45 protein-coding genes, 1 pseudogene and 1 riboswitch are annotated in these 53,870 nt (G+C 59.7%); of the genes and pseudogenes, 20 read left to right on the top strand and 26 right to left on the bottom strand.

The genetic code is table 11. From position 1 onward, the window contains the following. Positions 1-312: 312 nt before the first annotated feature. Positions 313-485: riboswitch (FMN riboswitch) on the top strand. 102 nt (positions 486-587) lie between these two features. Next, on the top strand, positions 588-1,094 hold the full coding sequence (locus GSQ93_RS36315; RefSeq protein WP_158940961.1) for a 6,7-dimethyl-8-ribityllumazine synthase: 507 nt from the start codon (positions 588-590) through the stop codon (positions 1,092-1,094). A gap of 80 nt (positions 1,095-1,174) precedes the next feature. On the opposite strand, the gene GSQ93_RS36310 is transcribed toward GSQ93_RS36315, so the two are convergent. The 9 genes from GSQ93_RS36310 to GSQ93_RS36270 all read right to left on the bottom strand — a co-directional run bounded on the left by GSQ93_RS36310 (position 1,175) and on the right by GSQ93_RS36270 (position 10,509). Further along, a complete protein-coding gene (locus GSQ93_RS36310) occupies positions 1,175-1,969 on the bottom strand; it encodes a glucose 1-dehydrogenase (protein WP_216857726.1) in 795 nt (264 codons plus the stop codon). Between the two features lie 26 nt (positions 1,970-1,995). Next, on the bottom strand, positions 1,996-3,465 hold the full coding sequence (locus tag GSQ93_RS36305) for an FGGY family carbohydrate kinase (RefSeq protein WP_158940959.1): 1,470 nt from the start codon (positions 3,463-3,465) through the stop codon (positions 1,996-1,998). Between the two features lie 21 nt (positions 3,466-3,486). Next, positions 3,487-4,569 carry an ABC transporter permease gene (locus tag GSQ93_RS36300; RefSeq protein ID WP_158940957.1) on the bottom strand — a complete coding sequence of 361 codons (1,083 nt, stop codon included), beginning with the start codon at positions 4,567-4,569 and terminating at the stop codon, positions 3,487-3,489. Positions 4,570-4,588: 19 nt separating this feature from the next. Next, complete coding sequence (locus GSQ93_RS36295; RefSeq protein WP_158940955.1) at positions 4,589-6,115, bottom strand: sugar ABC transporter ATP-binding protein; 1,527 nt, start codon at positions 6,113-6,115, stop codon at positions 4,589-4,591. Further along, complete coding sequence (locus tag GSQ93_RS36290) at positions 6,112-6,762, bottom strand: DUF2291 family protein (RefSeq protein ID WP_158940953.1); 651 nt, start codon at positions 6,760-6,762, stop codon at positions 6,112-6,114. Before GSQ93_RS36290 ends, GSQ93_RS36295 begins: the two co-directional genes overlap by 4 nt. Positions 6,763-6,861: 99 nt before the next feature. Further along, positions 6,862-7,806: a D-ribose ABC transporter substrate-binding protein gene (locus GSQ93_RS36285; protein ID WP_158940951.1), complete on the bottom strand. Its 945-nt coding sequence runs from the start codon at positions 7,804-7,806 to the stop codon at positions 6,862-6,864. Positions 7,807-7,890: 84 nt separating this feature from the next. Next, positions 7,891-8,688 carry a GolD/DthD family dehydrogenase gene (locus GSQ93_RS36280; protein ID WP_158940948.1) on the bottom strand — a complete coding sequence of 266 codons (798 nt, stop codon included), beginning with the start codon at positions 8,686-8,688 and terminating at the stop codon, positions 7,891-7,893. A 29-nt stretch (positions 8,689-8,717) separates the two neighbouring features. Then, a complete protein-coding gene (locus GSQ93_RS36275) occupies positions 8,718-9,662 on the bottom strand; it encodes a transketolase family protein (protein ID WP_158940946.1) in 945 nt (314 codons plus the stop codon). Next, positions 9,655-10,509 carry a transketolase gene (locus tag GSQ93_RS36270; protein ID WP_158940944.1) on the bottom strand — a complete coding sequence of 285 codons (855 nt, stop codon included), beginning with the start codon at positions 10,507-10,509 and terminating at the stop codon, positions 9,655-9,657. The genes GSQ93_RS36275 and GSQ93_RS36270 overlap by 8 nt, the downstream gene beginning before the upstream one ends. A 180-nt stretch (positions 10,510-10,689) precedes the next feature. On the opposite strand from GSQ93_RS36270, the gene GSQ93_RS36265 reads away from it, so the two are divergent. The 4 genes from GSQ93_RS36265 to GSQ93_RS36250 all read left to right on the top strand — a co-directional run bounded on the left by GSQ93_RS36265 (position 10,690) and on the right by GSQ93_RS36250 (position 13,765). Then, entirely contained in the window at positions 10,690-11,457 is a 768-nt protein-coding gene (locus GSQ93_RS36265; RefSeq protein ID WP_158940942.1) for a DeoR/GlpR family DNA-binding transcription regulator, read from the top strand. A gap of 85 nt (positions 11,458-11,542) precedes the next feature. Continuing rightward, the gene (locus GSQ93_RS36260) at positions 11,543-11,803 is read left to right on the top strand and encodes a YlcI/YnfO family protein (RefSeq protein ID WP_158940940.1); all 261 of its coding nucleotides are present in this window, start codon (positions 11,543-11,545) and stop codon (positions 11,801-11,803) included. Between the two features lie 125 nt (positions 11,804-11,928). Further along, a complete protein-coding gene (locus GSQ93_RS36255) occupies positions 11,929-13,170 on the top strand; it encodes an MFS transporter (protein WP_158940938.1) in 1,242 nt (413 codons plus the stop codon). A gap of 103 nt (positions 13,171-13,273) precedes the next feature. Next, positions 13,274-13,765 (top strand): low affinity iron permease family protein, encoded by a 492-nt coding sequence (locus GSQ93_RS36250; protein WP_158940936.1) that lies wholly within the window; start codon positions 13,274-13,276, stop codon positions 13,763-13,765. A 391-nt stretch (positions 13,766-14,156) separates the two neighbouring features. Here the strand turns inward: GSQ93_RS36250 and GSQ93_RS36245 are convergent, their stop codons facing one another. After that, the gene (locus tag GSQ93_RS36245) at positions 14,157-17,396 is read right to left on the bottom strand and encodes a PAS domain S-box protein (RefSeq protein WP_158940934.1); all 3,240 of its coding nucleotides are present in this window, start codon (positions 17,394-17,396) and stop codon (positions 14,157-14,159) included. 483 nt (positions 17,397-17,879) lie between these two features. Between GSQ93_RS36245 and GSQ93_RS36240 the strand changes: the two genes are divergently transcribed. Next, a complete protein-coding gene (locus GSQ93_RS36240) occupies positions 17,880-18,167 on the top strand; it encodes a DUF6723 family protein (RefSeq protein ID WP_254074239.1) in 288 nt (95 codons plus the stop codon). A gap of 187 nt (positions 18,168-18,354) precedes the next feature. Here the strand turns inward: GSQ93_RS36240 and GSQ93_RS36235 are convergent, their stop codons facing one another. The 8 genes from GSQ93_RS36235 to GSQ93_RS36200 form a co-directional block, all read right to left on the bottom strand. Further along, positions 18,355-19,740, bottom strand: coding sequence for an aspartate aminotransferase family protein (locus GSQ93_RS36235; RefSeq protein ID WP_158940932.1), 1,386 nt, complete (start codon positions 19,738-19,740; stop codon positions 18,355-18,357). A gap of 38 nt (positions 19,741-19,778) precedes the next feature. Further along, a complete protein-coding gene (locus tag GSQ93_RS36230) occupies positions 19,779-21,257 on the bottom strand; it encodes an NAD-dependent succinate-semialdehyde dehydrogenase (protein WP_158940930.1) in 1,479 nt (492 codons plus the stop codon). A 122-nt stretch (positions 21,258-21,379) separates the two neighbouring features. Beyond that, positions 21,380-21,847 (bottom strand): Lrp/AsnC family transcriptional regulator, encoded by a 468-nt coding sequence (locus GSQ93_RS36225; protein WP_158941020.1) that lies wholly within the window; start codon positions 21,845-21,847, stop codon positions 21,380-21,382. A 5-nt stretch (positions 21,848-21,852) separates the two neighbouring features. After that, complete coding sequence (doeB, locus tag GSQ93_RS36220) at positions 21,853-22,893, bottom strand: N(2)-acetyl-L-2,4-diaminobutanoate deacetylase DoeB (RefSeq protein WP_158940928.1); 1,041 nt, start codon at positions 22,891-22,893, stop codon at positions 21,853-21,855. A gap of 2 nt (positions 22,894-22,895) precedes the next feature. Further along, entirely contained in the window at positions 22,896-24,125 is a 1,230-nt protein-coding gene (gene doeA, locus GSQ93_RS36215) for an ectoine hydrolase DoeA (RefSeq protein WP_254074238.1), read from the bottom strand. An 18-nt stretch (positions 24,126-24,143) separates the two neighbouring features. After that, on the bottom strand, positions 24,144-25,136 hold the full coding sequence (locus GSQ93_RS36210; RefSeq protein WP_158940924.1) for a cyclodeaminase: 993 nt from the start codon (positions 25,134-25,136) through the stop codon (positions 24,144-24,146). 1 nt (position 25,137) lies between these two features. Next, positions 25,138-26,103, bottom strand: a complete 966-nt coding sequence (gene eutB, locus GSQ93_RS36205; protein WP_158940922.1) for a hydroxyectoine utilization dehydratase EutB — start codon at positions 26,101-26,103, stop codon at positions 25,138-25,140. A 109-nt stretch (positions 26,104-26,212) separates the two neighbouring features. Further along, positions 26,213-27,622, bottom strand: a complete 1,410-nt coding sequence (locus GSQ93_RS36200; protein WP_174254714.1) for a PLP-dependent aminotransferase family protein — start codon at positions 27,620-27,622, stop codon at positions 26,213-26,215. A gap of 211 nt (positions 27,623-27,833) precedes the next feature. Between GSQ93_RS36200 and ehuB the strand changes: the two genes are divergently transcribed. The 4 genes from ehuB to ehuA all read left to right on the top strand — a co-directional run bounded on the left by ehuB (position 27,834) and on the right by ehuA (position 31,006). Continuing rightward, a complete protein-coding gene (ehuB, locus tag GSQ93_RS36195; RefSeq protein WP_158940918.1) occupies positions 27,834-28,703 on the top strand; it encodes an ectoine/hydroxyectoine ABC transporter substrate-binding protein EhuB in 870 nt (289 codons plus the stop codon). Positions 28,704-28,786: 83 nt separating this feature from the next. Continuing rightward, positions 28,787-29,467 carry an ectoine/hydroxyectoine ABC transporter permease subunit EhuC gene (gene ehuC, locus GSQ93_RS36190; RefSeq protein ID WP_158940916.1) on the top strand — a complete coding sequence of 227 codons (681 nt, stop codon included), beginning with the start codon at positions 28,787-28,789 and terminating at the stop codon, positions 29,465-29,467. After that, positions 29,464-30,123: an ectoine/hydroxyectoine ABC transporter permease subunit EhuD gene (ehuD, locus tag GSQ93_RS36185; protein WP_158940914.1), complete on the top strand. Its 660-nt coding sequence runs from the start codon at positions 29,464-29,466 to the stop codon at positions 30,121-30,123. The genes ehuC and ehuD overlap by 4 nt, the downstream gene beginning before the upstream one ends. Positions 30,124-30,181: 58 nt before the next feature. Further along, positions 30,182-31,006, top strand: a complete 825-nt coding sequence (gene ehuA / locus GSQ93_RS36180) for an ectoine/hydroxyectoine ABC transporter ATP-binding protein EhuA (RefSeq protein WP_254074237.1) — start codon at positions 30,182-30,184, stop codon at positions 31,004-31,006. A 70-nt stretch (positions 31,007-31,076) separates the two neighbouring features. Here the strand turns inward: ehuA and GSQ93_RS36175 are convergent, their stop codons facing one another. The 5 genes from GSQ93_RS36175 to GSQ93_RS36155 form a co-directional block, all read right to left on the bottom strand. Then, positions 31,077-31,850, bottom strand: coding sequence for a YkgJ family cysteine cluster protein (locus GSQ93_RS36175; RefSeq protein ID WP_158940913.1), 774 nt, complete (start codon positions 31,848-31,850; stop codon positions 31,077-31,079). A 361-nt stretch (positions 31,851-32,211) separates the two neighbouring features. After that, entirely contained in the window at positions 32,212-33,717 is a 1,506-nt protein-coding gene (locus tag GSQ93_RS36170; RefSeq protein ID WP_158940911.1) for an efflux transporter outer membrane subunit, read from the bottom strand. 5 nt (positions 33,718-33,722) lie between these two features. Beyond that, entirely contained in the window at positions 33,723-36,917 is a 3,195-nt protein-coding gene (locus tag GSQ93_RS36165; RefSeq protein WP_158940909.1) for an efflux RND transporter permease subunit, read from the bottom strand. Between the two features lie 86 nt (positions 36,918-37,003). Beyond that, positions 37,004-38,218 (bottom strand): efflux RND transporter periplasmic adaptor subunit, encoded by a 1,215-nt coding sequence (locus tag GSQ93_RS36160; RefSeq protein WP_158940907.1) that lies wholly within the window; start codon positions 38,216-38,218, stop codon positions 37,004-37,006. A 50-nt stretch (positions 38,219-38,268) separates the two neighbouring features. Then, positions 38,269-39,084, bottom strand: coding sequence for an alpha/beta hydrolase (locus GSQ93_RS36155; protein WP_158940904.1), 816 nt, complete (start codon positions 39,082-39,084; stop codon positions 38,269-38,271). 192 nt (positions 39,085-39,276) lie between these two features. Between GSQ93_RS36155 and GSQ93_RS36150 the strand changes: the two genes are divergently transcribed. Continuing rightward, a complete protein-coding gene (locus tag GSQ93_RS36150) occupies positions 39,277-40,287 on the top strand; it encodes a LysR family transcriptional regulator (protein WP_158940902.1) in 1,011 nt (336 codons plus the stop codon). Positions 40,288-40,959: 672 nt separating this feature from the next. Next, entirely contained in the window at positions 40,960-42,090 is a 1,131-nt protein-coding gene (locus GSQ93_RS36145; protein ID WP_158940900.1) for an alpha/beta hydrolase, read from the top strand. A 76-nt stretch (positions 42,091-42,166) separates the two neighbouring features. Here the strand turns inward: GSQ93_RS36145 and GSQ93_RS36140 are convergent, their stop codons facing one another. Continuing rightward, positions 42,167-43,054, bottom strand: a complete 888-nt coding sequence (locus GSQ93_RS36140) for a LysR family transcriptional regulator (protein ID WP_158940899.1) — start codon at positions 43,052-43,054, stop codon at positions 42,167-42,169. 211 nt (positions 43,055-43,265) lie between these two features. Between GSQ93_RS36140 and GSQ93_RS36135 the strand changes: the two genes are divergently transcribed. The 7 genes and pseudogenes from GSQ93_RS36135 to GSQ93_RS38480 all read left to right on the top strand — a co-directional run. Then, positions 43,266-44,567: an MFS transporter gene (locus GSQ93_RS36135; RefSeq protein WP_158940897.1), complete on the top strand. Its 1,302-nt coding sequence runs from the start codon at positions 43,266-43,268 to the stop codon at positions 44,565-44,567. Between the two features lie 36 nt (positions 44,568-44,603). Continuing rightward, the gene (locus GSQ93_RS36130) at positions 44,604-45,803 is read left to right on the top strand and encodes a M20 aminoacylase family protein (RefSeq protein ID WP_158940895.1); all 1,200 of its coding nucleotides are present in this window, start codon (positions 44,604-44,606) and stop codon (positions 45,801-45,803) included. Between the two features lie 50 nt (positions 45,804-45,853). Beyond that, positions 45,854-46,939 (top strand): branched-chain amino acid aminotransferase, encoded by a 1,086-nt coding sequence (locus tag GSQ93_RS36125; protein ID WP_158940893.1) that lies wholly within the window; start codon positions 45,854-45,856, stop codon positions 46,937-46,939. Positions 46,940-47,034: 95 nt separating this feature from the next. Then, on the top strand, positions 47,035-48,207 hold the full coding sequence (locus tag GSQ93_RS36120) for a porin (protein WP_158940891.1): 1,173 nt from the start codon (positions 47,035-47,037) through the stop codon (positions 48,205-48,207). A gap of 544 nt (positions 48,208-48,751) precedes the next feature. Then, positions 48,752-50,434: an FAD-dependent oxidoreductase gene (locus tag GSQ93_RS36115; protein ID WP_158940890.1), complete on the top strand. Its 1,683-nt coding sequence runs from the start codon at positions 48,752-48,754 to the stop codon at positions 50,432-50,434. A gap of 7 nt (positions 50,435-50,441) precedes the next feature. Further along, on the top strand, positions 50,442-50,669 hold the full coding sequence (locus GSQ93_RS36110; RefSeq protein ID WP_158940888.1) for a DUF2783 domain-containing protein: 228 nt from the start codon (positions 50,442-50,444) through the stop codon (positions 50,667-50,669). Between the two features lie 58 nt (positions 50,670-50,727). Beyond that, positions 50,728-50,853, top strand: a pseudogene (locus GSQ93_RS38480) (homogentisate 1,2-dioxygenase); the annotation flags it as partial. A 105-nt stretch (positions 50,854-50,958) separates the two neighbouring features. Here GSQ93_RS38480 and GSQ93_RS36100 read toward each other — a convergent pair. After that, complete coding sequence (locus GSQ93_RS36100; RefSeq protein ID WP_254074236.1) at positions 50,959-51,813, bottom strand: IclR family transcriptional regulator; 855 nt, start codon at positions 51,811-51,813, stop codon at positions 50,959-50,961. Then, positions 51,791-52,639 carry an IclR family transcriptional regulator gene (locus GSQ93_RS36095; RefSeq protein ID WP_254074235.1) on the bottom strand — a complete coding sequence of 283 codons (849 nt, stop codon included), beginning with the start codon at positions 52,637-52,639 and terminating at the stop codon, positions 51,791-51,793. The genes GSQ93_RS36100 and GSQ93_RS36095 overlap by 23 nt, the downstream gene beginning before the upstream one ends. A 165-nt stretch (positions 52,640-52,804) precedes the next feature. On the opposite strand from GSQ93_RS36095, the gene GSQ93_RS36090 reads away from it, so the two are divergent. Beyond that, a complete protein-coding gene (locus GSQ93_RS36090; RefSeq protein ID WP_158940883.1) occupies positions 52,805-53,764 on the top strand; it encodes an MBL fold metallo-hydrolase in 960 nt (319 codons plus the stop codon). The last annotated feature ends 106 nt before the right edge of the window (positions 53,765-53,870 follow it).

The following is a 53,870-nucleotide window of genomic DNA, read 5'->3' as shown; positions in this document are numbered from 1 at the left end:
ACAAGGCCGAATATAAAGCTGCAACCTCCTGTTGCGTTACATGCTCGAAACCCTGGCGCAAACGGGGACGTTCATATAAAGAAATGACGCGCCGCCACGCGCAGTGGCTAACAGTGATAAAGAGAAAATCCGACTCACGCAGACCACTAACACGGAAAGCACCAACCCGGTACTAACCCCGACCAAAAACCCCGAAAGCACCAACCCGCACCCACTAAAAACCCCAAAATCCGTTGACCAGCGCGAGCGAAAACTCACTTGATCCCGGCACATTTTTAAAAATCGTGATAATTTACGTTCCGTTCACTAAGAACGAGTTCTCGGGGCGGGGTGAAACTCCCCACCGGCGGTAATCGCGTATAGCTTCCACGCGTAGCCCGCGAGCGCTTTGTGTTTTGCCCTGAAAGCATGGCGGAACACAAAGGTCAGCAGACCCGGTTTGATTCCGGGGCCGACGGTCATAGTCCGGATGAAAGAGAACGGGACGGCGTGTGTCCCTTTGCGCGAAAGCACTTGCTGCATGTGCTGAATTTGCGCCAAGGGACCATGCCGTCCTTCGCCCTGTTCACACAAACAGGCTTACATTTATGACGCTCGCAACTACTCTCGAAAATAATCACGCCGTTAGCACGGCAACCAAGCCGCGCGCCCGTATCGCATTCATTCAAGCGTGCTGGCACCGCGACATTGTCGACCAGTGCAAAGCATCGTTCCTCGATGCCATCCAGGCACAAGGATTCAGCCGCGACGACATCGATCTCTACGAAGTCGCCGGTGCCTTCGAAATCCCCCTGCACGCTAAGCTACTCGCTCAACGTGGCGACTACGCGGCTATTGTTGCCGCAGGTTTAGTAGTCGATGGTGGCATCTACCGGCACGAGTTCGTGGCGCAGGCCGTCATCACCGGCTTGATGCAAGTGCAACTGGAAACCGGCACGCCGGTCCTGTCCGCTGTGTTGACACCCCATCACTTCCACTCGGGCGAAGAACACACCAAGTTCTTCCGCGAGCATTTCGTCGTGAAGGGCGTCGAAGCGGCGTCTGCTTGCGCCGATACGATCCGCAAGATCGCAGCACTGGCGAACGTCCGGTAACGACGGCAAAAATACAATGAACAAAAAGCGCCACGTGGTCATTTCAACTGCCCACGTGGCGCTTTTAAAACAAATCACACTCAGGACATAAACATCCCGCCGTCCACATTGACGGTTTGTCCCGTGATGTAGGAAGCATCGTCGGAGGCCAGGAACGCTACCAGCCCTGCCACGTCCGCCCCCGTTCCCGCTCGTCCCATTGGAATGTTCTTCACCCACTCCGCCATCAGTTCGCCGGGCTTGTAGTCGCCCAGCAACTTGCCCCATGCTTCATCGTTGTAAGCCCACATGTCGGTCGTGATAATGCCCGGGCAGAATGCATTGACGGTAATGCCTGTAGGCGCAAGTTCCTTGGCAAGGCTTTGGGTAATCCCAAGCACGCCGAACTTGCTCGCGGCGTAGTGCGGCGTGTACACGAAACCCTGCCGAGCCTGTCCGGAAGCCGTATTGATCAGGCGGCCTCCTTTTCCCGCGCGCAGCATGCGCCCCGCTGCTTCCTGGCAGCAGAGGAATACCCCTTTCGTGTTCACCGCGAGAACCTTGTCCCAATCCGCCTCGCTCAAGTCTTCCAACTTCGCGATGGTGATCACGCCCGCGTTCTGGATCGATACATCGACTTCGCCCAGCTTCGCCGCCACTTCTTCGTAGAGCGCCTTGACCTGGGTTTTGTCGGTGACGTCTGTCTCCACGGCGATCGCGTCATAACCCGATTCACGCAGTTGCGCGGCGGCGTCGAAGACGCTCTTTTCATTCGCCGATACGCACACTTTCGCGCCTTCCTGCGCAAAACGCTCGGCTATTCCCAAGCCGATACCGCGGCTACCGCCCGTTACCACCACTACTTTGTTTTCGAAGCGCTTCAAGTTCTGGCTCACGTCTGCTCCTTTTCAAATAGGGTTGATCAAAGCCGCTCGATCCAGCGCAGCCATTGCGAATGATTCAGCGCCGCCTGCTCCACTCCCGCGCCGGGCTCAACGCGTCGCAGCACCGGACGCTCGGCCTGACCGGCGTCGAGGGTATCGATCAGTCCCAGCTGCAGCGACCCCAGCGCCGCTGCGCCGGCCGCTGATATCTCACTCATCGCGAGGGTGCTGACGGGGCGGTTAAGCGTGTCGGCGAGGTATTGCAGGAGGAACGGCCGCTGCACAAGTCCGCCGTCAAGGAACAGCTCGACCAGTTGCACCTGCGCCGCCTGTTCCATGACAGTGATGACGTCCTTGATCTGGTAGACAATCGATTCATACGCGGCACGCGCAACGTGCTGCCATGACGTCGAGAAATTGAGTCCGACGATCTGTGCGCCGCCCGGATATTTCCAGTGCGGACAGCCGATGCCGGAAAACGCGGGGATCAGGAAAACACCGCCGTTGTCATAGTCCGTGAATGCCTGCTCCGCTTCGGCGAAATCGCTAAAGAGGCCGAGCTTTTCTTTGAGCCATGCAGGGGTTGAACCCGCACTGATGATGATGCCTTCCATCGCGTAGTCGACCCGCTGCGACGTCGCGAAACAGAGCGTCGATACAAGTCCGTGCGCAGGCGCTTGCGGTTTGAAGCCAACGTTCATCATCAGCGACGAGCCCGTTCCCATGGTCGCTTTAGCGAGCCCCGGCCGCAAGCAGCCTTCGCCTACAGCGGCGGCGTGCGAGTCACCAATCATGGCGACGACTGGAACAGGTTTCGCCAGCAAGCCCTCGAAGTCGGTCGCCCCAAAGTCCGCCGCCGATGGCCGCAGCTCCGGTAATCGCAATCCATCAAGACCGAATCCGGCGATCAACTCGCGATCCCATTCGAGCGTATGCAGGTTCATCAACATCGTGCGCGATGCATTTGTATAGTCGGTCAGATACGACGCGCCACCGGTCAACCGATACAGCAACCAGCTATCGACGGTGCCGAACAAAGCCGATCCCGAAGCAATGCGTGAGCTGACCCGCTCGTCGTTCTCGTTCAGCCAGATGAGCTTTGTGCCCGAGAAATACGGGTCGATCAGCAAGCCCGTTTTCTCGGCGATCACTTCTGCCATGCCCTGCTCGCGCAAACGCTCGCAGATCGCAAGCGAACGCTGGCACTGCCACGAGACCGCAGGAACAATGGCGTGCCCCTCTTCGCTCCACAGCACGACGGTCTCACGCTGGCTCGAAACAGCAACGCCGCCAATCTCAGCTCTGTCGCCTTCGAACCGGTCGATACATTGCGCCACTGCGCTCAACACCGAGCGATACAAAGCCTCTGCATCCTGCTCGACAAAACCAGCGCGCGGATGCGTGCAGGGCACCGCCGTGAAACCGCGCCCATGCACGTTGCCGTGCGCGTCGAAAAGAAGCGCCTTCGTGCCGCTCGTGCCTTGGTCGATCGCCAATACGTATTGCATACCCTTTCCCGATGAACGCGCTTACGCCGTCAGTGAAACCATGCGCGATTGCAACCGCTGCTGCAACTGGTCGATAACCACAGCGAAGATGATCACGAGACCCTTGATCACCATCTGCCAGAAGTCGCTGATGCCGCACATCACCATGCCGTCGCCCAGAATACTGATCACGCATGCGCCGACCACTGAACCGAATACCGTGCCCCGGCCTCCCGCCAATGCCGTGCCGCCGAGCACGACTGCTGCTATTGCGTTCAGCTCGAAGGTCTGTCCGGTCAACGGGTGCGCCGTCTGCAACTGCGCGGTGATCACAAGGCCGACAATCGCGGCACAAAAACCCGAGAACATATAGACGAACAGTTTCACGCGATTCGTGCGAATACCCGAGAAACGCGCCGCCTGCTCATTGCCGCCGATCGCATAGACGCGTCGTCCGAGCGGCGTCTTGCGGGCCACGAAGATAGTGACGGCCGCCAGCACGATCAGGATCCAGACCGGCATGGACAGACCGAGGATCGTCCCGTTGCCGATAAACTCAAAACCTGTATTGCCCAACGCCGCGTTGCCTTCCAGATCGGCGTAGGTGCTGCCATTGTTGACCAGCAGCGCCGCGCCGCGAACTACATACAACATGCCGAGTGTCGCAATGAACGGCGCGACGTTGAGCATGGTGATCAGGTAACCATTGATCGCACCAATCAACGCACCGATCACGCAAGCAATCAGCGCCACGCCGACCGGATTGAAGAACACGATGTGATGCCCGATCTTCACGCCTTCGAGCAGCAGGTAACCTGCGGCCATGCCGCTGATCCCGACGATCGATCCAACGGACAAATCGATTCCCCCGGTCAGGATCACCAGGGTCATGCCGATCGAGAGAATGGCGACCACCGTCACGTGCTTCGCCATGATCAGCATGTTGCCGGTCGACAGGAAGTTGTCGGTGGCAAGCGAGAACACAATCACGATCGCAAACAGCGCAATGAAAATACGCAGCTTCAGGATACTGACCGTCACGCGCGAGGCCCAGTAGGCTGCTTCGCGATCAGGCTTGGCGGGCAGTGATTGCACGGAAGTATCGGCCCTGTTAGACGTTGTCATGGATTGAACCTCAGTCGCTTCAGACGACGGCCGTGGCGGGCGTCGACGCGCGCACGATCCGTTCGCTATCGAATTCGGCGCGTCCCATGATGGCGGTGAGCTTGCCGCTCGCCATCACGAAAACGCGGTTGGAGACGGCCATCGCTTCGTCGAGTTCGGATGTTGCATACACCACCGCGATGCCCGACTGCGCCAGCAAGCTGATGGTCTTGTAGACATCCTCTTTGGCACCGACGTCGATACCGCGTGTCGGCTCGTCCATCAGCAATACCTTAGGCGATGTCAGCAATGCTTTACCGATGACGACCTTCTGCATGTTGCCGCCGGACAGCGACGTGATGGGGGCATCGACGGAACTTGCCTTGATGGCAAGACGCTTGATCACGTCGTTAGCGGCATCGACCTGCTTCGCGCGGCCCAGCGCACCGAACGCAAAACGCCGGACAAATTTGCCGAGACTGGAGAGCGTCATGTTTTCCAGAATGGTCATGAGCTGCACCATGCCTTGCTTCTGCCGGTCTTCGGGAACGAGCGCAATACCCGCGTCAATGCGCTGCGGAATGTTGTGCCGCTCGATACGCTTGCCCGCCAGTTCGATCTGCCCGATAGCAAGCGGCTGCGCGCCAAGCAGCGCTTCGAGCAACTCCGTGCGACCCGCACCCATCAAGCCGTAGATGCCCACCACCTCACCCGCGCAAACGCTGAACGACACATGATCGACTGCGTAGATTCCATTCGAGCGCTTCAGCGCCAGATCCGTCACCTTCAGCACTTCTTCGCCAAGCGCGTGCTGCGCGAACGCAAAACGCTTCTTCGACGATCCCACCATTGCTTCGATGATCCACGGAATGTCCACGTTGGCGATCTCGTCCTCGGCCACGAGCCGGCCATTGCGCAGCACCGTGATGCAATCACCGATCGCCATGATCTCTTCCAGCCGGTGCGAGATATAAATCACCGTCACACCCTGCTCTTTCAACTGGCGAATGATCTTGAAGAGGATTTCGACTTCGGTCTTGGAGAGCGCCGACGTTGGCTCGTCCATGATCAGCACCTTGATGTGCTTGGACAAAGCCTTGGCGATCTCGACCAGTTGCTGCTGACCGACATAGAGATTGCCGAGCCGCGTGCGCGGGTCGATCGGAATTTGCAAACGCTCCAGCAAGATTTTTGCCTGATGGTTCTCGGCCTTGCTGCGGATCACGCCGGAACTCGTCAGCTCATTGCCCGCGTAGATGTTCTCCGCCACCGTCATCTCAGGGAACAGGTTCAGCTCTTGAAAGATGATGCCAATGCCATGACGCTCGGCGCTGCGCACGTCGGTAATATGCACTCGCTTGTCGTCGATCCAGATTTCGCCGGCACTTGCCACTTCCGCCCCGGCCAGCAATTTCATCAGTGTGGATTTACCCGCGCCGTTCTCGCCGATCAGCACATTGACCTTACCGCGCTGCACCTTGTAATTCACATCGACCAGCGCGGCGGTGCCGGGGTAGGTCTTCGAAAGACCTTTCGTCTCGATCACATGCACGGGATTGAGGTTCATTTCCAGGCCACCGGGATCGCGCGAATTTCTCCCGCGGGTTCGCTCCAGCTACTGTAGACGGCGGCCACGTCGACCGGGTCGCCTACCTTGAGCTTGAGCGAATGCTGCACTCGCGCCACCACCAGCTTGTTGATCTCCTGGCCGAACGCGGCGAACTTGGTCTGGTCGTCGAAGTCGCTGTACTTGATGCCCGGGAAACCGTCGCGCACGCCGGTGCCTACAATCACCGGTCCCATCTGCAAGACAATATCCACGGGATCGCCACCGGCGGCTTGGGTGAGTTCCACGTACGCTTTACCCACTCGCGACGAATCGTCTATGCGTGTCACCTTGCCCTGCACCCGGATCCAGAAGTTGCAGGGAAACGCGTCGCTCTGACGAAAGCCATACTGCTTGCAGGCGGTATCGAAGTTCTGCGTCAACGCCCCGACCACCAGCGCGGCCGGTTTCGCATTCTTGTCGGCATACGGAACCAGTTGACCGTTGAAGACCTGCGCCGCATCCGGTCCATGACGCTGACCTTGGCTGCGGATGGCGGCCAGCTCCGTGTCGGTGACGACGTGGCAGGCTGCAAGCGCCAGCGTGAGGCCCAGGCCGAGGCTGATTGGCAAAAGCAGTGTGCGCAGGGCGGAAATTCGGTAAAACATGGCGTCCTCACTTCAAACAGACTTCGTGCGGCTGCGGCGGCGGTTGCGGATCTGTCTAGCCTCAACCGCAACCACAATTGCACGCTGACTACTCACTGCTTACTTGGTGTAGTAGAAGTCGTTGACCTTCGAAGCGTTGGCCTTCGTGATCAGGATGCCGCGAAACAACTGGCGTTCCTGCTCACCGGTCTTACCGGTCGCGATGTACTTGTCGAGCAGGTCCACGCCGTGGATCGCAATGCCTTGCGCTTGCAGCATGACCGTCGCCTTGAGCTTGCCGGCGAGGATGGAATCACGCTCGTCGTTGCTGCCGTCAATACCCATCACCACCACGTCCTTATGCCCGGCCGACTCCAGCGATGCAATCGCTCCAAGCGCGACCGGCCCGTTGCCTGCAATGACACCCTTGACGTTCGGATGCTCCTGCAAGATGGAGTCCATCGCCTGCTTGCCCGGCAACAGCGCACCCTTCGCATCCTGGCGCGCGACCATCTTCAGGTCGGGGTATTGATCGAGTACCTGATGAAAAGCTTGCGAGCGCGTCACGCAATTCTTGTCCGCCAGATTGCAGGTCAGTTCAACGTATTCACCCTTCTCGCCGATGGTTTCGACAAACCTTTGCGCGACTTCCGTGCCGGCCTGGAGATTGTTGTGGCTTAACTGCGCGATGGCGAGGCCGTCCTTCGGGATCTCGCGGTTGATCAGCACGACCGGCACTTTCTTGTCCTTGGCGGTCCGAACGGTCGCCACGCTGCTGTTCGAATCGGCGTTGTCGAGCACGATGCCCTTCACGCCTTTGCCGATCACCAGGTTGACCAGTTCATTCTGCTTGTTCACGTCTTCGCCGTGCGACAGGACGATGGTGTCGTAGCCGAGCTTCTTCGCTTCTGTGTCCGCGCCCTTCGCCTCAGCAGCGTAGTACGGGTTGTCGAGCGCGTTGACGAGAATGGCGATGGTGCCCTTGCCCGCGGCTTGCGCACCGAGAGGCATGACCAAGCTCACCGAAGCAGCCACGGCTGCGGACAATGTAAGTTTTTTCCACATGTTGTTGTCTCCTGATTCAAGTTTTATTAATCGAGTTTTACCAAGGATGCGGTCTTTAGCCGCTTGATTCCGGTGTTCAGCGCGTTAACAGATCGTGTAACCACCGTCGATCATGATGTCGGCGCCCGTGATCATGTCCGAGCCGTTGGACAGCAGGAACAAGATGGCGGCGGCGATCTCGTCCGTGTACGCAAAGCGGCCGACGGGTATCATTTTCTTCATTGCTTCGCCCTTTTCGCCCTCCCAGGCAGCCGCGCCCATCGGCGTAAGAACGACAGTCGGCGAGACGGTATTGACCGTGATGCCGCGGCCAGCCCACTCCTTCGCAAGAACCTTAGTCATGCCGATCAATCCGGCTTTCGCCGACGTATATGCACAATGCTGGTCAATGGCGACAATCGCAGCCTGCGAAGCAATGTTGACGATCTTGCCGCCGTGACCGCTTGCCAGAACGTGTCTCGCGAAGTGCTTCGCGCAAAGGAACGGCCCGGTCAGGTTGACTGCGATCTGCCGTTGCCATTCTTCAAAGCCAATGTCTTCGGCACGCGTGAGCGTGATGCAACCCGCGGCATTGACCAGCAGATGAAGATCGCCGAAATGCTTGTGGGCAGCAGCAATGGCCGCTTCCACATCTGCTTCCTGCGTCACATCGCAAGCAAACGCCACCGCATTGGACGAGCCAAGCTCCTCGATAGCTGCGGCCACGCGCGCTTCCTCGAAGGCAGGATAAAGAATGGCGACGCGTGCGCCCTTGCCGATCAGCGCGGCGTTCGTCGCCATTGCAATGCCGCCCAGGCCGCCGGTCACTATCGCGACTTTTCCGTCGAGACGAAAGGCAAAGTCGACGCCGTGGCGAAGCGACATATCGTATTGAATGCTCATGCTGTGTCTCCGTCTTGTGCCAGCAGGTACTACTTCGTATAGAGCGCGCGCACCGTCTGCGCAATGCCTGCTGCGTCGATGCGATAGTGTTTTCGAATGCCCTTGCGGGTACCGTAGTGAGCGAACTCGCCTTCAGTGATGCCGAGCATGTCCAGCGATTTTGATAAGCGTCTGCGCGCGAGCAACACCGCGACAGTCGCGCCAATGCCGCCGTGCAGCGAGTGCTCTTCCACCGTCACCACGGCGTCATGCCGTTCGATGATGGCCGCGAGCGCATCGTGGTCGAGCGGTCGCAGCGAAGAAAGATTAATCAGCGTCGGGTCGATCCCATCCTCGCTCTTAAGCGTTTCGCAAGCCTCGAGCGCCTCACCCACCACCGACCCGAGCGCGATCACTACAACGCCCTTGCCTTCAAGCAGCACGTCCGGGCGCCCCGGCGTAAACCGGTACTGCGCGTCGTGAACAATGGGAAATTTTGCGTTGTCCAGGCGGATATAAACCGGTCCGTCGATAGACGCCGCATACTCGATCACCTGCGCCGTCTCTACTTCATCGCAAGGCGCAAAGATCTGGACCGTACCGAATCCGCTCATGACCGAGATATCGTCGATCGCGTGGTGCGTCGAGGCCAGGGGTCCATACGCCACGCCGGCGTTAAGTCCGAGCATCTTGACGTTGGTCGCGCTATAGCAGATGTCGTTCTTGACCTGCTCGTTGGCGCGCCCCACCAGGAATGGCGCGGCGTTGGCCGTGAAGACCGTATGGCCGCCGAGCGCCAGGCCCGCTGCCATGCCGACCATGTTCTGCTCCGCGATCCCGACGTTCACCACGCGGTCCGGATACGCCTTCATGAACGCACCAATTTTCGCGGTCGAGGTGGAGTCGGCAACCATGACGATGATGTCCTTACCCGCTTCCGTCAGACGACCGATCGCGCCCACCGCGCCGTCGCGCAAATCACCGTACTCACGCATCTTCAAGCTCCCGCAACGCTTGCTTCAATTGATCTTCGTCCGGGAACTTGTGATGCCATGCCGGTACGTTCTCCATGAACGAAACGCCGCGTCCCTTGATGGTGTTCGCGATAATCACTTTGGGCTTTCTGTTTTCGTGATCCAGACTTTCTATTAGTTTCCAAATCTTATCGACTTCATTGCCATTCACTTCATGGACTTCGAAACCGAAAGCTTTGAATTTATCGTCGAGCGGCTCGAGGTCCATGATGTTGTGGGTGAAATCTGCCAGTTGCAGACGGTTGCGGTCCACGATCACAACAAGGTTCGACAACTCGAAGTGCGCCGCGGACATCGCCGCTTCCCAGTTCGATCCTTCTTCCAGTTCACCGTCGCCCGTGAGCACAAAAACGCGGCCGGCCGAGTCGCCGCTGTTCCACGCATGACGCTGTTTGGCCATGGCAAGACCTGCGGCTATCGGGAGTCCATGACCGAGTCCACCCGTATTTACCGTGACCCAATTTGGCAGTTTCTGCCTGACAGGGTGGCCTGGAAGACGTGAATCGTCTTTTAGGTAGGTGAGCAACTCACGCTCCAGCAACCAGCCGAGTTCAGCAAAACACGCATACAGTCCGCCCACGCCATGACCCTTACTGAGGATGAACTGATCCAGCCAACTTACCGATCCGTCCGCCTTCACTTCGTAGCGCAGCTCGTGAAAATAAAGCGCCGCCAGGATATCGGCTTCGGACATGTCGCCGCCGGTATGGCCGCTCTTGGCTGCCGAGTTCATGACGCAAATCTTCTTGCGGATTTCCTGGGCTCTCCGGTGCAATGACTCACCGGACAGCCGGTACGGGTTTTCCATTCCCTGCTCCTTGGACTTCTCTTTTGCTTGGTTTTAAGTTTCTTTTACTTTCTATAGAAAGTCAATGAAAAACCGAGTTGTTCGGGAAAACACTGCCCAGGCGGTCTGCTCAATCTGATCAGGCACAATAGGCGTGTCGACGCAGCTTGCGTCTCAGGCGGCTTCGCAGGGAAAGCAGAAATGGATCAACGCACGAGAACAGAAAAAATCTTCGAGATGGTGCAAGCGATGAAACTGGTGAAGCTGTCGGAGCTTTCCAGCGAATTGGGCGTGTCGATGCCGACGATCCGCAAGGATGTCGACGAACTGCAAAAGGGCGGCCGCGTCGAGCGCGTGCATGGCAATGTGCGTCTGGCGTCCCGCCAGCCCAAGGCCTTACTGGATGCTTATGACGCCGGGATATTGCCGACCAGTGAAGAGAAGGCCCGGATCGGCCGCAAGGCGGCGGGGTTTATATCGAACGGCGACTCGGTCATTCTCGATTGCGGCGCGACCACCACGGAATTGGCGAGGACCTTGTCCGAGCGGCAGAACCTGCGCATTGTCACGACCGCGCTCAACATCGCCATCATCCTGGGCGGCGAACCAACGAACCGGGTCATGCTGACAGGCGGGATTTTCAAGGCGGAGACCATTGCAGTGTCGGGCGAGAAAGCATCGGCGTTCTTCGAAGACATGTTCGTCGACAAGCTGTTTCTCGCAGCGGGTGGCGTCTCGATAGAAGCGGGTATTTCGTACCCGGACTTCATCGACCTGCATGTGAAGCGCGCGATGATCGATGCGGCAAAATCCGTCTACCTGCTCGCGGATTCAAAGAAATTCGGCAAGCGCGAGTTCGCGACGTTCGGCGCGATCGAGAAGGTCGATTACCTGATCACCGATACCGGGCTGGAACAGAAATATGTCGACTGGATCAAGGGCAACGGGATCGAGATTATTTATGCTTGAGGGGGAACCCGGTTTCGCTCGCTGGTGGATCAAGGTTTAAAAAGACCGGGCATCATCTTGAAGTTGCGGTTCAAAGGAATACACCATGAAGAATGACCTGTTCGCTCCGGTAAAGGTCGACCCAGATGTGCTTGAATTGGCAAAGGGAGTCTTGTTGGAAGACGAAAGTCTCGCGGATTTTATCGCGCAGGCGATTCGCGCTAACGTTTCGCGCCGCCAGCATCGCAGCGAGTTTGTCGCACGAGCGCTCACTTCGCGTGACGATGCCAAACGCAACGCCAACTATGTATCCGCGGAACATGTCATCGCTCGTTTGACGATGAGACTGAACGCGGCGAAAGCGTGAACAGGAGCGAGCTCGACGACTCGTCGGCCGGGTCCAGACAAACCTGAACGTAAGCGCAAGATTCAGCGCGTATAGCTCGCCTTCGCACACCATGATGATCGGGCCATCCCCAAGGAGCCCACGTCATGCACGCTTCATCAAACGATCGCATCACCCTGCCGCCCGCATTCCATCGATTAGCCTGGTCGAATCTGCTTGCACAATCTGCCGAGCAAATCAGTCTCGCCGCCGCGCCGCTCGTTGCCGTATTCCTGCTACGCGCAAGCGCCGCGCAAACGGGCCTGCTGCAAACTGCCCAGACACTGCCATTTTTGCTGCTCTCGCTACCGATGGGTGTCTATGCCGACCGCCACTCGCGACGCGCGCTGATGGCAAGCGCAGAAGCCGTTCGCGTACTTGCAATGATCACGATCCTCGTGCTGATCGGAACCCATCTGCTCACATTGCCGCTGCTTGCAGCCTGCGGTTTTATCGGCGCGGCGGGGACGGTTGCTTACAGCGTTGCAGCGCCATCGCTTGTTCCCTCTCTCGTGCCCCGGTCTGCGCTGCCGGCTGCAAACGGCCGTATCGAGTTGGCTAGAAGCGTGGCGTACTCAGCAGGGCCGGCAATAGGCGGCGTGATCGTGGGCTCCGTGGGCGCGGGTTGGGCCTACGCGCTAGCGACCATGCTGTCTGCATTCGCTGTTGCCCTGCTGCGCGGGTTGCCCGTCTCGGCGCATCTGCCCAGGACCGGCAGGCATTTCCTCGCCGAGGTCCGCGAGGGCGCCGCTTTTGTATTCCGCGACCCGCTGCTTCGCCCCATTCTCCTTACCGCGGTTTTCTTCAACCTCGGCTATTTCGTCTTGCAGGCGGTCTACGTAGCTTACGCGGCGCACCATCTGCATATGTCCTCATGGATGATCGGCGTGAGCCTCGCGGCGTATGGCGCGGGCATGGTGGCCGGTGCGCTGGCCGGACCCGAAGTGTCCAGGCGAATGTCTTTTGGGCGGACACTCGTGATCGGCCCTGTATGCGGCTTCCTGGCATCCGTGCTGATGAGCGCAACCTTGATTTTTCCGCACGTATGGATGGCCTGCGTGAGCTTCTTTTTGCTAGGCGCCGGTCCGGTGCTATGGACAATAGGATCAACGACCTTGCGTCAGGCGATCACACCTCACGCCATGCTCGGCAGAGTGTCGGCCATCATGAGCACGGCAACTTATGGAGCGCGTCCCATTGGCGCGTTGCTTGGCGCAGCACTCGCGACGCAGTCCGGCGTGGGCGCATGCCTGCTGATGTCGAGCGTGGCTTTCGCAATCCAGTTAGGGGTGATCGTTCTGTCTCCGGTCACGCAACTGCCCGCGCTTCCCGAGGGCGCGGCGCCTTGATCAGCATCCAAAGCCGTATCTTCAAACTTCTCGCATCACCCTATCCGGAATGATTTTTGCTCATGCTCTGACGACACGAAGCAAGGATAACCAGGAGAAAGCGATGCGAAAGGAAACTTCGCCCCCATTGCCCCCATTACCATCATCAACGGACGCGCTGGACACAGTCCCTGACACATCGAGTCCTGCTTACGCGACCCGTCACCCCGTTACCCGCGCCTTCGATATCTTTGCGAGCGCCGTGACCCGCTGGACCGGCTCCCCCGTCGCGTTCGGCCTTGCGGTCATCAGCATTGTGGTCTGGGCTGTGACCGGGCCGGTCTTCCACTACTCGGAAAACTGGCAACTGGTGATCAATACCGGGACGACCATTGTCACGTTCATCATGGTGTTCCTGATCCAGCAAAGCCAGAACAAGGACAGCGTGGCGCTTCACCTGAAACTCAACGAGCTACTTGCGTCTCACCGGTCTGCGGACAATCACCTGATCGGCATTGAGGATGCCTCTGAAGAGGAGCTTCGCCGGCTTGCAGCCGCTTATCTCCGGAAGGCGGCCGGAGCAGACGAGGCGCCCGTCGCCAATGCCTCCTCTTGATCGTCGTGGTGCTGCATGACTTGGCAGGATTGTCCGTCGTATCCAACTGACACAGGGGTCATTTGGACGAGAAAGTGCGGCAACTGATGGCACAGATAAGCGTGCTGGAGGACCAACTGAGGGCCGCCGTGCATCAGACGGAAGTGCCCTGTTCTATCAGGTGGACGGCAAGCGGATCAGATTCGACAAATCGGTCAGGGAGGCACACCAGCAGTCAAAGACGGAACTCCTGCGGGGGATCGTCAAGAGCCAGACAGTCGACTCCGCCAAGCCGGATTTCCCGCGCGCGACCCTCCGGCGTCGTGAACCGGCTGAACCGTATGGGGCCAGCGCCGTCCGACATGAAGTTCCGGCAAGACGTTCAACCGCTTGCCGGAACGCTTGATTGCAATCATTGCACCTGCCGCAAGACCGCAACCATGCTCAGGGTATCGTAGGGCTTTCGCAAGACAAAATATCCCGATACCTTTGAAACATGATGGTCGCCGGTTGCAAATATGACCGCCAGGTCACCACGCAAAGCACGCGCTTGTATTGCCAGCTCTTCTCCCGACATGCCGGGCAAGCCCACGTCCGTGATAAGCAGATCGACCGCCTCTTTCTGCATGAGTGCCAAGGCCGCTTGTGCGTTCGCGGCCTCGTGGACCACGTGCCCCAGTGCCATGAGCAACTCGCCCGTATTGGAGCGAATCAGGTCATCGTCTTCGACGAACAAGATGTTTAGCGCGCGTCCGGCAGGCGCACTAAGCGTCACTGCAGACGGCACGCTCAAAGGCGCCGGTGCGACGGTGAACGTAGCATGCTGGGTTTGGTTGGCGAGCACATGCCGGATCTTTCTTGCAAGTGCCTCACGCGTGTAGGGCTTGCCGAGCAATTCGACGCCGGCATCCAGCCGGCCGCCGTGAACGATCGCGTTTTCTGTGTAGCCTGACGTGAACAGCACAGCGATGCCGGGAATGATTTGCCGCGCACGGCGAGCCAGTTCGGGACTTCGCAGCGGACCCGGCATGACAACGTCAGTGAACAGCAGATCGATCGACACGCCGCTTTCGATGATCGCAAGCGCGCTGCCGGCGTCGTTCGCCTTGAGTACGCGGTATCCCAGTTCGGACAGCATCTCCACCACCGTCACCCGCACTTGTTCGTCGTCTTCAGCAACCAGGATCGTCTCAGCACCACCAAACACCGGCGTGCTCTCCAGCACCATCCCGAGGTCTTCCTTGTCATGGGTCCGCGGCAGATACAACTTGACCGTCGTGCCGTGACCCGGCTCGCTGTAGATCTTGACGTGTCCACCGGACTGCTTAACAAATCCATAGACCATCGAAAGCCCTAGCCCCGAGCCCTTGCCCTCCGGTTTGGTGGAGAAGAACGGTTCATAGGCCTGGGCAAGCACGTCGGGTGTCATCCCGCAGCCGGTATCCGTCACCGCGAGCATCACATATTGCCCGGGGGTCACTTCGGCATGATCGAGCGCATAGCGGTCGTCAAGGAAAGCGTTGCCTACTTCAAGCGTCAGCTTGCCTGTATTGTCCATGGCATCGCGCGCATTGATGGCGAGATTGAGGACTGCATTCTCGACCTGAGTGGGATCGACGAATGTATTCCACAAGCCGGCGGAAACAACCGTCTCGATCTCGATGGCTTCGCCCAGGCTGCGCCGCAACATGTCTTCCATGCCGGTGATGAGCCGTCCAATCCTGATCGTCTTCGGATCGAGCGCCTGCCGGCGGCCGAAGGCCAGCAACTGGCTCGCCAGTTTCGCGCCGCGGCTTACGCCGGCAAGCGCATTCGCCAGCCGCCGCTCTGCCCGCTCGCTGCCCGCCACGTCTGTCGCAAGCAGTTGCAGGTTGCCTGAAATAACCTGCAGCAAATTATTGAAATCGTGCGCGACGCCGCCGGTGAGCTTGCCGATCGTCTCCATCTTTTGCGCCTGCTGGAGCGCGAGTTCGGTGCGCCGCAGCGCGTCTGCCGCTTCGCGATCCGCGGTGATGTCGCGACCCACGGCATGGATGAAACGATCATCGGGCACGGCCGTCCACGACAGCGTGACATACGCGCCGTCCTGCCGTTGATACCGGTTGATAAACTTGAAGGTGCGGATCCCTTCGCTTAGTTCGCCCAATTCGGCAAGCGTCGCGACCCGGTCATCGGGATGCACGAATTCAAGGAATGAATGGCCGATAAGGTTTTTCTCATCACGCCCCAGAATCTGCCGCCAGGCCGGATTCACCGCCACGATATTCGACTGGAAATCGGCGACCAGCATCATGTCGGTGGAAAGCCGCCACATGCGGTCCCGGTCGGCAACACTTTCCGCCACCTGCTGTTCGAGGGTTTTGTTCAGGCGCTCCAGCGCGCGCGCCGCGGACTTCTGGTCTTCAATGTCAGTGTTCGTGCCAATCCAGCGGACAATCTGCCCCGCGTTGTCACGAATCGGCAGTGCTCGGGCGAGATGCCAACGGAACCCGCTGTCAGCTTGCCGAATGCGGAACTCGCATTCGTAGGTCGCGCCCGACGCCACCGCGTGAGCCCATTGTCCGGCGGCGGCTTGCCAATCGTCTCGATGAATGATCGTGCCCCACGCATGGCCGTCCAGACTGCCCTGCGCCGCGCCGCTATATTCGTAGACCCGGTTGTTGAACCAGTCGAGTTCACCGTCGCGTCGTGCCGACCAGACCTGGTTGGGCATGGCCTGGGCGAAGGTGCGGAATTTCTCCTCGCTTTCATGGACCGCGCGCTCCGCTGCGAGGCGGTCGGTCACGTCGGTTCCCTGAATGAAGATGCCGATCACGGCGCCGGCTTCGTCGCGTACCGGCTGATAGACGAAGTCGACGTAACGCTGCTCTGCAGGGGCTCCAGGGAGCCGATTGAGCACCATGGACTGCGCACTGCCCGAGACGGGCATTCCAGAGGCGTAGACCCGGCTCAGGATCTCTACAAACCCTTGCCCGCGTAGTTCGGGCAATCCTTCCTGCACCGGTTTTCCCAGGATCGTCCGATCCCCGACCAGTTGCGTGAAGGCGGCGTTCGTCAATTCGATAACGTGTTCGGGGCCGGTCAGCATGGCCATGAACCCAGGGGCCTGCTCGAACATCCGTCGCAGCCGCTCGCGCTCGCCGCTTAGCCAGCGCTCCGCGCGCACTTTTGCCGTGGTCTCCACCACGATCGCCATGACCGCGACGGGTACGCCTCGCTCGTCACGAACGGGCGAGTAGTCGAGGTTCATCCAGACTTGCTCGCCGCGTCCGTGGCGGTGAAGCGTCAGTTCCTGATCTTCGTATCGCAGCGTTCGGCCGGCCAGACCGACTTTCATCACGTTGTCGTTGAAATCCGCGATCTCGGACCAGCCTTCCCGCACCTTGGAGCCGAGCAACTGGGGGTGACGGCCGCCGGCGAAAACGGAATAGGCGTCGTTGTAAAGCATGACGCCATCCATCCCCCAGAGCGTCACGATTGGAACAGGCGATTGCAAGATCAGGGCAATGGTGCCGGTCAGCGTTGTTGACCAGCCGTCGAGCGGTCCCAGAGGCGATGTGGACCAGTCTCTGGATGCGATGATCTTGGCGACCTCGCCGCCGCCCTCCAGGAAAGCGTGATTCGAGCCAGCGATCGGTTGTCTTTCGTTCATGTGCAGAGATCGATAAGCAACGCTTAAAACGTAAGACGCGCCTAAGCATCGCAGAGTTTGAAACATCAGTAGATAGGCGGGCATTTTACCTGCCAAAATCCCGCGCGTGGAGCGCGGCGGAGGCTAGAGACACACAGTTTCATACGCAGATCCCGGGGACGATTCTTGCTGCCGATACTTTTTCGACCTCACTGCCCTCGTTCCACGACAGCTTTACCGGAGGCGTCCAGATAGCGCGGATTTTGAACACTCGAAATACCGCCGGGCCGACGCATTTCGCCAGCGAGCGTCTTCCTGCCTATGCATCAAGCCCGGAGCAAGAAGCGTACTGCGATCGCGGACTGGTAATTGCTAAATGTTAAGTGTTGTGCAATTGCAGTGAACGTCGTGATGTCCCCGAGCCCGAGAAAAATCGACCGCCTCCGCGCTCGGCCGGACACACGCCACGCCTGTCTTCGGGCACGCTTGAAACACGAAAAGACCATGAAAAAGCCGAAAATTGTCCTATCCATGACTCAGCTGCAAAGCCGGGGAGCAGGCGGGCACATGCGCCCTGAAGACTTCGCGGTGTATGCGTCGTATCAGATCAATGCGGGTGGCTTGTTTGTAGGAACGCTAAAGGTTATTAGGAAAACCGACGGACGCCTGTTGTTCCCGTTCCAGGGAGCACCGGTGCTCGGTCCGTACCCGTCGCGGGAAGAGGCTCGCGAGGCGGCAGTCATGCGCGGCGAACAGATAGTCGCCAGTGACATTGCCAATCCGGAAGATTGAGGGGAGCGTACTCGCCAAGGACGCTCGCCGCGATGCCGAAGTGCTGCGTTGCAGGGGAGCACGGCACGACCGCGGCAAACGAAGAGTTGACCAGGTCTATTGCGGCACGAAAAAAAAACCGCCGGACAAAACCGGCGGCCTGACTCTCTGACAGCAGACAAAAGGCAGACAAAAACGTGATGCGACTCTACGCGATCGTCTGCGTGGCAACTTCATCCACTGCTTCGCGCACGATACCGACGATCTCGTCCACGTCCGCCCGCGTGGTCACGAGCGGCGGCGCAAAGCCGAGAATGTCGCCGTGCGGCATGGCCCGCGCGATCACCCCGCGCCGCAATGCAGCCGCCGAGACCTTCGGCCCGACCTTCAACGCTGCATCGAAAGGCTTGCGGCCTGCCTTGTCCGCCATGAATTCAAGCGCGGCCAGCATGCCGGTCTGGCGCACTTCACCCACGAGCGGATGCTGGTCGAATGCAGCATGCAGTTGCGCGCCAAGATAAGCGCCAACATCGGCCGCGTTCTGCGTCAGGTTCTCACGCTCGAGAATGTCCAGATTCGCGATGGCGGCAGCCGCACAAATGGGGTGGCCCGAATAAGTCCAGCCGTGTCCCATGGGGCCATGTTCCTGCGAGCCCTTCTCGATCACATCCCAAACCCGCTCACCCACAATCACGCCCGACAGCGGCGCGTAAGCGCTCGTGAGACCCTTTGCGACGGTGATCAGGTCGGGCTGCATGCCGTAGTGCTGCGCGCCCATCTTCGACCCGAGCCGGCCGAAGCCGCACACCACTTCGTCGGAGATCAGCAGGATGTCGTGCTTCTTCAGGACCTGCTGGATCGCGGCCCAATAACCCTCCGGCGGCGCGATGATGCCGCCCGTTCCCATCACCGGTTCGCCGATGAACGCAGCGATTGTATCGGCGCCCTCTTGCGCGATCAGCTTCTCCAGTTCTTCCACGCAATACGCGACAAACTGCGTTTCGTTCATGCCGGCCGGTGCCTGCCGATACCAATGCGGACAGACCGTATGCTTCACGCGATCAATCGGCAAATCGAAATGCTGATGGAAGCTCGGCAAACCGGTCAGGCTGCCCGTGACAATGCCCGAACCGTGATAACCACGCTGACGCGAAATGATCTTCTTCTTGTTCGGGCGGCCCAGCACGTTGTTGTAGTACCAGACAATCTTGATCTGCGTTTCGTTCGCGTCCGAACCGGACATGCCGTAATAAACCTTCTTCATTCCCGCCGGCGACCAGTCGATAATCCGCGACGACAGCTCGATGATGGTGTCGGTGGAATGACCCACATACGTGTGGTAATACGCCAGCTTCTTGGCTTGCTCGTAGATCGCTTCGGCCACTTCGGTACGGCCGTAGCCAATGTTCACGCAGTACAGACCTGCGAAGGCGTCTATATAGCTCTTGCCCTCGTGATCCTCAATTCGAATACCCTTCGCTCCCCGAATGATCTTGCCGGGAAGCGCGCCACTTGCGTGATCGTGTGCATGGGTCGACGGATGCATGAAGTGTGCACGGTCTTCGTTGAACAGTTGCTCGAGTTGCTGTGTCATGAGTTGCTCCTTAGATTCCAGTCATTCCGTTGATTCTGTCAAGCCGTGACGCTCAGCGGCAAGCCGAGGTTGCCGAGGCAAAAATATTTGGTTTCGACGAATGGCTCGAAACCCTCCGATCCCCCTTCGCGGCCGAGGCCCGACGCCTTCATGCCGCCGAACGGGATGGGCGCACCGGTAAACTTGACGCCATTGACCGAGATCATTGCGAAGTCGAGCCGGCGCACCAGTTGAAAGATGGTGTCCACGCGCGTGGCGCAGATGTAAGCAGCCAGCCCGTGCTCGGTGTCGTTGGCTTTAGACACCACTTCGTCGAGCGTGTTGAACGACGATATGGCCGATGTCGGCGCGAAGTTTTCTTCATCGTAAATACGCATGCCGGGCGCAGCGTCGGCCACAACGGTAGGCTCGAAGAACCACCCGCCGAGCGCATGGGCTTGCCCGCCCACGGTAATGCGCGCGCCCTTCGTACGAGCATCCGCCACGCGAGCGGCGGTGGTATCAAACGCTGCCTGATGCATCAGCGGTCCTACTTCTACGCCCGCTTCGAAGGCCGATCCGACCTTCAACGCTCGCACCGCTTCGCTGTATTGAAGAACAAAACGTTCATAGAGCGGCGCGGCAACGAAGATGCGGTTCGCCGCGCAACAATCCTGTCCCGATGTCTGGAACTTCGCGCCAATCGCCACCTTCACAGCCTGATCGAGATCAGCGTCTTCCGTGACGATGAACGGCGCGTTGCCACCCAGTTCCAGCGCCAGCTTCTTGATGCCGGACTCGGCCACCGCACGCGCGACCAGTCCACCTACACGAGTCGATCCGGTGAAGCTGACCGCCCGCACGCGCACGTCGCGTACCAACGTTTCCATCGCCATTTGCGGCTCCCCCAGCACGACGTTGAATACGCCTGCGGGAAAGCCTGCTTCTTCCGCAAGTTGCGCCAGCGCAAGCGCGGAGAACGGGGTCTCGTGCGCCGGCTTGACGATCGCCGTGCAGCCTGCGGCGAGTGCGGCAGCCGCCTTGCGGGTGATCATTGCGACCGGGAAATTCCACGGCGTAATAAGCGCGGCAACACCGACGGGTTCCATTACCGTGCCGAGATGGGCACCATTGATATGCGAGGGAATCGTGCGACCGCAAAGGCGTTTTGCGTCGTTGGCGTACCACTCGACAAAGCTCGCCGCGTAGGCAATTTCTCCCCTTGACTCAGTTAAAGGCTTGCCCTGTTCCAGAGACAAAATGCCGGCCAGATCATGTTGATGACGCAGGATCAGTTCGTGCCAGCGCAGCAGGATCGCGCTGCGTCGCTCTTGCGGCACCCATCGCCAGGATTCGTACGCACGGTGTGCGGCGTCGACCGCTGCTTCTATTTGCGCGCGATCCAGCATAGGCACATGACCAATCACTTCCTGGTCGGCGGGATTCTGCACGGCGATCGTGGCCGCGCTGTCGCTATGAATCCAGCGGCCATCGACATAACAAAGCGACTTGAAAAGGACGGGATGACCCAGCAACATGAGAGGCTCCTGATTGCACTGTATGGTGTCCATTTTCGTCCTCGCTGCCGCGCGATTTTTTCGATGTGGCCCGTTATGTGTGGCGTTTTTTCTGTCCTGCGGGTCCTTCTCGCGATATTTTCTTATTCCCAGTCGGGAACGCTGTCCGGGATGCTCTTCACGACCTTCGTGACGATGTAAGTGAAATAGCGCTCGATCCCGATTTCATCCATCAGCAGGGAGTCAATGAAGCGCTGGTAATGATCAATATCCCGCGATACCACATGCAACACATAGTCCACGCCGCCGCCCGTTGCGTAGCATTGGACAACTTCCGGCGCGGCCAGCACCCGGTCTTCGAAGCGCCTCATGTCGTGCGCGGTGTGTTTTGCCAGTGTCACCTCGACCACAATCCGGCTCGCCTTGATCGCGCCCACCCAATCGAGCTCCGCCCGATACCCCTTGATGACACCGCTTTCCTCAAGCTTGCGCACACGTTCCCACGCAGGGGAAATCGACAGGCTCACCTCCTCGGCGAGCCGCGATTTCGTGATGCGCCCATCACGTGCGAGGATCCGCAAGATGGCGATGTCGTAGCGATCGAGCTTGATCACGATCAGATGACCACAGGAATATGGCCTTCCACTACGTCGGCAACCACCGCGACCGTATCGCCGATCTGCACTAGTCCCGGGAAGTGCCGCGCGGCCAGCAAGCCGCTGCGCCGGGCCAAATATTCAACTGCCGGCGCACCGGTACGCGTCGCGTCATAGACACGGGCCAGCACATCGCCCTCTTCAACAAAGTCCCCTAAATGACGACACATTTCGAGCAGGCCGCTATGCTCGCTGGTCGTGTAGCAAGTGCCGTCCGGCATGTCTAACAGCGTCGTCATACGGTTATTGCCCCGCAGGTCGTCCCGTGGCGATATCCCTTCCCGGTCGATCACCCCCGCATGCGCGAGAAAGCCGTACACGCCGCGCTCTGCAATCGCCACGCTTGCGGCCGTCGCCGTTCCGCCGCCGCCCAGTTCGGTGGACACGAACACTTTCCCCGCTTCTTCCACCGCAGAATCGAACAGTCCAACGCTATCCAGTTCGAGCATGCGCATGGAGTAAGGCGCGCCGAACGCACGCATCGCGGCTTCGCACCGTGCCTGCTGTTGTGCGTCAGACAGCACATGGATTGCCGCAAACGGCAGGAAGTCCAACGTGCGCCCACCCGCGTGAATATCGAGTACGTAGTCGGAGATGGGCAGCAAATGCCGCTGGAAATAATCTGCGATTTTTTCAGTGACGGTGCCATCCGGCTTGCCCGGAAAAGTCCGGTTGAGGTTGCCCGAATCCACCGACGAGGTGCGTGTGCCAGCCTTGAATGCCGGATAGTTCATGAAGGGCACCACAATCACGCGTCCGGTGACATCGCTTGCCTTGAGCGTTGCAGCAAGCTTGGACAGTGCGATCGGCCCTTCGTATTCGTCGCCATGATTGCCACCCGTCAGGAGAACGGTTGGCCCCTCGCCGCGCTGGATCACGGTAATGGGAATCATGATGGCGCCCCACGCTGAATCGTCGCGGGAATACGGCAGCTTGAGGAACCCGTGCTGCTCGCCAACGGCTGCCAGATCCACGGTCGGCGTAATGGGTGACGCACGCATTGCTACTCCTTCACGAACAATTGTCGAGGCGTGTTGCAGAACGTCTCTACGCCGGTGCCCGTAATCAGGATGCTCTCCGTGATTTCCAGGCCCCAGTCGTCGAGCCACAGCCCCGGCATGAAGTGAAACGTCATGCCGGGTTCGAGGACCGTCTTGTCCCCTGGGCGCAGGCTCATCGTGCGCTCGCCCCAGTCAGGCGGATAACTCGCGCCGATCGGATAACCACAGCGGCTGTCCTTCTCGATTCCGGATTTGCGCAGCACCGCAAAAAACGCATTGGCGATGTCTTCGCAAAGATTGCCCGGCTTCGCCGCCGCGAGTCCTGCTTCTATGCCTTCAACGATGGCCTTTTCTGCATCGATGAAATGTTGCGGCGGACGGCCGAGATAAACCGTGCGCGATTGCGGACAGTGATACCGCTTGAAGCAGCCGGCAATCTCGAAGAACGTTCCCGCGCCCGTCGTAAACTCGGAGTCATCCCAGGTCAGATGCGGCGCGGCAGCGTCAGAGCCGGTCGGCAACAAAGGAACAATCGCGGGATAGTCGCCGCCGTAGCCCTCCACACCGGTGATGCCTGCGGAATAGATCTCCGCGACAAGATCGCTCTTGCGCATCCCAGGCTCGACCCGTTCGAGGATACGTGCGTGCATCTTCTCGACAATCCGCGCGGCGACGCGCATGTACTCGATCTCGCGCGGCGACTTGACCGCTCGCTGCCAGTTGACCAAGGCAGTGGCGTCGATCCATGTTGCTTGCGGCAGATGGTGCGTCAATGATGCATACGCTGCCGCGCTGAAATAGTAGTTGTCCTTCTCCACGCCTATCCGGCATTTATCCCAGCCGCGCGCAGTGATCACTTCACGCGCCATATAATCCATAGGATGCCGAATTGGTGACTGTACGTAGTGATCGGGGTAGCCCACTATCTGGTCGTGATGCATGAAGACAGTGCGCTTCGCGCCGTTCGCGTCTTGTCCACGACCAAACCATACCGGCTCCCCTTCCATTGGCAAGAGGACGCACTGGTGCACATAGAACGACCAGCCGTCGTAGCCGGTGAGCCAGTTCATGTTGGTCGGATCGGAAACAATCAGAAGATCGATGCCGGCCTTTTGCATCGCTCGCCGCGTCTTGGCAATGCGTGCATCGAATTCGCTTTGCGCAAAATGCAGGCGTGCGGCGGGTGCCGTTGTGCGCCTTCCCTGCTCATGTGCTTGTACTTGTTGCGTCATGAATGACATCGTCCCCTCTCAGAGCGTCACGTCGTTGTTAAAGATAATTCCCGCGTTTTTCGCACGCGCGCGTTGCAGCGCCAATGCGGCAATTGCTGTGTCCTGTGCACCTGTTCCGGTCAGGTCGCAGACCGTGATGTCGTCGTCATGTACGCGCCCCTGGTGACTGCCCGCAATGACATGTCCCAACTCGGCAAAGGTGGCGTCCTTTGCAACCACGCCGGCTTCAATAGCGTGATGAAGCTCGCCGAGAATGCGCGTTTGCTGAAGACGGTCGCAGATATAGCGCCCGGCAGTCAGAACCCCTGACGCGAGCTCGTTCTTATGTTCGGCGTCGGATCCCATCGCGGTGATATGCAAGCCCGGGTGCAGGTCTTCAGCATGTATCAGCGGGCTTCGGCTTGGCGTGGTCGTGATGGCGATATCGGCGAGCGCAAGCGCTTCATGCACACTGGCGGCGACCTCGCAGCGAATGCCGTGCGTATCCTTCGCAAAGCTCCGCGCACGTTCCATGTCGCGTGCCCAGACAGTGACGTGGTCGATCTCGCGCACCAACCGTACTGCCTCCAACTGAAGCCGTGCCTGCTCGCCCGCCCCAATCACCGCCACGCGCCTTGCGTCCTTGCGCGCAAGCCAGCGCGCGGCGACAGCGCCCGCCGCCGCGGTGCGAACCGCGGTGAGATAACCGTTGTCGAGCAGCACAGCCTCAGTCAATCCGGTACGCGCCGACAGCACCAGCATGAGGCCATTGAGACTCGGCAAACCGAGCGCGGGATTGTTGAAGAAACCGGGACTGACCTTGATGGCGAAGCTATCGAAACGCGGCAGCCACGCGGTCTTTACATCGACTTCACCGGCGTGCTCGGGAAGATCGAGACGAAGGATTGGCGGCATGGCCACGGCTTCCGTCGCGAGTGAAAGAAACGCGGATTCAATCTGATCGATCGCAGCAAGATCGAGTGGCACGAGTGCCCGTAACTGCACTTCGCCGAGGAGTGTGATGGCGGACATGTCAAGCCTCCTGGATCAGCCGGCGATGCAGGCCGATATCGATATTCGCGCCGCTTATCACCAGTACGACCGGACCGGCCTTAAGCTCGATACGTCCGTCGAGCAGCGCCGCAATGCCCACCGCCGCCGCCCCTTCGACTACAAGCCGTTCCTCGCGATACGCATGCACGATGCCCCGCGCGATGGACGCTTCGTCCAGCAGCACGACGTTATCGGCGAGTTCTTGTGTCAGTGCGAAGGTATATTCGTTGTCCAGGCCGATACCGCCGCCCAGCGAATCAGCCAGCGTCTCGACTTCGTCAGCAAGCACCGGCCGCCCCGCCGCGAGACTCGCGTGCATCGCGGCGCCGCGTTCCATGCTTACGCCGATCATCGCGACGTCGGCGCAGATGCGCTTGGCCGCAAATGCGACGCCGCTAAACAAGCCGCCGCCCGACAGCGGCACGACAATGCTAGCGGTATCCGGCAACGCCTCCATGATCTCCAGACCGATAGTCGCCTGCCCCGCAATCACATTGAGGTTGTCGAAAGGCGGGACGAACGAGAAGCTTTCTTCACTGGCGAGACGCAACGCCTCCATCTGTGCTTCGTCCTGACTCTTACCCGCTATCACGACACTTGCGCCGAGTGCGTTGACGGCATCGACCTTGTTCTTCGGCACCAGCGCAGACATGCACACGGTCGCCTCCATGCCGAGCGCGCGCGCGGCATAAGCGACGGCGCGGCCATGATTTCCCGTCGATGCAGTGACCACTTTCGTGATGCCGCGCTCGGCGAGATTGACCAACGCGTTGGTCGCCCCGCGCAGCTTGAAGCTGCCGGTCGGCTGCGTGGTTTCGAGCTTCAGATAGACGTCTGTGCCGGCGATCCGCGACAGTGACGCCGACGCAAGCAACGGTGTGTGTGTCACACGCCCCTTAATGCGGCGACGCGCGCGATAGACATCGGCAAGCGAGAGAACAGGCATGAGTCGAATCGCAAAGGTGAAGTGGATGCGATCGAGTCTAATGTCCTAAAAAGCGGTTTTTAATGTCCTAGTTCAATCGATACAACAGCTTCCGAACGTGAATGAACGATCAACTGAAGTCGTGCACATGCGGGTACTGCTCGAACACTTCTCCAATGGTTTCAAGGGCGGTTTTGAAGGTGTGATCCGCCACTTCGGCACCCACGCATAGGCGCACCGCATTCGGCCTCTCGGCGCCACGCACGAGGAACGGATCAGGCGATGTCACCGCAATCTCCCGCTTGCGCAACTCGCGTGTGACACGGTCCACTTGCCAGTAATCGGGCACCTGCAACCAGGCCGACAACGCTTGCGGATGGCTCCCTATCAAATAGCGGCCGAGCACCTCGCGAACCATGGTCTGCCGGGTCCCCAAGCGCTCGCGCTGCACCTGGACCAGGTGTTGAGCGGTCCCGTCCATGATCCAGCGCGTGGCGACCTCGGCCATGGGCGACGTCGCCATCCAGCTGCTCACACGCAGCACGCTTTCAGCGCGCAGCGCTAGGCGCCGGGGCATGGTGAGATAGCCGATCCGCAAGCCGGTCAGCACCGACTTCGTCATGCTCGTGCAGTAGAACGACAGCTCTGGAATCAGGCTGGCAATAGGCGTCTGCGTCTTGGCCGGCAACGCGCCATAGACGTCGTCCTCGATCACGTACACACCGTAACGCTCGGCAATGCGCGCAATCGAGCGGCGTCGAGAATCCGGCATCAGGGCTACCGTGGGATTATTCAGCGTCGGAGTGCAGACCAGCGCGCTGATGCGCTCGCTGTCGCACATCTCTTCGAAATGTTCGGGACGTATGCCGTATTCGTCGATCTCAAGGCCCTTGAGCGTGAAGCCCAGCACGTTGGCTGAGCCAATCACGCCATGGTCGGTCAGGCTCTCACATAGGACCGTGTCGCCGGGGCCAACGAATGACGCCAGCGCGAGGAAGATGCCATGGGCGGCGCCGTTGGTGACCAGCAGCGTCTCGGGATTCGCCGGCATGCCGAGCGTGGCAAGCCACGCAGCGCCCGCCTGCCTATGATGCTCAAAACCGGCGATCGGCCGAAACGCCCGTATCCATGGTTGATCCTCGACGGTCGCGAGCGTCGCGCACACCTTGCGCCACATGGCGTCGTGCTCCGGGGTATGCACGATCCGCGCAATCGAAAAGTCGATGACCTCGCGCTCGGCGGTGTCGAGCATGTATTTCGACATGGTCTCGGTCACACGTGCCGCAACGAAGCTGCCTCGACCGACCTCGCAACGAATCAGCCCTTGCCGCTCCAGTTCCTTATACGCGTTCGTCACGGTCTGGACGCTTATCGCCAAATCCGCCGCGACCTCGCGCTGCGGCGGCAGGCGAGCGCCCGACGCAAGCGTGGCGCTTTCGATATCCGCTGCAATCGCTTTCACCAGACGTTTGTATTTCGACTCGACGCCATGCACCGTACGCACTGCGTCACGCCATCGCTCGTTCACGTTCGCCTCCATTCAGTAGCGCTCATAGTGGCGCAGAAGCAGCCGCAAAAATTATTGTCCTAGAGCAATTAGAACAAAAATATGGCTTTGTATGCTGCGTTCATGGCGGTGTAGCGCGACCTCGAAACGGGAATAAAACCAAGGGTTTGCGAGCATTTTTCGCCACTCGTGCCGCGCGGACGCGGCGCAATCAACCACGCTACGGAATCGGGAACGGATCGACATGAAACTCAAACGAGTGTCTGGAATGCTGGGGGCGCTGTCCACGCTGTGCATGACGGCAGCAGCGGCGGGGTTGGTGGCCCATGCTGCGGCAGCGAATGCTGAAACAACCTTGCAGCGCATTCAGCGCACCGGGGAAGTGCGCATTGGCTACGCGAACGAAAGCCCCTTTGCGTACACCACGCCGGACGGCACCGTCACGGGCGAGTCACCCGAGATAGCGAAGAAAGTGTTCGCCAAGCTCGGTGTCAAGAAAGTCGATGCCGTCCTGACCGAGTGGGGTTCGCTCATTCCTGGATTGCGCGCGGGCCGCTTCGACGTGATTGCGGCGGGCATGTACGTCACGCCTGAGCGCTGCAAGCAGGTTGCTTTTGCCAATCCTCAATACCAGATCCAGGACACCCTGCTGACCTTGAAAGGCAATCCCAAGAACCTGCAGAGTTATGCGGACGTCGCTAAAAACCCCGACACAAAACTCGCCGTCATGGCGGGCTCGGTTGAGTTGGGCTATGCACGGGACTCCGGCGTAAAGGACGGGCAATTGCTGCAAGTACCCGATACCACCGCGCAGTTGCAGGCAGTGCGTGCAAGCCGCGCCGACGCTGCCGCCGGCACCGCGCTGACCATGAAGGGCCTGGCCGAGAAGGCGGGTCCGACGGTCGAAGCCATCCCCAAGTTTACTGACGATCCCAAGCACACCGGTTACGGGGCGCTCGCGTTCCGTCCGGACGACACGGACCTGCGCGATGCCGTCAACCAGCAGTTGAAAGCGTGGCTCGGTACGCCGGATCATCTGAAGACGGTCGCACCTTTTGGTTTCGATAAAAGCAACCTGCCGGACAAGACCACCGCGCAACTCTGCGGCGGTTGATTGTCTTCGTCTTCATGTGACGAGCCGGCACGTGCCGGCTTTCAACTCGGCTCACCGCCTCAATGCCTTAAGCGAGGAATGCCATGGGCGACTTGCATGAACTCTTGCCCCTGTTGCTGAAGGGCACGCTCGTCACCGTCGAGATTGCGGTGTCCGGGATCTTGCTGGCCATTGTGATGGCCGGCTTGGCGACCGTACTGCGCTCATCGGCATGGCGCGTTTTGCGCTGGACCGCCAACGCGTATGTGGAAGTATTTCGCGGTACGTCGCTACTGGTACAGCTATTCTGGCTTTTCTTCGTGCTGCCGTTGCCGCCATTCAATCTGGAACTGACGCCGCTCACCGTTGCCATCGTCGGGCTGGGGCTGCATTACGGCGCCTATGGCTCCGAGATCCTGCGGGGTGCATTGCGTTCAGTGCCGGGTGGGCAATATGAGGCGGCGCTTGCGTTGAACATGCCCGCGTCGACAAGGATGCGGCGCATTGTCTTGCCGCAAGCCATGATCAACGCGTTGCCGCCCGCCACGAACCTGATGATCGAATTGTTGAAGGGAACCTCGCTGGTTTCGCTGATCACCCTCTCCGACCTCACCTTCCGCGCACGCCAGCTAGACGAAGCGACCTTCAAGACCGCTGAAATTTTTGCGCTGACGCTAGTGATCTATTTCGTCATGGCGCAGATTGTAGTTACCGTCATGCGACATTTCGAACGCCGCGTCAGTCACGGCATCAGTCTCAAATCCACGGAGAGGACGGCGAAATGAACTCCTTTTTCGACGTCAAGTATGCAGTGCATATTCTGCCCGAGTTGCTGCGTGCATCCATGTACACCATCGGTATCACGCTGGTGGGCTTTGCGATTGCACTGGTGCTGGGTCTTGCGCTGGCTATCTTGCGCCGCAGCGCCATTGCGCCGGTCGCACGGGTGACGGGATTCTTTGTCGAGTTCATTCGAAGCACGCCGTTGCTGATCCAGGTCTACGTGCTGTTCTATGTGGCGCCGCTCTACGGTCTCACGATGTCGGCGTTAACAGCGGGCACCATCGGCATCGCGGTGCATTATGCGTGTTACGTGTCCGAGGTTTATCGAGCGGGATTGAATGGCGTGGCGCGCGGACAGTGGGAAGCCGCCTGCGCATTGTCACTGTCTCCGTGGCGAACGTATAGCGGCGTCATTCTTCCGCAGGCGATCCGGCCGGTCATTCCAGCGCTCGGCAATTATCTGGTCGCCATGTTCAAGGACACGCCCGTGCTGTCCGCCATCACGGTGGTCGAACTGATGCAGCAGGCTAAAAATATCGGCTCGGAAACGTTCCGCTATCTCGAACCGATCACCATGACCGGCCTGTTCTTTTTATTGATCAGCGTGACGTTCGCCTCAGGCGTGCGTCACCTCGAACGTCGCGTGAGATTGCCATGACGCATGTTCTATTCGAACAACCGGCAGGGGCATGCTGATGGAACTCCAGGAGAAGCAGATGAAACGGGATCTCGACCCCGCACTCGGCGCAGACGCTGTCGCACCCAACGTCCAGCCGATGGTGCGCTTTGCCGGCGTCACGAAACGATACGGCTCGCTTACCGTGCTCGACGCGCTCGATCTGGAGGTCGCCCGTAACGAGAAGGTCGCGATCATCGGACCCAGCGGATCGGGCAAATCCACCTTGCTGCGCGTGCTGATGACACTCGATCCGCTCAGTGACGGTCTGATTGAAGTGGAAGGTGAGCCGCTTACGCACATGCGCCGCAATGGCGCGCTAGTGCCTGCCTCCGAGCGGCATGTCCGCGAAGTGCGCCGCAAGATCGGCATGGTGTTCCAGAGCTTCAACCTGTTCCCGCATATGACGGCGTTGCAGAACACCATCGAGGCGCCGCTGCGGGTGCTCGGCATGTCTAAGCGCGATGCGAACGAGCGTGGCCGGGAGCTGCTGTCCATGGTCGGGCTCGACGACAAGTGCAATCACTTTCCATCGCAGTTGTCAGGCGGCCAACAGCAGCGCGTGGCGATTGCGCGGGCACTGGCGATGCGGCCAAAAGTGATGCTGTTCGATGAAGTGACTTCCGCGCTCGATCCCGAGTTATGCGGCGAAGTGCTGAACGTGATTCGGAGGCTCGGCCGCGAGCACGATCTCACCATGTTGATGGTCACGCATCAGATGGGATTTGCGAAAGAGTTCGCGGACCGCGTGTGTTTCTTTTCACAAGGCAAGATCATTGAACAGGCGCCGCCGCAGCAGTTCTTCGGAGCACCGCAACATGAGCGTACGCAGCAGTTCCTGCGTGCTGTCCGGGAAGCGACCTAGCGTGTGCTCAGTAATAAGCTCGATGAACCCGGATCCATCCTGATCGATCGGCCCGGGCATCGATCGAGGATCACGCCGAGGCCGGAAAGAAGCCAAGGTAATCGAACGCGGGCGCGTCCGTCTTCACGTAATGGACACCCATTGCTCCGATGGACGTCAGCGTGTCCACGGTTTCGCGACGGTTCGACACGACCTTCCAGTGCACCACTTCCTCATCTGCATTACGGTTCTCGCGAGCACGTTTCAACGCGGCTATAGCGAGGTCTACCGGCGGCGAGTAAACCACCAGTCCCTCGTTCGCCAGCGCTGCCGCATCAATGTCCAGGTCGGCGCATGCGCGCGCTTTGGCTGGGGCGTCGCTAACGTCGGCCGAACGCGATTTCGCAATCAACGCAAACGTCTCGGGATCAACCACGCGGTGTGCGCTCATCAGGAGCGGCTTGTCCGAGCCCCACGCTTCCGGCGGACATTCCTTCTGCTCAGGCTTCAACTCGATGAACGGATTGATCTCCGCCGGATAGATCCGGCAGACAGTCGGGCGTTGCTCATACACGCCGCAACTCAGGTTCGCTTGCAAGTGCGGACACGCACCCTCGAACGATGCCGCCAGGACCACGACCACCCGCACGGGCAACTCACCGCTCGATGCGGCAAACGACCGGCGACGCTTATGCTGCGCCTGCAGGTTGTCGGCAGGCGGCTCATCGGGCCAAGGCACCGCTTCACACAGGAACTGGACATTGCCGCCGCGCTCAAGCCATACGAGCGCTTCGTCGACGCTCAAAGGCAGCTTGAGGTCGTGGCAGCATTTACCGCACATCGTGCATTCAAAGTTGATATCCATCGGGTGACGCTGCTCCTCGAAAGGCATCTGTAATTGTCGGCAAGCACCGTCGCGGTGTCGGATGATATAGCGCGACCTGTAGGCTAGTTCGACGATTTCAGGCAACAGGTTACATGCCCCCCGTTTTTCTTTGCACGAATCTTCTGCAACTGCGTAATGACAGGTCGTCGGATGGGTCGTCGTGCGCCTTTATAGATTGATGCGAGGCCTCGTGCCTCAAGCGCGACTTCGCTCGGGCAGATTCTATTCTCTTTAGCGGCGCAAAAAATTCTCGGGCAGGGAGAGCGGTGATTTCCGCCCGCCCCGCCCGATGACTGGTCGTTGAGTTTAAGCGCTAGCCTTAGCGCAAACTTAGCCTCAGTCAGCGCTGCGCAATGCTAGGTTCCAACGCGCTAGCCCCTGCGGAATCTCCCCACCCGCCACCCAATGCCCGGATCAGATTGACCGTTGCGACTGCCTGTACGCCCGACAATTGCACGGCGGCCCGCTGCGTCTGAAGTGCGGTGCGATCTGCATCGATTACATCGAGGTAGTTAACAGCACCTTCCGTGTACTGTGTCCTCGAAATTGTAGCGGCACGATTGGACGCGCTAACGGCTTGCGCTTCGGTGCGTGTCTGCTCCTCCAGGATGCGCAGATCCGACAAGTTGTTCTCGACCTCCTGGAACGCAACCAATACCTGCTGCCTGTAATTCGCCGCGTCTTCCTCAAACACGGCGCGAGCGTTTGCGAGGTTGCCCTTGCGCCGCCCTCCGTCGAAGACAGGCACCGCAAGCGCGGTTCCAGCCAACGGTCCAAGAAGGAAAGCGCGGCTCGACCATTTGAAAAGATCGCCTAGCGTGGCGGATTCAACCCCTGCCGCGCCCGTGAGGGACAACGACGGAAAGTAGGCGGACTTGGCCACGCCAATGCGTGCATTGGCCGCGGCCATTGCGCGTTCGGCGGCGGCAATGTCCGGCCGGCGTTCCAGCAGCGAAGAGGGCAAGCCCGGAGGAATGCGTATCTGCACCGGTGCCAGCGGGTTTGCTGCCATGGAGAACTGCGCCGGTGCCCGGCCCAGCAGAACCGCAAGGCTATGCTCGGAGGACGCGCGCAGCCGCTGCGCGGTCATGGCATCGGAACGAGCAGTGGCAAGTTCGGACTTCGCCCGGGCCACGTCGAGCTCGCTGGTGTCGCCTTCGTCAAAGCGATGCTGTGCCAACTCAAGCGTTTGTTCACGCAGCGCAACGGTACGCGTATAAACCTCCAGCTCCGAATCCAGCTCACGCAAGTTGAAGTAGTTCTGCGCCACGTCCGCTTGCAAAGCCAACTGCACTGAACGGAGCAACGCTTCGCTTTGCTCGGCATCCGCGCCGGCAGCCTTCACTGAATCGGAAACCCGGCCGAACAAATCGACTTCATAGGATGCCGTAGCCTGTGCGCGCCATAACGTCTGCGCCGGCACATTGACGCCATCCGGTTCAAGCTGCGACGCGGGAGAAACCTTCTCGCGCGTTGGCCCGAATCCCGCGTCAACTGATGGAAACAAACCAGAGCGGGCCGTTTGCTGAATGGCGCGTGATTCCTTCACGCGCGCCGCCGCAGCTTTCAGGTTCTGGTTGGCATCCAGCGCTTGTTGCTCGAGATCGTTCAGTGTGGCGTCATCAAAAATGATCCACCATTGGCCACGGGCAATCTGATCCGATGGTTGCGCGGTCTTCCACGTGCCGGCGTCTGCATGAGCAGACGTATCGGCTGGTGTTTCCTTGAACGCGGGCGGGGCGTTCACATCGGGCTTCTCATACACCGGCGCCAACGAGCATCCTGCCAGCGCGAGCAACAATGCCGACAGGCCCCAACCGCGTTTGCTTAGGTTAGCGTTTGACATTTTGGTTATGCCTCGATCGATGCGTCAATACCGCGCATATGCGGATGCAAGCCATGCTTGTCGACCACGTGTTCGTTGCCTGCGAGCTTGCGCAGCACTACATAGAACACGGGCGTGAGCAGCAACCCGAAGAGCGTTACGCCAAGCATGCCGAAGAACACGGCAATGCCCATGGCTTTACGCATCTCCGAACCGGCGCCTGACGAAATCACCAGCGGCACCACGCCCATGATGAAAGCGATAGACGTCATCAGGATAGGACGCAGGCGCAACCGGCTTGCCTCGATAGCCGCTTCAATAATGGACCGTCCCTGCATCTCCAGTTCGCGCGCAAACTCCACAATCAGAATTGCGTTCTTGGCAGACAGGCCGACCAGCACCATCAAGCCAATTTGCGTAAAGATATTGTTGTCGCCATGGGTCAGCCAGACACCCAGCAGTGCCGAGAAAATACTCATGGGCACAATCAGGATCACCGCCAGCGGCAAGGTCAGGCTTTCATACAGAGCAGCCAGTACCAGATACACGAGCAGCACGCTGATAGGGAAGACGACGAACGCCGCATTGCCTGCCAATTCCTCCTGGTACGTGAGATCGGTCCATTCGAACTTGAAGCCGCGTGGCAATGTCTCGGCTGCGATACGTGCGACGGCCGCCTGTGCCTGACCCGATGAATAGCCGGGTGCCGGCCCACCGTTGATATCGGCTGCGGTATAACCGTTGTAGCGCACGACCATCTCAGGGCCGAATGTAGGCGTCACCTTCACGAGCGAGGACAACGGCACCATTTCGCCGTTGGCGTTGCGCGTCTTGAGCAAGCCGATGGCATCAGTATTTGATCGGAATGGCGCATCTGCCTGCACGCGTACCTGGTACACCCGGCCGAACTTGTTGAAGTCATTCACATAGAACGAGCCAAGGTAGACCTGCATGGTGCTGAACACATCGGTTATTGATACCCCGAGTTGTTTCGCCTTGACCCGGTCGAGATCGACGTTCAGTTGCGGCACATTGATCTGATAGCTTGAGAATGAAGGTCCCAGTTCCGGCGTCTGTGCCGCGCGTTTGATGAACGCTTGCGTCGCGTCGTTCAACGCGGAATAGCCTAATGCCTGGCGATCTTCGATCTGCAGTTTGAAGCCGCCCAAGGTTCCGAGCCCCAGGACCGGCGGCGGCGGAAACACCGCTATAAACGCGCCTTTAATCGTCGAAAAGCGCTTGTTGAGTTCAGCCGCTACGCCGCCGGCGGTGACGGAGCTTGATTTGCGTTCATCGAACGGTGTCAGCCCGAAGAACACGACAGCAGCGCTCGACGAATTGGTAAATCCGTTGATCGACAAACCGGGAAACTGCACGGCGGAGATTGCGCCCGGAACGTTCTTGCTGATCTCGCCCATCTGACGCACAACGTCCTCGGTACGATCAAGCGAAGCGCCGTTAGGCAACTGGACAATGCCAATGAGATATTGCTTGTCCTGCGCCGGCACGAAACCGCCGGGAACAATTTTTTCCATCAGCACCGCGCCGCCCAGCAGGACCAGATAGACCCCCAAGATGGCTGCCTTGCGATTGACGAAAGTTGCCACGCCTTTGCTGTAGTTTTCAGAACCGCGATGGAACACCTTGTTGAAGAGCCGGAAGAACCCGCCGAATATGCGATCCATGCCGCGCGTGAGCCAGTCCTTCGGTTGATCGTGTCCCTTCAGCAACAGCGCTGCGAGCGCCGGCGACAACGTCAGCGAGTTGAACGCCGAGATCACCGTGGAGATGGCAATGGTCATTGCGAACTGCTTGTAGAACTGTCCCGTCAGGCCCGACATGAACGCCAGCGGCACGAACACGGCGACCAGCGTGAGTGCGATCGCGATGATCGGTCCGCTCACCTCCTGCATCGCCTGATAGGTCGCATCCCTCGCTGAAAGTCCGGACGAGATGTTTCGCTCTACGTTCTCCACCACCACAATGGCGTCGTCAACCACAATGCCGATCGCCAGCACCATGCCGAACAACGACAGCGCATTGATCGAGAAGCCGAACGCAAGCAGCAGCGAAAACGTCCCGATGATCGACACCGGTACGGCAAGCAAGGGAATAATTGACGCACGCCATGTCTGCAGGAACACAATCACCACCAGCACGACCAGCGCAATGGCTTCGATCAGCGTATGAATCACCGCGTCAATGCTTGAGCGCACGAACTGCGTGGGGTCATAAACGATCGAGTACTTGACGCCCGGCGGCATGTCGACTTGCATCTCCTTCATTGCTTCGCGGACCTGATCCGATATTTGCAGTGAATTCGCGCCCGGCTGTTGAAAGATCGTCAGGGCGACCGCGGACTTGTTATCAAGCAACGAACGCCGTGCATAGTCGGACGCGGCAAGCTCGACACGTGCTACATCGCGCAGATGGGTGACGGCGCCATCCGGAGATGTCTTCAGCACGATGTCCTGGAACTGGGCTTCGGTCTGCAGGCGTCCTTGCGTATTGATGTTCAATTGCAGCGGCACATTCGCCGAGGTCGGCGACGACCCGATCACGCCGGCGGCCACCTGGATGTTCTGCTCGCGGATCGCATTGACTATGTCAGTTGCAGTCATGCCTCGCTCAGCGACCTTCTGCGGATCAAGCCACACGCGCATTGAATAATCGCCTGAACCCCACAGGTCGACCTGCCCTACGCCTTGGATTCGTTCAAGCCGGTCCTTGACGTTGATCAGCGCATAGTTGCGCAGATATGTGGAATCGTAGCGGCCGTTGGGCGAGATCAGGTGAACGACCATGGTCAGCGTCGGCGAGGACTTGATGGTCGTCACGCCGAGCCGCTGCACGTCGTCAGGAAGACGCGGCAGCGCCTGCGAGACGCGGTTCTGCACCAACTGCTGCGCCTTGTCCGGGTCCATGCCCAGCTTGAACGTGACGGTCAATGTCAGCTTGCCGTCGCTGTTCGCTTGCGACTGCATGTACAGCATGTTCTCGACACCGTTGATCTGCTCTTCAAGCGGCGAGGCGACCGTCTCCGCAATGACCTTCGGGTTAGCGCCCGGGTACTGCGCATTCACGATCACCGAAGGCGGCACGACCTCCGGATACTCGGAGATCGGCAGGTTGAACATCGAGATCACGCCGGCCAGCAGAATGATTGTCGATAACACGCCCGCAAATATAGGGCGGTCGATAAAAAACTTGGAGATGTTCATGACGGTTTGCTTATCTGCTTTAGAAGCTGCATGAGAGGCTGTATGAGCGTTCAGGCGCGCCGGTGGGGCCGCCTTGAGCCCAAGCCCTAGGAAGCGTCCTTGGCCGGTGTAGCAGCGCCGGACATGACCACCACGTTCGGCTTGATAACGTCGTTCGGACGTACCCGCTGCAAGCCGTTGATGACAATCCGCTCACCCGGCTGGAGCCCCTTGGCGATCACGCGCAGGCCGTCGTTCTGCGTGCCCAGCGTCACCTCCCGGTACTCTGCGCGGTTGTCGTGATCCACGACCATCACGAACTTCTTGTCCTGATCGGTGCCAATCGCGGCGTCGTCGATCAGCACGGCAGGATGCGGCGCGCCTCCTCCCACCTTGATGCGCGCATAGAGACCGGGGACCAGCGCACCGTCGCCGTTGTCGAATCGCGCACGCACCCGGATCGTGCCCGAGCTGGTGTCGAGGCGGTTGTCCACCGAGTCGACCCGGCCTTCGCGCGAGTAGCCATCCTCGTTCGCCAGTCCAAGAGAAACCGGCACGCTTGCACGGGAGTCGTGGCTCAGGTACCGCAGATACGTTTGCTCATCGACATCGAACGATGCATAGATGGGCGAGACCGAAACGAGCGTGGTCAGCAACGGGGCGCTGGATCCTGTAGAGACGATGTTGCCCACGGTCATCTCGGCACGTGACACGCGGCCCGATACCGGCGCAGCAATGTTCGTGTATCCGAGGTTGATCTTCGCGGTTTCGAGCGCCGCTTGAGCCGCCTTCAAGTTCGCCTGCGCTTCACGCGCGGCGTTTTGCGCCTGATCGTAATCGCGCTTGGCGATGGCGTTATCCACCAGCAAGCGGTCCGCACGCGCGGCGTCGGTTGTGGCATAACCATTGCGCGCCTGAGCCGCGGCCAGTTGCGCTGACGCACGGTCCACTTCCGCAACATAGGGGCGCGGATCGATAGTGAAAAGCGGGTCGCCCTTCTTGACCAATGCGCCGTCCTTGAAATGCACCGCGACAATAGTGCCTGGCACGAGCGGCCGGATCTCCACCTTATCGATCGCCTCGAGCCGTCCGGAATAGCCCTGGTAATCCGTAACCGACCTGGCTACCACCGCAGCCACATCGACTTCCGTGGGCGGTGCGGCATTCGACGCGGCAACCGCCGAGTTGACCGGCGAATCGCCGTGACCATGAAACACCGTCAGTGCACCTGCCCCGGCCAGGACGAGCGTGGCGCCGAGCGCAGCGTATTTTCGATTGCCGTTTTTTCGATTGCCGTCTTTTCGATTGCGTTGCGTGGACATTTTTTTGCTCCGATTGAATCGCTATGAATTTTGTAGATCGCTATAAGCGCTTAGCGTCTTTGTGCTTTGGCGGGCAAGCGTTTCTGGAAGAACGCCACCACATCGGCTAGCGCCGCTGGATGCGTCCCCAACTCATGGTGAGAGGCGTTGCAATGCCGCGTGACTTCGGTAGGCACCCCCGCGGCAATCAGTTCGCCTGCATATTTCTCGGCTTCAACGTGCAGCAGATCGTGCTGCGCACTGGCGATCAGTGCCGGCGGCAAACCGGCCAGCCGGCGCGACTCAATCGGGGCCGCGTACGGATGCAGCCACTGCGATGCATTAGGCAAATACGCTCGATAACATTGCGCGCATTCGCTCGCGCCAAGATCAGGATCGACAATCTCGTCCTCGCTAGCCATGCGCGTCATGCTGGGATCAAGCAAAGGCGCGAGCAGCGCCTGCGCCGAAAACGCGAACTCGCCCCGGTCCCGTGCAACCGCGGCAAGACAGGTCGCCAGATTGCCGCCAGCATCGTGACCGGCCACTCCCATGCGCCTCGCATCCGCGCCTTGGGCGCGCGCATTGGCCACCGCCCATTGCGTGGCGCGGTAGCCATCTTCGAGCGCGGCAGGAAAGGGAAACCGGGGAGACAGCGAGTAACCCACCGACACCACCCACGCTTGCGTTTGCCGGGCAATCGTCGACGCGGCAATCTCGGCGTCGTCCGGCGAGCCGCGTACAAAACCACCGCCATGGAAATAAATAACGATCGGCAAAAGCACGCCTTTCGAAGCCGGGAGATAGCTGCGCACCTTGATAAGTTGCGCGTGACCCGTGATCGATACATCTTCGATGCTAAGCGTCTGATCGCTCGTCAATTGCATGTTTCGTGTGACGCGTTCTGCGCCATTCCGCCAAAGTTACGATGCATCGAATTGTGGACTTCAGCGCAATTCTGATAAATGGTTATAATCCAGAACACAATTCGTTCGCTCGGAACAATCGCGACCGGACCTGCCCATTTCTGCTTGAACAGTGTGCTGCCGCGTGCGGCGAAGCGTTGAAGGTGAGACAACATGGACCGGCTACAGGCAATGCAGGTATTCACGAAGATCGTGGAGATGAACAGCTTTTCCCGTGCGGCAGATGCGCTGGGCCTGCCGCACGCCTCCACCACCACGATCCTCAAGAACCTGGAGGCGCACCTGCGTGTACGCCTCCTGCAACGCACGACAAGGCGGTTGAACCTGACTCCGGAAGGCGCGCAATATTACGAACGTTGTCTGCGCATCCTGGCTGAGATAGATGAAACTGAGGATTCCCTATCAAATACCGGAAAGGGTCCGCGCGGAAAACTTCGCATCGACATGCCGGGGTCTATCGGCAGGTTGATCGTGATGCCCCGGCTGCTCGAGTTCCGCGAACGCTATCCCGACATCGACCTCATGGTCGGCTTCGGAGACAAGCCCGTGGACCTGGTGCAGGACGGCGTGGATTGTGCGATTCGCGTGGGCGAGCTGGAGGATTCAAGTCTGGTCGCTCGACGCCTGGGCGAGCTTCAGACGCTGACTGCCGCGAGCCCCGCTTATATAGAACGCCATGGCGAGCCAACGAGTCTGGACGACCTGCGGCAACACTTGGCCGTGCAGTATTTTTCAAACAGGACGGGTCGTATCAAGGACATGAACTTTACTGTCGACAAGGCAACGACCGCGGTCAAGATGCGAGGGGCGCTAGCCGTGAACGACGCCGAAGCCTACGTGATGTGCGGCGTTGACGGTGCCGGGATTGTTCAGGCGCCCCAGTTCATGCTGCTGCCGCACTTACGTTCCGGCAAGCTGGTCGAGGTGCTGCCGCAGTGGAAACCGCGTCCGATGCCTATTGCGGCGGTGTATCCGCACAATCGCCACCTGGCGCCCAAGGTCCGCGTGTTTGTTGACTGGATCGCGATGATCTTTGAAAAATGTCCGTTGATGTCCAGCAATACAGACCTTCAAGGCCGTTGCCTGATTAACGGAACAGACATCGAGTCGACCGTGTACAGCACGGCTCGCACGCCTGCTGAACCTGCGCAAGCCTACGCGTGATAGCCCGGGTCGAGCTTGGTTAAACTTTTAGCTTGGCTTGCCCAATTCGCCTCAATTCTTCGTGGCTGCGTTTGCATGCTCTCCGCTAGCGAGTCCTGCTTCTTAGCGTTCCAACATGCGAGATTATTCGCCTATCCACAAATATCTATTCGCTCCAAACGTATTTATCTATTGCCAATGTTTGAATAACTTAAGAACCATTCACCCGTGGGGGAAAGTCCTCCTCCTGCCTCCACGGTCAGCCCCGGATTTACCCAAGAGATCCGGGGCTTTTTTATCCGGTGACGGTCGAGGCGCTGGACGGGTTCATCTACAGCCGCGCGCAGCACATCGGCTACATCCGACTATTCAATCGCGCCGCGGACATCCTGTGCAGGGACAATGAGCAGCAGGCAGCATCACGCGCTTACCTGGATGACGCCGTTCAGCAACCCCCGCTCTTTGCGGGCAAACGCGGTTGCAGCCTACGCCGTCGCCCCCGCCATCCGGGTGTGACGCGCGGCCGATCGCGGCGCGCGTAACAAACGGTAAATCGAAGTGGAAGCTCCAGGCGCAGCGTCCGGTCAACGCGACCGTCTGTCGCATCGTTTCCTGATAGGCAAGATCAACAGAAGACGCACGGTGGTATCGGGCGTCCAACGCCCATCAACGACGATGTGAAGGAGGTCAAGCTTGCATCCGCAAAGAGGTCCAGCCTACGCACTTTCCCTGATGCTGGTCGCGATGTCGGCATCGGCGGTTCAACCCGATACGCCAGACGCAGCGCCCGCATTGTCTGCTTCATCCACTACAGCTGCACCGGTCATGCGCGAGCGCGATGTCGTGCATACCCCAGTGCCGAAGGTGCAGCCCGAACGGCTGGAGCTCGTCACGCAGTCGGGTCCTGTCGAGGTACCGATCGCGGTATCGCGCAACTGGACCCAGCCGCAGCCCGACGTGACACGCGTGGTCGTGGTGATACCGGGGTGGCCCCGCCGCGACCTCACCTCGGGCGAGTATGCGGCCAGAGTCGCGGGACCCGCCGCACGCGGCGCGATGCTGATTACGCCGCAATTCCTGACCGCGAAGGATATCGCCGCGCATCACCTGCCGGACAACATGCTCCGGTGGCGTGAAGACGACTGGCCGCGTGCCCGGCTTTCCACGGGCCCGGTCGCGCTCAGTTCATTCGAAATAGTTGACGAGATTTTCAGACGCCTCGCCAACCGGGCGATCTTCCCCAACCTGAACACGATCGTGCTGGCCGGGCATTCTGCGGGCGGACAGTACGTGCAACGCTACGCGGCGCTCGGGCGGGGCGAGGTTGATCTCGGCGGCGCGCCGATCCATATCCGCTATGTGGTCACCAACCCGGCCACTTACCTCTATCTGACAGACGACCGGCCCGATGGCAACGGTACGTTCGCGCCGTTCGATGCGAAGCGGTGCCCCACGTTCGACCGCTGGAACTACGGGCTGCGCACGGGCGTGCCGCCTTACGCGGGGGCGCCGGTCACGGCCAATGCAGTAAAAGCCCGCTATCTGCAGCGCGACGTCGTGTATCTGCTGGGCACCGCCGACAACTCGCCCGACGAGGACGCCGTCGGACACAATTGCGAGGCCGATGCGCAAGGGATCACGCGCTACGCCCGTGGACTCGCGTACGACGCGTATATTCATATGCTCGATCCGCAAACGCGCCAGCATGCGCTTGAGGCGCCGGGCATCGCCCACTCGAGCGGCCGGATGTATGCGTCCGCGTGCGGACTGACCGCGCTGTTCGACAAGCCGGGCTGTGGAGAATCGGTTTCGCAACAGCCGTGAGAAGATAGTCGACCATACGTCACGACTCGGACGCCGCGAGGCTGCCGAGTACCTTCGCCTTGAAAGACATAGCCGATCACGTATGGCTGGATGCTATCTGATGAAGACACGTCAGGAAGAGCTGCACGGCTCTGGTAGGCGCAATGTCGCTCCGCGTAATCGCCATCCCGGTTGCCTTGGGAAACTTTTCAGCAAGCTCCAGCCGCACGATACCTAAGGGCGCCAAGATCGGATCGACGGTTGCGTCGATGATGAATGCGATCGAGTCGCCATTCAACATGAGTGAGAGTGCCGCAGTAAACGACTGACTACGGACGATGCGCCCGGGCGGGTCCACGCCCTGCTCTGTGAAGAACGTGTCGAACGAGTTCAACGAGTTCTTCGGATAGATCCATTGCGCGCCCAGCGTGTCGGCTAGCGAGACCGCCCGCGCGTGGGGGCTATGTCTGGACGCACAGGCCACGATGTCCGACGAAAGAAAGCGGATGCTGTTGAACTCCACACCCACCCAGTCGGCCACCGTATGAACAAGCAGCAGGTCGGCTGACCCATCCCGAAGCAGATCCAGCGCGTGCGGCATGGCCGCATCCATCACGTGCACCTTGGTGAGCGGCGACACGTCCTGGAGCATCTTGAGGGCGGTCGGCAACACGGTCAGCGACATGGCCGAACTGACTGCGATCACGATCCGCGATTCCATCCCTTGCGCGATCGCAAGCAGATCCTCGCGCGTGCGCCGCATCTCTTCGATCATCGACGTGGCGTGCCGGCGAAATACCTGGCCGCACTCCGTGAGCGTAATTCCCTGAGCGTGTCTGACGATCAATTCCACGGAGAGCTGCCGCTCGAGTTCGCGTATCGACTTGGTGACGGCGGGCTGGGAAACGTTGAGTCGTTTGGCCGCCGCCCGCAAGGACAGTACGTCGGCAACGGTCAGAAATACGCGAAGTTGGGTCGGCGTCATTCTCGGGAACGGCTCCTGACTAAAGGAAAAATCGTGCAGCGCGACACGCGAAAAGGCCCTTGCAGTATAGACGACGGGGATAGCGCCGACCCCTCTAACAAAATGTTATCGCTGCGATTTTTGGGTTGTCTGTGCGGCTCGAAATGAGCGTCCTATTATCTGCACCAACCCCGCTGGACCACGATCCATCACAGAGTCACAGGAGCCAATCATGAGTACAACGGAAGTCTACGGACGTGCGCGAACGCCCGGCGGTTCGTCTCGCACGCTCGACATGAAGCTGGTCGCCGCCACAGTCGCGGGAAACACGCTCGAGATCTACGACTTCGTTGTCTACGCGTTCTTTTCCGTCTATATCGGCAAAGCGTTTTTCCCGGCGACAGACCCTTCCACGAGCTTGCTGCTATCCGTAGGCGTGTTCGGTGTGGGATTTATCGCCAGGCCGCTCGGCGCGTATTTCATTGGCCGGTTAGCGGACCGCGCAGGAAGACGGCTCGCGCTGCTGCTCACCATTTTCATGATCACGATCGGCACCATGGGACTCGCTTTCACGCCGTCGTATGCGTCGATCGGTATTGCAGCGCCGCTTATTGTCGTGGCTTGCCGATTAATTCAAGGATTTGCGCTGGGCGGAGAGGTCGGTCCGTCGACGTCATTTCTTGTCGAGATTGCGCCGGACAACACGCGCGGCTGGTGGGGCAGCTGGCAACTCGCCAGTCAGGGTCTCGCGATCGTCATCGCGGGCCTGGCAGGGCTGATCACGACTCATACGCTAAGCGCGCCGCAGATGCAGGCATGGGGCTGGCGAATTCCATTAACGTTAGGAATTCTAATGGTTCCCGTGGCGATCTATTTGCGCAGGTCGATGCCGGAGACTCTGGAAGAAGAGACACAGACCACGGGAGGCGACGCATCGCCAACGCTTGGTAAGCATCATCGCACCATCCTGCTCGGCGTTCTGCTGATCCTGGCGCCCACGGTATTCACCTACCTGGGCACCTACATGACGACCTATGCAATTTCGGTCATGAAGATGGACCCGGCCACGTCGATGTGGGCGACCCTCGCATTGGGCCTCTCGACCTTCGTGTTCTCGTTGCTCGGTGGCTGGCTAAGCGACCGGCACGGGCGCAAGCCCGTGATGTTCTGGCCGCGCCTTGCGATCGCACTGCTCTGCGTCCCGCTGTTCGCGATGCTGCAGGTTTATCCCAATGCGGTCGCACTGATCTTCGCAACCACTGTGATAGCCGGGTTGACTGCGTTGAGCGGATCGGCATCGCTGGTGGCGATTCCGGAAATGCTGCCGGCACGCATTCGCGCTGCAGGCATGTCGATTTCCTATGCGCTGACCGTAAGCATCTTTGGCGGCACGACGCAGTTCGTTGCGACCTGGCTTCTCAAGGCAACGGGAAATGCGCTCTCGCCGGCGTGGTACGTCGGCGCATTGGGAATTGTCAGCGCGCTCGCTGTGCTGTCGTTCAAGGAAACCGCGCCAGGCCATCTCCCATCCTGATTTCCGTTCCATCGCATAGGCCTAAAAAAAGCAATCATGAAACTCATTCCCTTCATCGTTGAGAACGCCCCGCAGATCGCAAAGTTTCGACACGATATTCACGCGCACCCGGAACTCGCATTCGAGGAGCATCGAACCGCCGGGATCATTGCGGACATGCTCGAAGGCTGGGATATCGAAGTGCAGCGCAATGTCGGCAAGACCGGTCTCGTTGGCATCCTACATGGACGCGATGGCGGCGCGAACGGCAAGGCGATCGGTCTGCGCGCGGACATGGATGCGCTTGCGATGCCGGAGCAGAACGAATTCGCGCATGCCAGCACCGAGAAGACGAAGATGCACGGCTGTGGTCACGACGGACATTCGGCGATGCTGCTGTCGGCCGCGCAGTATCTGGCGAGTCATCGCAATTTCGACGGCACCGTGTATTTCATCTTCCAGCCGGCGGAGGAAGTTGGGCTGGGCGCGCTGGCCATGATCGAGGATGGCCTGTTCACGCGCTATCCGATGGAGTCGGTCTATGGCATGCACAACTGGCCCGGACTTCGCGCAGGATCGTTTTCGGTCACCCCCGGCCCCATGATGGCCTCGGCCAGCATCTTCGACATCGCGATTCAGGGCAAAGGCGGGCATGCGGCGATGCCGCACCTCGCGATCGACCCAATACCGATCGCCGCTCAGATCGTCCTTGCTTTTCAGCAGATCATCAGCCGCGGTATCCGGCCGCTGGATTCCGCAGTGATATCGGTGACGTCGGTGAAGTCCGGTCAGGCATTCAACGTCATTCCGCAAGATTGTCATCTGAGGGGTACGGTCCGCACGTTCAGCGATGCGACGCTCGGCTACATCCAGGAAAAGATGGAGCGTATTGCCGAGCGGATCGCGAGCGGTTTCGATGCCACTATCGACTTCAATTTCAAGTGTCTTTTGCCGCCGACCGTGAACGATCCGGAGGAAACCGCGCTCGTCGAGGAAGTGCTCGCCGATCTGGTCGGCGCAGACAACGTCACACGACAGGAGCCCACGATGGGCGGAGAAGACTTTGCCTTCATGCTGCGCGAAAAGCCCGGCGTGTTCTGCTTCATCTCGAATGGAGAAGGCAATCACCGCAGTCCGCAGGCTGGTCTCGGGCCATGCGAGTTGCACAACTCGAGCTACGACTTCAATGACGAACTCATTCCCGTGGGTGCCAGCTACTTCGCGAAGCTGGTGGCACGCAAGCTCGGTTCGACGTAAGTGAAGTGAATTTCGCGCATCAATTTCAAGTTGAATGGATGGCAGTGCATATGAAACGAATTTCCGGGTTCACCGTGCAGTCATCAGCGGATTCTTCCGCTGATGCTGCGTCGCGACTGACGGACAACCCTGCGTTTGGACGCGTGTTCACCACACACATGGCGTCCGCGCGATTCACGGGAGACGCGTGGGTCGATTGCGAAATCGTGCCGACAGCGCCGGTCTCAATTCACCCGTCGACCATGGCCTTGCACTACGCGCAGGAGATTTTCGAAGGTCTCAAGGTGTACCGGCTACCTGACGGTGGCGCCGCCCTGTTCCGGCCGGACGCGAACGCGAGGCGATTCAGGCGTTCCGCGCAACGCCTTGCGATGCCTGAACTTCCTGAGAGCCTGTTTCTGGATTCCGTGCGCAAGCTGGGCTCGATCGACAAAGCATGGATTCCGGGCACGCCGGGTGGCGCACTCTATTTGCGTCCTTTCATGTTCGCAAGCGAAGCAGCCCTTGGCGTGAAGCCGGCCATGGAATACCGGTACTTCGTGCTGGCTTGCCCTGTCGGCGACTACTTTCATGGTAAGAGCGCGGGCGTGTCGCTGTGGGTGAGCGAGTCGCTTTCGCGCGCGGGCCCGGGAGGTACGGGCGATGCCAAGTGCGGCGGAAACTATGCGTCGAGTCTGGCAGCCCAGGCCGAAGCGACTGCGAACGGATGCGATCAGGTCGTATTCCTAGATGCGGTCGAGCGTCGCTGGGTCGAAGAACTGGGCGGCATGAACGTGTTCTTCGTCTTCAAGAACGGATTGATTCAGACACCCCCGCTCACCGGCACTATCTTGCCCGGCATTACGCGTGATTCGCTGATCACGCTCGCGCGAGATCAAGGCTACGAGGTCCGGGAAGCGCCCTACAGCATCGATCAATGGCAAGCCGATGCACGAAGCGGCCTGCTTGCGGAAGCGTTCGCGTGTGGCACCGCTGCCGTGGTAACTCCAATCGTTGAAGTAACGCGCGCCTCAGAGAAATTCCAGATCGGCGACCGGTTGCCGGGCACGCTCACGCAGCGTTTGAAGAAGGCACTGACCGACATCCAGTACGGGAAGGCCAAGGACAAATTCGGCTGGCTCGAACGAATCAGCTAAAGACCCATTGAACGCGCCTGAAGGTCTCCCTGAAGACCGCGGCGTTGCGTTTTTTTTGGCAAAACAAACACTCACTATTGGACTGGAGATCGACAATGAAAAAGACTTACCTTGCACTGACGGCAATGGGCGCGTTCAGTGTGGCGCACGCTCAAAGCAGCGTTACCCTGTATGGGATCATCGACGAAGGCATCAACTACACGTCGAACTCGGGCGGCCACACGCTCTATAACCTGTCGTCCGGCGTGCTGCAGGGCAGCCGCTTCGGCCTGCGCGGCGCCGAAGACCTCGGCGGTGGACTGAAAGCGATCTTCGCGCTGGAAAACGGTTTCGACGTGAACACGGGCAAGCTGGGACAAGGCGGACTGATGTTCGGCCGTCAGGCGTATGTCGGCGTTTCGAGCTCGCGATTCGGCTCGATCACGCTGGGTCGCCAGTATGACTCTGTTGTCGACTACGTCGGTCCGCTGGAAGCCGGCGATCAATGGGGCGGCTACATCGCGGCGCATACGGGGGACATCGACAACTTCAACAACTCCTATCGCACCAATAACACGGTCAAGTACACAAGCGCCAACTACAACGGCCTGACTTTCGGCGGCACGTATAGCCTCGGCGGCGTTGCCGGAGACTTCTCTGCGAACCAGATCTGGTCGTTCGGCGCGGGCTACAACAACGGTCCGCTGGTGCTCGGCGCGGGTTACCTGAATGCACGCACGCCGTCGAACGCAGGTGGCTTGTTCGGCAACAACACGTCGTCGTCGACGGCCTCGGCCGTCACGACGCCGGTCTACTCCGGCTACGTGTCGGCCAATTCGTACCAGGTGATAGGGGCGGCCGGCGCGTACACGTTCGGCGCGGCCACGATCGGCGCGACCTATTCGAACGTCAAGTTCATGAATCTCGGTGCGAATGGCGCGTCTGCGTTCCAGCGCGGCGACACGGCGACGTTTAACAACGTCGAAGCCAATTTCAAGTATCAGCTGACGCCGGCGCTGCTGCTGGGCGTGGCATTCGACTACACGAAGGGCGGCTCGGTCACGCAAGCGAACGGGGCGACTGACGCCGGTGCCAAGTACTACCAGGCCGCACTCGGCGCCGACTACTTCCTGTCCAAGCGCACTGACCTCTACCTCGTCGGCGTCTATCAGAAGGCTTCCGGAACGGACTCCAAAGGTGAAAACGCGGTAGCTGCCATCAGCAATCTGACGCCTTCGCTGAGCGATCGGCAGACGGCCGTGCGCATCGCCATCCGCCACAAGTTCTGATACGTCTTCGTCACTTATCCGGTTTGCCAATGGCTATGTCCCTGCGTTCACGCATCGTCCTGATTTCTTCGCTCGCGGCGGCACGGAATTGTTTCTTTCCGTCGAGCGGTTGACGGACAAGCCGCTGCCCGTCGATGTATCGGGAAGTTGCGAGGTAGCGGTTCAGAACGCTGCCTTCGGCTTCCGACCGATATATGTGTTCGGCCGTCAGCGAGACGACAGCAAGGTATGGACGTCAGCGCAGTTTATTACGTTTGACTGAATCGGTTAAAAGCTATTTTGAAGACAACAACTGCCCTAAAGAGGCAGCCTTCAATTAACACTTTTGGCTATTGAAGGTCCGATAGCCAAACGGGTCATCCTGCTAGCCATTGGCTTTGACCGCAACGGTGACCACATCATCTGAACGCCACCGCGCGGACGCCGACGTCAGGGTAAACACAGGTTTGCGTATGTCAAAAGCCTCATACAATGACAAATATTAGCTAATAGCAAACACTATTGCTATATGTTAATTCGTCGTTTGACAGTAAACGGAGACACCATGCAGGTCGATTATCAAACGCTGCGGTTCAACTACGAGCGGACCCCGGATCACGATGCGGGGACGCCGGCACTCTATCCAGTCGTCGTCATCGGTGCTGGGCCCGTGGGACTTGCAGCAGCGATCGACTTGGCGCAGCAGGGCGTGCGCACCGTGCTTGTAGACAATAACGACACGCTTTCCAGCGGCTCTCGCGCGATCTGCTTCGCGAAACGTACGCTGGAAATTTTCGACCGTCTCGACTGTGGCGCTCAGATGGTCGAAAAGGGCGTGAGTTGGAACGTCGGCAAGGTGTTCCTGCAGGACGAGCTGATCTACACATTCAACTTGCTCCCTGAAACCGGTCATGCCCGCCCTGCATTCATCAATCTTCAGCAGTATTACGTCGAGGGCTATCTGGCTGAGCGCGCACAGAAGACAGAAAACCTGCAGATGCGCTGGAAGAGCAATGTCATTGGCCTCACGCAGCACGACGACTACGTCGAGTTGCAGGTCGAAACGCCCGATGGCGTTTATCCGCTGCGCGCGCAGTACGTGATCGCGGCCGACGGCGCGCGCAGTGCGGTGCGCAGTGCGCTCGGTCTCGACAGCCGCGGGCGAACCTTTAAGGATCGTTTCCTGATCGCCGATGTGAAAATGAAGGCGTCATTCCCGACCGAGCGCTGGTTCTGGTTTGATCCGCCATTTCACCGCAACCAGTCCGTGCTGCTGCATCGGCAGCCCGACAACGTGTGGCGGATCGACTTCCAGCTTGGCTGGGACGCCGATCCGATCGCGGAGAAGCAGCCGGAGCGGGTCATTCCGCGCGTCAAGGCCCTACTAGGCGACGACGCGGAATTCGACCTGGAATGGGTGAGCGTCTATACGTTTTCATGCTCGCGCATGGATAGCTTCCGCCATGGCCGAGTGCTTTTCGCGGGCGACTCGGCGCATGGGGTATCACCGTTCGGCGCACGCGGCGCGAATGGCGGCGTGCAGGACTCGGACAATCTCGCGTGGAAATTGCGGCTGGTCGTCAACGGCAATGCGCCGCCTTCGCTGCTCGACACCTATGCATCCGAGCGCGAATATGCCGCCGACGAAAACATCCTCAACTCGACGCGCGCGACCGACTTCATCACGCCCAAAAGCACAGTGTCGCGCCTATTCCGCGATGCGACGCTCAAGCTTGCGAAGGACTGTCCGTTTGCGCGACGCATTGTGAATAGCGGCAGGCTGTCTGTGCCCGCAGTGCTGCGCCATTCACCACTGAATACGCCCGACGAACCTGCCGACGGTTTCGCCTGCACGATGATTCCGGGCTCTGTCTGCACTGACGCGCCAGTGCTAGTCGACGGAAAGGAAGCGTGGTTCCTGACTCACACGGCGGGTGGGGAATTCACGGGCGTTTATTTTTACGGCCTTGGCGACGACGTTGAACAGACCGCCGACCGGCTTGCCGAGCTGGGCCATCTGCCGGTACCGGTGCATGCACTGATGGTCGTACCACGCGGAGCGGCGATGACAACTGCGCCCGGCATCACGATCGTCGAGGACGTGGAAGGCATCGTCACGCATCGTTTTGATGCGCGACCCGGGACCTTCTACCTGCTGCGTCCCGACCAGCATGTCTGCGCGCGGTGGCGCGCCCTCGACGCTGCGTCGATCAAAACGGCCCTCAATCGCGCAACGTGCAACGGGTAAAAGGACCATGAACAAGCTCAACATTGAATCGAACATTGCAGATCCGGACGCGTTCTACGAAAAGTTGATCGATGTGCACAACGGACTGACCGACGAGGAAAGCCACTTCATGAATGCCAAGCTGGTGCTGCTGCTGGCAAATCATATTGGTGATGCAGACGTCCTGAGCGAAGCGCTTGCTCTGGCACGCGCGGGTGCAAGCACGGCTAGTGCCGCGCCGGAACCGACCAACTGAATCGACATTTCGAATTCAACCGGAGCAGTTCATGTCGGAAGCAACACACGGCCTGACGATGGCCGCCGGCACCGGATAACAATCCTGTTTTGGCAACGAGTTTGCAACAGAAGCGTTGGCGGACGTGCTGCCCGTCGGACGTAATTCGCCGCAGCAGGTCGCAAAGGGGCTCTATGCCGAGCGGCCGACAGTCTCCCGGCCACTACCGTATCTTCGTCACGCGGGCCGTCATGGCGGCGGCCGAGCCTTCCCAGCAGCCGGACGCCGCCCTGCCCTGATCGCACTGAAATCAACGGCCGCTGATCCAGCCAAAGCGCCACGACAAACGTTGCGTCGCGGCGAGCAGTTGCTGCGCGATCCCCCCTTGCGAGCTGGGATCGAAGCTTCCTGACGAACCAATCAGCGCAATGACGAGGCGAATACTGCCGGTGTGATCGAACACGGGCGCGGCCAGCGTGCCGATGCCTGGAACCGGTGCATCAAACGCGCGATCAATCCCTGTCTCGCGAATGTCGGCGAGACGCGTGCGGTAGTCAGTTGGGAGGGTGCTGGTTGCCAGTAAGCCTGCAAGCCTGATCGGTTCCTGCGGCAACAGACCCGAGAGCACGTCGTCAGACACGTGTGCGGCGAATACCCGGCCGATCGCGGTATTGACTAGTGACATGACAGTGCCGACCCGCAAGCTGACGTGTTGCGGCCGCGCGGACTCCTCCAGGCGGATCACGGTGGGTCCGAGGGGACCAAGCGTCGCCGCCGCGACGCTCATGCCGGTGTCGGCAGCGAGTGCTGCGATCTCGGGCTCGGCATCCCGCGTCGGCGACAGACGCTGCAACGCGATCAGGCCGAGTTCCATGCTGAGCGGCCCGGCGTCGAAACATCCGGTGTCGTCGCGACTCAGCAACCCTGTCTTCAGCAAACTCACCAGGTGTGGAAACGCCTTTGCCGCCGGCATCTCAGCAGCCGCAGCCAGATCTCGGAGCGACAGCGGCCGACCGGCTGAAACCAAGGCGAGCAACAGTTCGCCCGTGCTGTCTAGCGCATTGATGCCGCGCTGCGCTTTCGCATCGCTTGATGGTGAGACGGTATCGTCCGGGCTTGCCGGTGATTCGATTTGCATGATCTCAACCAGGGTTCGCGAGCGCATGGGTCACGCGTTGAGCGGTTTCCAGCAATTGACGCGCGACGCGGCCATCCCAGTCGACGTCGATCGAACCGGACGAGCCGATGACAGTCAGCGCGAGTTGCATCCGATGTTCGGCGTCAAATACCGGCACGCTCAGGCTGCTGATGCCGGGGCTTGGCACATCGATGCCGCGTTCGATTCCGCGCTCGCGAATGTCGTCCAGACGCGCTCGCCATTGCTGATTGACAGCCGATCCGCCGGTCATTTGCCGATCGCTCGCGCCCGGGTTAGACCGACTGGTCATTTGACTCCGGGCCATGGCGGCGACTTGCTCGGGCGCGAAAAACGCGCAGAAAACGCGTCCGGTCGACGTCATATCGAGCGACATCACTGTGCCGACGTGCAGGTTTACGTGCAGCGGAAATCCGCCGCGCTCGTATCGAACAATGATCGGTCCCTGCACGCCCGCAACGCATACCGCCACGCTGAAGCCGATGACTTCCGCGAACGCGGCGGCGTACGGAACCGTAATGCGGTATGCGGGCTGCTGCTCGATATGCATCAGGCCAAGGCGCAACGAAAGCGGGCCCGGTTCGTAATTGCCAGTGAGTACATCGCGCTTGACGAGACCCAGCCGTGTCAGGCTCACGAGATACGTGTGGGCTTGTGCAGACGACAGTTGCGCCTCGGCCGCGAGTTCGCTCAATCCCAGCGGTCCGCGATGCCGCGCCAGTGCCTCCAGCAGGCGGCCGCCCACTTCGACGCTTTGAATGCCTCGCTGCTTCTTTTCTGCAGGCGCGTCCGCAACTTCATTGGCTAGGCCTTTACTGGCCGGCGTTTTAATCAATTGGGTGCCTCGTAATAGAACGGCTACATGGTATCCGATCAGCATCGCTGATCGGATAAACGGGCACTCGTCTAACTTAATTAATAGCAAGTATATTTGTCATTGACAAATATACTTGCTAAGACGAAGATGACCTATTCCCACAGTCACAGCACGGAGACAAACATGGCAAAGGCATTCGCTTCCCAGGCAGACCTGGAAGAAAAGAAGATCACGTTCACGCGGCTTTCGGAGAACGCCTACGCTTACACCGCGGAAGGTGATCCGAACTCGGGCGTGATCATCGGCGACGACGGCGTGCTGATCGTTGACACGACGGCCACGCCGGCTATGGCGCAAGACCTGATCGCGAAGATCCGCAGCGTCACCGACAAACCGATTAAATACGTCGTGCTGTCCCATTACCATGCGGTGCGAGTGCTGGGCGCATCGGCCTATTTCGAAGAAGGCGCGCAGCAGGTGATCGCGAGCCGCGGAACGTACGAGATGATCGTCGAGCGCGGCGAGCAAGACATGAAGTCGGAGATCGAGCGTTTTCCGCGCCTGTTTGCTGGCGTCGAGACGGTGCCGGGCCTGACTTGGCCGACCCTCGTCTTCGAAAAGGAAATCACCCTGTGGCTGGGCAAGCTCGAAGTGAAGATTGCGCATCTCGGCTCGGGTCACACGAAGGGCGACACGGTGGTGTGGCTGCCGTCGCAGAAGGTGTTGTTCTCGGGCGATCTCGTGGAATACGACGCGGCCTGCTATTGCGGCGATGCGCAGCTCGAACAATGGCCGACGACCCTCGAAGCACTGCGTGCGCTGAATGCCGACAAGCTGGTTCCCGGCCGCGGTCCGGCGTTGTTGTCACCGGCCGATGTCCACAAGGGCATCGACTATACGAAGGATTTCGTCACGACCCTGTTGCAGGCGGGCCGCGAGGCATTCGAAATGAAGCTTGACCTGAAGGGTGCAATGGCGCACACGCGCAAATCGATGGACCCCAAGTTCGGCCAGGTATTCATCTACGAGCATTGCCTGCCGTTCGACGTCTCGCGTGCCTTCGACGAAGCGAGCGGCATTGCTCACCCGCGCATCTGGACCGCGCAACGCGACAAGGAAATGTGGACCGCGTTGCAGGACTGATCCAGCAGGCTCTCTTCTGAAAAGGTCCCATCTGGACCTTTCCCTTCCTGTTCAAACGCAAAGGCGCATAGACGCCTCGGCGCTGCTCGTCCTGCAAAAGGCCCGC

This window comes from Burkholderia sp. S171 (assembly GCF_009766085.1).
GTDB lineage: Bacteria > Pseudomonadota > Gammaproteobacteria > Burkholderiales > Burkholderiaceae > Caballeronia.
The sequence above is the reverse complement of the archived record's forward strand: the minus strand, read 5'-3'. Positions and strand labels throughout refer to the sequence as shown.

Bases quoted from the DNA above. Each gene is read 5' to 3' on its own strand.
- GSQ93_RS36315 (WP_158940961.1), top strand. From the start codon at position 588: ATGACGCTCGCAACTACTCTCGAAAATAATCACGCCGTTAGCACGGCA.
- GSQ93_RS36305 (WP_158940959.1), bottom strand. From the start codon at position 3,465: ATGCAATACGTATTGGCGATCGACCAAGGCACGAGCGGCACGAAGGCG.
- GSQ93_RS36300 (WP_158940957.1), bottom strand. From the start codon at position 4,569: ATGACAACGTCTAACAGGGCCGATACTTCCGTGCAATCACTGCCCGCC.
- GSQ93_RS36295 (WP_158940955.1), bottom strand. From the start codon at position 6,115: ATGAACCTCAATCCCGTGCATGTGATCGAGACGAAAGGTCTTTCGAAG.
- GSQ93_RS36290 (WP_158940953.1), bottom strand. From the start codon at position 6,762: ATGTTTTACCGAATTTCCGCCCTGCGCACACTGCTTTTGCCAATCAGC.
- GSQ93_RS36285 (WP_158940951.1), bottom strand. From the start codon at position 7,806: ATGTGGAAAAAACTTACATTGTCCGCAGCCGTGGCTGCTTCGGTGAGC.
- GSQ93_RS36280 (WP_158940948.1), bottom strand. From the start codon at position 8,688: ATGAGCATTCAATACGATATGTCGCTTCGCCACGGCGTCGACTTTGCC.
- GSQ93_RS36275 (WP_158940946.1), bottom strand. From the start codon at position 9,662: ATGCGTGAGTACGGTGATTTGCGCGACGGCGCGGTGGGCGCGATCGGT.
- GSQ93_RS36270 (WP_158940944.1), bottom strand. From the start codon at position 10,509: ATGGAAAACCCGTACCGGCTGTCCGGTGAGTCATTGCACCGGAGAGCC.
- GSQ93_RS36265 (WP_158940942.1), top strand. From the start codon at position 10,690: ATGGATCAACGCACGAGAACAGAAAAAATCTTCGAGATGGTGCAAGCG.
- GSQ93_RS36260 (WP_158940940.1), top strand. From the start codon at position 11,543: ATGAAGAATGACCTGTTCGCTCCGGTAAAGGTCGACCCAGATGTGCTT.
- GSQ93_RS36255 (WP_158940938.1), top strand. From the start codon at position 11,929: ATGCACGCTTCATCAAACGATCGCATCACCCTGCCGCCCGCATTCCAT.
- GSQ93_RS36250 (WP_158940936.1), top strand. From the start codon at position 13,274: ATGCGAAAGGAAACTTCGCCCCCATTGCCCCCATTACCATCATCAACG.
- GSQ93_RS36245 (WP_158940934.1), bottom strand. From the start codon at position 17,396: ATGAACGAAAGACAACCGATCGCTGGCTCGAATCACGCTTTCCTGGAG.
- GSQ93_RS36240 (WP_254074239.1), top strand. From the start codon at position 17,880: ATGAAAAAGCCGAAAATTGTCCTATCCATGACTCAGCTGCAAAGCCGG.
- GSQ93_RS36235 (WP_158940932.1), bottom strand. From the start codon at position 19,740: ATGACACAGCAACTCGAGCAACTGTTCAACGAAGACCGTGCACACTTC.
- GSQ93_RS36230 (WP_158940930.1), bottom strand. From the start codon at position 21,257: ATGTTGCTGGGTCATCCCGTCCTTTTCAAGTCGCTTTGTTATGTCGAT.
- doeB (WP_158940928.1), bottom strand. From the start codon at position 22,893: ATGCGTGCGTCACCCATTACGCCGACCGTGGATCTGGCAGCCGTTGGC.
- doeA (WP_254074238.1), bottom strand. From the start codon at position 24,125: ATGACGCAACAAGTACAAGCACATGAGCAGGGAAGGCGCACAACGGCA.
- GSQ93_RS36210 (WP_158940924.1), bottom strand. From the start codon at position 25,136: ATGTCCGCCATCACACTCCTCGGCGAAGTGCAGTTACGGGCACTCGTG.
- eutB (WP_158940922.1), bottom strand. From the start codon at position 26,103: ATGCCTGTTCTCTCGCTTGCCGATGTCTATCGCGCGCGTCGCCGCATT.
- GSQ93_RS36200 (WP_174254714.1), bottom strand. From the start codon at position 27,622: ATGGAGGCGAACGTGAACGAGCGATGGCGTGACGCAGTGCGTACGGTG.
- ehuB (WP_158940918.1), top strand. From the start codon at position 27,834: ATGAAACTCAAACGAGTGTCTGGAATGCTGGGGGCGCTGTCCACGCTG.
- ehuC (WP_158940916.1), top strand. From the start codon at position 28,787: ATGGGCGACTTGCATGAACTCTTGCCCCTGTTGCTGAAGGGCACGCTC.
- ehuD (WP_158940914.1), top strand. From the start codon at position 29,464: ATGAACTCCTTTTTCGACGTCAAGTATGCAGTGCATATTCTGCCCGAG.
- ehuA (WP_254074237.1), top strand. From the start codon at position 30,182: ATGAAACGGGATCTCGACCCCGCACTCGGCGCAGACGCTGTCGCACCC.
- GSQ93_RS36175 (WP_158940913.1), bottom strand. From the start codon at position 31,850: ATGGATATCAACTTTGAATGCACGATGTGCGGTAAATGCTGCCACGAC.
- GSQ93_RS36170 (WP_158940911.1), bottom strand. From the start codon at position 33,717: ATGTCAAACGCTAACCTAAGCAAACGCGGTTGGGGCCTGTCGGCATTG.
- GSQ93_RS36165 (WP_158940909.1), bottom strand. From the start codon at position 36,917: ATGAACATCTCCAAGTTTTTTATCGACCGCCCTATATTTGCGGGCGTG.
- GSQ93_RS36160 (WP_158940907.1), bottom strand. From the start codon at position 38,218: ATGTCCACGCAACGCAATCGAAAAGACGGCAATCGAAAAAACGGCAAT.
- GSQ93_RS36155 (WP_158940904.1), bottom strand. From the start codon at position 39,084: ATGCAATTGACGAGCGATCAGACGCTTAGCATCGAAGATGTATCGATC.
- GSQ93_RS36150 (WP_158940902.1), top strand. From the start codon at position 39,277: ATGGACCGGCTACAGGCAATGCAGGTATTCACGAAGATCGTGGAGATG.
- GSQ93_RS36140 (WP_158940899.1), bottom strand. From the start codon at position 43,054: ATGACGCCGACCCAACTTCGCGTATTTCTGACCGTTGCCGACGTACTG.
- GSQ93_RS36135 (WP_158940897.1), top strand. From the start codon at position 43,266: ATGAGTACAACGGAAGTCTACGGACGTGCGCGAACGCCCGGCGGTTCG.
- GSQ93_RS36130 (WP_158940895.1), top strand. From the start codon at position 44,604: ATGAAACTCATTCCCTTCATCGTTGAGAACGCCCCGCAGATCGCAAAG.
- GSQ93_RS36125 (WP_158940893.1), top strand. From the start codon at position 45,854: ATGAAACGAATTTCCGGGTTCACCGTGCAGTCATCAGCGGATTCTTCC.
- GSQ93_RS36120 (WP_158940891.1), top strand. From the start codon at position 47,035: ATGAAAAAGACTTACCTTGCACTGACGGCAATGGGCGCGTTCAGTGTG.
- GSQ93_RS36115 (WP_158940890.1), top strand. From the start codon at position 48,752: ATGCAGGTCGATTATCAAACGCTGCGGTTCAACTACGAGCGGACCCCG.
- GSQ93_RS36110 (WP_158940888.1), top strand. From the start codon at position 50,442: ATGAACAAGCTCAACATTGAATCGAACATTGCAGATCCGGACGCGTTC.
- GSQ93_RS36100 (WP_254074236.1), bottom strand. From the start codon at position 51,813: ATGCGCTCGCGAACCCTGGTTGAGATCATGCAAATCGAATCACCGGCA.
- GSQ93_RS36090 (WP_158940883.1), top strand. From the start codon at position 52,805: ATGGCAAAGGCATTCGCTTCCCAGGCAGACCTGGAAGAAAAGAAGATC.